Source organism: Methylobacterium guangdongense (assembly GCF_038442355.1).
Lineage (GTDB): Bacteria > Pseudomonadota > Alphaproteobacteria > Rhizobiales > Beijerinckiaceae > Methylobacterium > Methylobacterium guangdongense.
The window spans coordinates 53,048-108,689 of sequence record NZ_JBBXMX010000015.1; the positions used below are offsets into that span (position 1 = coordinate 53,048).

General features: G+C 71.7%; 52 protein-coding genes and 1 pseudogene (2 of these 53 cut by a window edge). 30 read left to right on the plus strand and 23 right to left on the minus strand.

The features are described from left to right. Positions 1-771 carry the 3' portion of a PleD family two-component system response regulator gene (locus AAHG09_RS23340; RefSeq protein WP_342109898.1) on the plus strand. The gene continues 603 nt to the left of window position 1, outside the view, so only the last 771 of its 1,374 coding nucleotides appear in the window; its start codon lies off the left edge, out of view; it ends in the stop codon at positions 769-771. Between the two features lie 45 nt (positions 772-816). Here the strand turns inward: AAHG09_RS23340 and AAHG09_RS23345 are convergent, their stop codons facing one another. Continuing rightward, entirely contained in the window at positions 817-1,506 is a 690-nt protein-coding gene (locus tag AAHG09_RS23345) for an MgtC/SapB family protein (RefSeq protein ID WP_342109899.1), read from the minus strand. 259 nt (positions 1,507-1,765) lie between these two features. On the opposite strand from AAHG09_RS23345, the gene AAHG09_RS23350 reads away from it, so the two are divergent. From AAHG09_RS23350 to AAHG09_RS23360, 3 genes are all read left to right on the plus strand, one after another. Next, positions 1,766-2,974 carry a DUF2252 family protein gene (locus AAHG09_RS23350; RefSeq protein WP_342109900.1) on the plus strand — a complete coding sequence of 403 codons (1,209 nt, stop codon included), beginning with the start codon at positions 1,766-1,768 and terminating at the stop codon, positions 2,972-2,974. 106 nt (positions 2,975-3,080) lie between these two features. Next, on the plus strand, positions 3,081-4,043 hold the full coding sequence (locus AAHG09_RS23355; RefSeq protein ID WP_342109901.1) for an acetyl-CoA carboxylase carboxyltransferase subunit alpha: 963 nt from the start codon (positions 3,081-3,083) through the stop codon (positions 4,041-4,043). After that, a complete protein-coding gene (locus tag AAHG09_RS23360) occupies positions 4,040-4,771 on the plus strand; it encodes a DUF1796 family putative cysteine peptidase (RefSeq protein ID WP_342109902.1) in 732 nt (243 codons plus the stop codon). Before AAHG09_RS23355 ends, AAHG09_RS23360 begins: the two co-directional genes overlap by 4 nt. Before the next feature lie 15 nt (positions 4,772-4,786). Here AAHG09_RS23360 and AAHG09_RS23365 read toward each other — a convergent pair whose 3' ends face one another. Both AAHG09_RS23365 and AAHG09_RS23370 read right to left on the minus strand, forming a co-directional pair. After that, positions 4,787-5,038: a CCDC90 family protein gene (locus tag AAHG09_RS23365; RefSeq protein WP_342109903.1), complete on the minus strand. Its 252-nt coding sequence runs from the start codon at positions 5,036-5,038 to the stop codon at positions 4,787-4,789. A 103-nt stretch (positions 5,039-5,141) separates the two neighbouring features. Further along, positions 5,142-6,059 carry a LysR family transcriptional regulator gene (locus AAHG09_RS23370; protein WP_342109904.1) on the minus strand — a complete coding sequence of 306 codons (918 nt, stop codon included), beginning with the start codon at positions 6,057-6,059 and terminating at the stop codon, positions 5,142-5,144. A 224-nt stretch (positions 6,060-6,283) separates the two neighbouring features. Here AAHG09_RS23370 and AAHG09_RS23375 point away from each other — a divergent pair, with 224 nt between their 5' ends. The 4 genes from AAHG09_RS23375 (at position 6,284) to AAHG09_RS23390 (ending at position 9,907) form a co-directional block, all read left to right on the plus strand. Next, complete coding sequence (locus AAHG09_RS23375) at positions 6,284-6,565, plus strand: BrnT family toxin (RefSeq protein WP_342109905.1); 282 nt, start codon at positions 6,284-6,286, stop codon at positions 6,563-6,565. Next, on the plus strand, positions 6,547-6,885 hold the full coding sequence (locus AAHG09_RS23380) for a helix-turn-helix domain-containing protein (protein WP_342109906.1): 339 nt from the start codon (positions 6,547-6,549) through the stop codon (positions 6,883-6,885). The genes AAHG09_RS23375 and AAHG09_RS23380 overlap by 19 nt, the downstream gene beginning before the upstream one ends. A 144-nt stretch (positions 6,886-7,029) precedes the next feature. Continuing rightward, complete coding sequence (locus tag AAHG09_RS23385; RefSeq protein ID WP_342109907.1) at positions 7,030-8,208, plus strand: MFS transporter; 1,179 nt, start codon at positions 7,030-7,032, stop codon at positions 8,206-8,208. Positions 8,209-8,359: 151 nt separating this feature from the next. Then, complete coding sequence (locus AAHG09_RS23390) at positions 8,360-9,907, plus strand: L,D-transpeptidase family protein (RefSeq protein ID WP_342109908.1); 1,548 nt, start codon at positions 8,360-8,362, stop codon at positions 9,905-9,907. A 149-nt stretch (positions 9,908-10,056) separates the two neighbouring features. Here the strand turns inward: AAHG09_RS23390 and AAHG09_RS23395 are convergent, their stop codons facing one another. From AAHG09_RS23395 to AAHG09_RS23445, 11 genes are all read right to left on the minus strand, one after another. After that, the gene (locus tag AAHG09_RS23395; RefSeq protein WP_342109910.1) at positions 10,057-10,752 is read right to left on the minus strand and encodes a dienelactone hydrolase family protein; all 696 of its coding nucleotides are present in this window, start codon (positions 10,750-10,752) and stop codon (positions 10,057-10,059) included. Positions 10,753-10,913: 161 nt separating this feature from the next. Further along, on the minus strand, positions 10,914-11,087 hold the full coding sequence (locus tag AAHG09_RS23400) for a YqaE/Pmp3 family membrane protein (RefSeq protein ID WP_244040884.1): 174 nt from the start codon (positions 11,085-11,087) through the stop codon (positions 10,914-10,916). A gap of 141 nt (positions 11,088-11,228) precedes the next feature. Further along, positions 11,229-11,546 carry a hypothetical protein gene (locus AAHG09_RS23405; RefSeq protein ID WP_342109911.1) on the minus strand — a complete coding sequence of 106 codons (318 nt, stop codon included), beginning with the start codon at positions 11,544-11,546 and terminating at the stop codon, positions 11,229-11,231. 550 nt (positions 11,547-12,096) lie between these two features. Then, positions 12,097-13,689 (minus strand): cytochrome c, encoded by a 1,593-nt coding sequence (locus tag AAHG09_RS23410; RefSeq protein ID WP_342109912.1) that lies wholly within the window; start codon positions 13,687-13,689, stop codon positions 12,097-12,099. 22 nt (positions 13,690-13,711) lie between these two features. Next, entirely contained in the window at positions 13,712-14,059 is a 348-nt protein-coding gene (locus AAHG09_RS23415) for a hypothetical protein (RefSeq protein ID WP_342109913.1), read from the minus strand. Further along, positions 14,059-14,556 (minus strand): TspO/MBR family protein, encoded by a 498-nt coding sequence (locus tag AAHG09_RS23420; protein ID WP_342109914.1) that lies wholly within the window; start codon positions 14,554-14,556, stop codon positions 14,059-14,061. The genes AAHG09_RS23415 and AAHG09_RS23420 overlap by 1 nt, the downstream gene beginning before the upstream one ends. Continuing rightward, entirely contained in the window at positions 14,553-15,728 is a 1,176-nt protein-coding gene (locus tag AAHG09_RS23425) for a geranylgeranyl diphosphate reductase (protein WP_342109915.1), read from the minus strand. The genes AAHG09_RS23420 and AAHG09_RS23425 overlap by 4 nt, the downstream gene beginning before the upstream one ends. Before the next feature lie 112 nt (positions 15,729-15,840). After that, positions 15,841-17,172 (minus strand): BCD family MFS transporter, encoded by a 1,332-nt coding sequence (locus tag AAHG09_RS23430; RefSeq protein ID WP_342109916.1) that lies wholly within the window; start codon positions 17,170-17,172, stop codon positions 15,841-15,843. Next, positions 17,172-18,056, minus strand: a complete 885-nt coding sequence (gene chlG, locus AAHG09_RS23435) for a chlorophyll synthase ChlG (RefSeq protein WP_342109917.1) — start codon at positions 18,054-18,056, stop codon at positions 17,172-17,174. The genes AAHG09_RS23430 and chlG overlap by 1 nt, the downstream gene beginning before the upstream one ends. A 518-nt stretch (positions 18,057-18,574) precedes the next feature. Then, positions 18,575-20,020, minus strand: a complete 1,446-nt coding sequence (gene ppsR / locus AAHG09_RS23440; RefSeq protein WP_342109918.1) for a transcriptional regulator PpsR — start codon at positions 20,018-20,020, stop codon at positions 18,575-18,577. Between the two features lie 30 nt (positions 20,021-20,050). Beyond that, positions 20,051-20,938, minus strand: a complete 888-nt coding sequence (locus AAHG09_RS23445; RefSeq protein WP_342109919.1) for a cobalamin B12-binding domain-containing protein — start codon at positions 20,936-20,938, stop codon at positions 20,051-20,053. 315 nt (positions 20,939-21,253) lie between these two features. On the opposite strand from AAHG09_RS23445, the pseudogene bchF reads away from it, so the two are divergent. The 16 genes and pseudogenes from bchF to AAHG09_RS23525 all read left to right on the plus strand — a co-directional run. Next, positions 21,254-21,727: pseudogene (gene bchF / locus AAHG09_RS23450) on the plus strand (2-vinyl bacteriochlorophyllide hydratase); the annotation flags it as partial. 128 nt (positions 21,728-21,855) lie between these two features. Then, complete coding sequence (locus AAHG09_RS23455) at positions 21,856-23,133, plus strand: ferredoxin:protochlorophyllide reductase (ATP-dependent) subunit N (protein ID WP_342109920.1); 1,278 nt, start codon at positions 21,856-21,858, stop codon at positions 23,131-23,133. A 4-nt stretch (positions 23,134-23,137) separates the two neighbouring features. Then, positions 23,138-24,742: a ferredoxin:protochlorophyllide reductase (ATP-dependent) subunit B gene (gene bchB / locus AAHG09_RS23460; protein WP_342109921.1), complete on the plus strand. Its 1,605-nt coding sequence runs from the start codon at positions 23,138-23,140 to the stop codon at positions 24,740-24,742. Then, positions 24,717-28,421 (plus strand): magnesium chelatase subunit H, encoded by a 3,705-nt coding sequence (locus AAHG09_RS23465; protein WP_342109922.1) that lies wholly within the window; start codon positions 24,717-24,719, stop codon positions 28,419-28,421. Before bchB ends, AAHG09_RS23465 begins: the two co-directional genes overlap by 26 nt. Continuing rightward, positions 28,418-29,311 (plus strand): ferredoxin:protochlorophyllide reductase (ATP-dependent) iron-sulfur ATP-binding protein, encoded by an 894-nt coding sequence (bchL, locus tag AAHG09_RS23470; RefSeq protein ID WP_020095252.1) that lies wholly within the window; start codon positions 28,418-28,420, stop codon positions 29,309-29,311. Before AAHG09_RS23465 ends, bchL begins: the two co-directional genes overlap by 4 nt. Then, positions 29,311-30,174 (plus strand): magnesium protoporphyrin IX methyltransferase, encoded by an 864-nt coding sequence (bchM, locus tag AAHG09_RS23475; protein ID WP_342109923.1) that lies wholly within the window; start codon positions 29,311-29,313, stop codon positions 30,172-30,174. The genes bchL and bchM overlap by 1 nt, the downstream gene beginning before the upstream one ends. Further along, complete coding sequence (locus AAHG09_RS23480; RefSeq protein WP_342109924.1) at positions 30,171-31,598, plus strand: BCD family MFS transporter; 1,428 nt, start codon at positions 30,171-30,173, stop codon at positions 31,596-31,598. The genes bchM and AAHG09_RS23480 overlap by 4 nt, the downstream gene beginning before the upstream one ends. An 18-nt stretch (positions 31,599-31,616) precedes the next feature. Further along, positions 31,617-32,396 (plus strand): photosynthetic reaction center subunit H, encoded by a 780-nt coding sequence (puhA, locus tag AAHG09_RS23485; protein WP_342109925.1) that lies wholly within the window; start codon positions 31,617-31,619, stop codon positions 32,394-32,396. Beyond that, complete coding sequence (gene puhB / locus AAHG09_RS23490) at positions 32,393-33,043, plus strand: photosynthetic complex putative assembly protein PuhB (protein ID WP_342109926.1); 651 nt, start codon at positions 32,393-32,395, stop codon at positions 33,041-33,043. Before puhA ends, puhB begins: the two co-directional genes overlap by 4 nt. A 9-nt stretch (positions 33,044-33,052) precedes the next feature. Beyond that, on the plus strand, positions 33,053-33,553 hold the full coding sequence (puhC, locus tag AAHG09_RS23495; RefSeq protein WP_342109927.1) for a photosynthetic complex assembly protein PuhC: 501 nt from the start codon (positions 33,053-33,055) through the stop codon (positions 33,551-33,553). Further along, positions 33,553-33,849, plus strand: a complete 297-nt coding sequence (locus AAHG09_RS23500; protein WP_342109928.1) for a hypothetical protein — start codon at positions 33,553-33,555, stop codon at positions 33,847-33,849. Before puhC ends, AAHG09_RS23500 begins: the two co-directional genes overlap by 1 nt. Then, positions 33,846-34,934 carry a magnesium-protoporphyrin IX monomethyl ester (oxidative) cyclase gene (gene acsF / locus AAHG09_RS23505; RefSeq protein ID WP_342109929.1) on the plus strand — a complete coding sequence of 363 codons (1,089 nt, stop codon included), beginning with the start codon at positions 33,846-33,848 and terminating at the stop codon, positions 34,932-34,934. The genes AAHG09_RS23500 and acsF overlap by 4 nt, the downstream gene beginning before the upstream one ends. A gap of 1 nt (position 34,935) precedes the next feature. Then, the gene (gene puhE / locus AAHG09_RS23510) at positions 34,936-35,742 is read left to right on the plus strand and encodes a putative photosynthetic complex assembly protein PuhE (protein WP_342109930.1); all 807 of its coding nucleotides are present in this window, start codon (positions 34,936-34,938) and stop codon (positions 35,740-35,742) included. 112 nt (positions 35,743-35,854) lie between these two features. Then, positions 35,855-37,072, plus strand: coding sequence for a 5-aminolevulinate synthase (gene hemA, locus AAHG09_RS23515; protein WP_342109931.1), 1,218 nt, complete (start codon positions 35,855-35,857; stop codon positions 37,070-37,072). A 139-nt stretch (positions 37,073-37,211) separates the two neighbouring features. Next, entirely contained in the window at positions 37,212-38,222 is a 1,011-nt protein-coding gene (bchI, locus tag AAHG09_RS23520; RefSeq protein WP_342109932.1) for a magnesium chelatase ATPase subunit I, read from the plus strand. Between the two features lie 227 nt (positions 38,223-38,449). Further along, the gene (locus tag AAHG09_RS23525) at positions 38,450-40,099 is read left to right on the plus strand and encodes a magnesium chelatase subunit D (RefSeq protein ID WP_342109933.1); all 1,650 of its coding nucleotides are present in this window, start codon (positions 38,450-38,452) and stop codon (positions 40,097-40,099) included. A gap of 18 nt (positions 40,100-40,117) precedes the next feature. Here the strand turns inward: AAHG09_RS23525 and AAHG09_RS23530 are convergent, their stop codons facing one another. Continuing rightward, positions 40,118-40,264 carry a hypothetical protein gene (locus tag AAHG09_RS23530; RefSeq protein WP_342109934.1) on the minus strand — a complete coding sequence of 49 codons (147 nt, stop codon included), beginning with the start codon at positions 40,262-40,264 and terminating at the stop codon, positions 40,118-40,120. A gap of 209 nt (positions 40,265-40,473) precedes the next feature. Here AAHG09_RS23530 and bchO point away from each other — a divergent pair, with 209 nt between their 5' ends. The 5 genes from bchO to AAHG09_RS23555 all read left to right on the plus strand — a co-directional run bounded on the left by bchO (position 40,474) and on the right by AAHG09_RS23555 (position 46,298). Then, positions 40,474-41,406 carry an alpha/beta fold hydrolase BchO gene (gene bchO / locus AAHG09_RS23535; RefSeq protein ID WP_342109935.1) on the plus strand — a complete coding sequence of 311 codons (933 nt, stop codon included), beginning with the start codon at positions 40,474-40,476 and terminating at the stop codon, positions 41,404-41,406. Positions 41,407-41,655: 249 nt separating this feature from the next. Further along, complete coding sequence (locus tag AAHG09_RS23540; RefSeq protein ID WP_342109936.1) at positions 41,656-42,441, plus strand: gamma-glutamyl-gamma-aminobutyrate hydrolase family protein; 786 nt, start codon at positions 41,656-41,658, stop codon at positions 42,439-42,441. Positions 42,442-42,738: 297 nt separating this feature from the next. Beyond that, the gene (gene gntA, locus AAHG09_RS23545) at positions 42,739-43,521 is read left to right on the plus strand and encodes a guanitoxin biosynthesis heme-dependent pre-guanitoxin N-hydroxylase GntA (RefSeq protein ID WP_342109937.1); all 783 of its coding nucleotides are present in this window, start codon (positions 42,739-42,741) and stop codon (positions 43,519-43,521) included. 52 nt (positions 43,522-43,573) lie between these two features. Then, positions 43,574-44,182 (plus strand): urea carboxylase-associated family protein, encoded by a 609-nt coding sequence (locus AAHG09_RS23550; protein WP_342109969.1) that lies wholly within the window; start codon positions 43,574-43,576, stop codon positions 44,180-44,182. Positions 44,183-44,558: 376 nt separating this feature from the next. Beyond that, positions 44,559-46,298 carry a methyl-accepting chemotaxis protein gene (locus AAHG09_RS23555; RefSeq protein ID WP_342109938.1) on the plus strand — a complete coding sequence of 580 codons (1,740 nt, stop codon included), beginning with the start codon at positions 44,559-44,561 and terminating at the stop codon, positions 46,296-46,298. Positions 46,299-46,469: 171 nt separating this feature from the next. Here the strand turns inward: AAHG09_RS23555 and AAHG09_RS23560 are convergent, their stop codons facing one another. Genes AAHG09_RS23560 through AAHG09_RS23570 form a run of 3 tightly spaced genes read right to left on the minus strand, consistent with a single transcriptional unit; the run spans position 46,470 to position 49,246 of the window. After that, the gene (locus AAHG09_RS23560; protein ID WP_342109939.1) at positions 46,470-47,723 is read right to left on the minus strand and encodes a cytochrome P450; all 1,254 of its coding nucleotides are present in this window, start codon (positions 47,721-47,723) and stop codon (positions 46,470-46,472) included. A gap of 9 nt (positions 47,724-47,732) precedes the next feature. Further along, positions 47,733-49,001, minus strand: a complete 1,269-nt coding sequence (locus tag AAHG09_RS23565) for an NAD(P)/FAD-dependent oxidoreductase (protein WP_342109940.1) — start codon at positions 48,999-49,001, stop codon at positions 47,733-47,735. Next, positions 49,001-49,246, minus strand: a complete 246-nt coding sequence (locus AAHG09_RS23570; protein WP_342109941.1) for a ferredoxin — start codon at positions 49,244-49,246, stop codon at positions 49,001-49,003. The genes AAHG09_RS23565 and AAHG09_RS23570 overlap by 1 nt, the downstream gene beginning before the upstream one ends. A 181-nt stretch (positions 49,247-49,427) precedes the next feature. On the opposite strand from AAHG09_RS23570, the gene AAHG09_RS23575 reads away from it, so the two are divergent. Further along, on the plus strand, positions 49,428-50,054 hold the full coding sequence (locus tag AAHG09_RS23575; RefSeq protein ID WP_342109942.1) for a hypothetical protein: 627 nt from the start codon (positions 49,428-49,430) through the stop codon (positions 50,052-50,054). Here the strand turns inward: AAHG09_RS23575 and AAHG09_RS23580 are convergent. The 5 genes from AAHG09_RS23580 to AAHG09_RS23600 form a co-directional block, all read right to left on the minus strand. Further along, complete coding sequence (locus AAHG09_RS23580; protein ID WP_342109943.1) at positions 50,024-51,793, minus strand: class I adenylate-forming enzyme family protein; 1,770 nt, start codon at positions 51,791-51,793, stop codon at positions 50,024-50,026. The genes AAHG09_RS23575 and AAHG09_RS23580 overlap by 31 nt on opposite strands. Then, positions 51,790-52,560, minus strand: coding sequence for an SDR family NAD(P)-dependent oxidoreductase (locus AAHG09_RS23585; protein WP_342109944.1), 771 nt, complete (start codon positions 52,558-52,560; stop codon positions 51,790-51,792). The genes AAHG09_RS23580 and AAHG09_RS23585 overlap by 4 nt, the downstream gene beginning before the upstream one ends. Positions 52,561-52,780: 220 nt before the next feature. Then, positions 52,781-53,557, minus strand: coding sequence for an SDR family NAD(P)-dependent oxidoreductase (locus AAHG09_RS23590; protein WP_342109945.1), 777 nt, complete (start codon positions 53,555-53,557; stop codon positions 52,781-52,783). A gap of 2 nt (positions 53,558-53,559) precedes the next feature. Next, entirely contained in the window at positions 53,560-54,618 is a 1,059-nt protein-coding gene (locus AAHG09_RS23595) for a phosphotransferase family protein (RefSeq protein WP_342109946.1), read from the minus strand. After that, positions 54,615-55,642: the 3' portion of an acyl-CoA dehydrogenase family protein gene (locus AAHG09_RS23600; protein WP_342109947.1), read on the minus strand. 226 nt of this gene lie beyond the right edge of the window; only the last 1,028 of its 1,254 coding nucleotides appear in the window; its start codon lies off the right edge, out of view; its stop codon occupies positions 54,615-54,617. Before AAHG09_RS23600 ends, AAHG09_RS23595 begins: the two co-directional genes overlap by 4 nt.

Below are 55,642 nucleotides of genomic sequence, written 5' to 3' on the forward strand. Positions count from 1 at the left end.
GCCCTGGTGAGCCTCGACCTCGACGGGTTCGACGGCCTGCGCCTGTGCAGCCAGCTCCGGTCGCTCGACCGGACTCGCGCCATGCCGCTGATCATGCTGGCGGAGGAGCACGACCGCGCCCGGGTGGTGCGCGGGCTCGATTTCGGCGTCCACGACTTCCTGATGCGCCCGGTCGACCGCAACGAGCTGATGGCCCGGGCCCGCACCCAGGTGAAGCGCAGGCGCTTCACCGACGCGCTCCGGGGGGCGATGCAGGCCTCCCTGCAGATGGCCGTGACCGATGCGCTGACCGGCCTGCACAACCGCCGCTACCTCGACAACCACCTCGGCGCGCTGTTCGCGGAGCCGGGCACGCGGCGGGCGGCCCTCGCCGCCCTCATCCTCGACATCGACCACTTCAAGCGGATCAACGACGGCTACGGCCACGAGGCCGGCGACGAGGTGCTGCGCGGCTTCGCCGACCGGGTCCGCCAGCACACGCGCCCCGTCGACATCGTGGCGCGCTACGGCGGCGAGGAGGTGGTGGTGGTCCTGCCGGAGGCCGGCCTCGCCGAGGCGCAGGCGATCGCGGAGCGCATCCGCGAGCGGGTCGAGGCCGTGCCGTTCTCGGTGCAGCGGGCGACCCGGTCGATCGGCGTGACGGTCTCGATCGGCGTCGCCGTGCGGCAGGCGGACGATGCGGGCCCGGGCGACATGCTCCGGCGGGCCGACCTCGCCCTCTACCGGGCCAAGGCGGCGGGACGGAACCGGGTCGAGCATCAGGCGGCCTGACGCCGCATCCCCCGGACGCGTCCGGCCGTCATCCTCGCCCCGGCCTCAGCTGAGATCCTCCCAGCCGACCTTCGTCACGGCCCGCGCCGCCCGCAGCCGGGCCACGGCGGCGAGGGTCCAGGCCCGGTCCTCGCCCCGGTGCGAGCCGAGGCAGCGCAGGCTGCCGCCCTCCGCCCCCTCGACCAGCGTGCTGGCCTTCACCCGCAGGCCGATCGCGTCCAGCTCGGCCATCAGCGCCGCCGGGTCGGCATCCGGGCCGAATTCCAGCGTCAGCGTGCCGTAGCTGCGCCGGCGCAGGACGGCTTCGAGCTGACGCAGGGCCTGCAGCGTGACGAGCCCCGTCAGGGTGGCGGCGAGGCCGATCGGCCAGGCGCCGCTGCCGAAACACAGCCCGATCACGGTGGTGAGCCACAGGGTCGCCGCCGTGGTGACCCCGCGCACGATGTTGCCCTGCTTCAGGATCGTGCCGGCGCCGATGAAGCCGATGCCGCCGAGCACGCCCTGCGCCAGCCGCATCAGGTCGAGCCGGGACAGGCCACCGCTGGACCCGGCGGTCTGCGCCAGCAGCCAGTCGGCGAGCAGCATCGCCGTGCAGGCCGAGAGGCCGATCAGCATGAGGGTCCGCAGGCCGGCCGGATGGCCGAGTTCTTCCCGGTCCCAGCCGAGCACGAAGGCCGCCAGGAAGGTCAGGCCGAGGCGGACCGCGATGGTACCGAGGGTCGGATCGCCGCTCATCGGGTGCGTCCGGCGCGCGGAGCAGAGTCCGCGCAAGTCCCGGACGCACGCCCGACAGTCCGGGAGCAATGGAGGCGCGGCGGGTGCGCGTCGGTTCGAGGACAGGTCTGTCGCATCGGCGCGACCTATAGCTTCACCCCGCCTCAGAAAGCGCGGATCCGGCTGATTGAACGAGAATTTAACATTCGCGCGCGCACACCGCACCGAACGTTGCGTTAACAAGTGCTGTGCGGATCGGGAACAGGGCGCGGACGACCGGATGGATATGCAGGTGCCGGCACGATCCGGCCGCGATGCGAGCGTGCTGGAGCACCGCCGCCTGTGCAAGATCGCCTCCTCGCCGCACGCCTATGTCCGCGGCACCACGGCGCGCTTCTACGAGCTGATCGCCCGGATGCCGGCCGGGAGCCTGCCCGAGGGGCCGCCGATCTGGATCTGCGGCGACGCGCATCTCGGCAATCTCGGCGCGGTGGCCGACGCCGCGGGGCGCATCGCGATCCAGATCCGCGACCTCGACCAGACGGTGGTGGCCAACCCCGCCTACGATCTCGTGCGGCTGGCCCTTTCGCTGGTCACGGCGGCCCTGAACGCGACGCTGCCGGGCATCGTCACCGCCCGGATGATGGACGCCATGGCGATCGGCTACGCCGAGGGAATCGCCGATCCCGGGAACACCGGGCGCGACGGCGCCGAATCCGAGATCGTCGCCACCACGAAGCGTCGGGCGCTCGGCCGGCGCTGGCGCCACCTGTCCAACGAGCGCCTGAAGGGCAAGACCGACCACCTGCCGCGGGGGCACCGGTTCTTCGACCTCGCCCCCGACGAGCAGGATTCCGTCACGGCGCTCATCCGGGATCCGGCGGTGCGCCGGCTCGTCCTGGCGCTCGGGCGCGGCGCGGAGGATGCCGAGATCCGGCTCCTCGATGCGGCCTACTGGATCAAGGGCTGCAGCTCGCTCGGCCGCCTGCGCTATGCCGGCCTCGTGGAGATCCGCGGCGGCACGCACCCGCACCGGGCGCTCCTCGACGTGAAGGAGGCGGTGCCGCACCTCGCGCCGGCCGCCGGCGGCGGCGCCATGCCGACCGACCATGCCGAGCGCGTCGTGGCGGGCGCCCGGGCGCTGGCGCCGCATCTCGGCGACCGGATGGTGGCCGGCCATGTCCTGGGCAAGCCCGTCACGGTCCGCGAGCTGATGCCGCAGGATCTCAAGATCGACGCCGAGCAGTTCTCGCGGCGCGAGGCGGTCCGCGTCGCCGGCCACCTCGCCGCGGTCCTGGGCCGGGCCCACGGCCGGCAGATGGACGAGGCCGCCCGGCGGGCCTGGATCGGGGCCGTGCGCGAGCCCGGCCCGGGGCCCGACGCCCCCGGCTGGCTCTGGTCCGTGGTCACCGACCTGATGGGCGAGCACCAGCGCGGCTATCTGGAACATTGCTACCGGATCGCCCGCGAGGACCTGTCCCGCGGCTGACGCGGGCCGCCCGCCGGCAACACGCCGGTTGACACCATCCCCGCCATCGCCAACACCGCGCGCCAGCCGCTTCGCTGCGGTGGATCCCGGGAAGACCTGTGACACGATGGCGGTGACGCGCACCTATCTCGACTTCGAGAAGCCCGTAGCCGAGCTGGAGGCCAAGCTCGAGGAATTGCGCGCCGTGGGCGAACGCGACGGCGCGGTCTCGATCTCCGAGGAGGTCGGCCGGCTGGAGGCCAAGGCCGGCCAGGCGCTGGCCGAGATCTACGCGAATCTCACCCCCTGGCAGAAGACCCAGGTGGCCCGCCACCCGCAGCGGCCGCACTTCGTGGATTACTGCGGCGGGCTCATCACCGAATTCACCCCGCTTGCGGGCGACCGCAGCTTCGGGGAGGACGAGGCGATCCTCGGCGGCTTCGGCCGGTTCCGCGGCCGGCCGGTGCTGGTGCTCGGCCAGGAGAAGGGCGCCACCACGGAGGCCCGGCTCCGGCACAATTTCGGCATGGCCCGGCCCGAGGGCTACCGCAAGGCGGTCCGCCTGATGGAGACCGCCGACCGGTTCGGCTTAGCCGTCATCGCCTTCGTGGACACGGCCGGCGCCTATCCGGGCATCGAGGCGGAGGAGCGCGGCCAGGCCGAGGCCATCGCCCGCTCGACCGAGGCCTGCCTGGCGCTGGGCGTGCCCAACGTCGCCGTGGTGATCGGGGAGGGCGGCTCGGGCGGCGCGATCGCGCTCGCCACCGCCAACCGGGTGCTGATGCTGGAGCACGCGATCTACGGGGTGATCTCGCCGGAGGGCGCCGCCTCGATCCTGTGGCGCGACCAGGGCCGGGCCGCCGACGCCGCCACCGCCATGAAGATCACCGCCCAGGATCTCCTGCGGCTGGGCGTCATCGACACGATCATTCCGGAGGCCACCGGCGGCGCGCACCGCGACCGCGAGGCGGCGATCCGCGCGGCGGGCGATGCGATCGCCGAATCGCTCGCCCCGTTCGAAGGACTCGGGCCCGACGAGATCCGCGACCGGCGCGCGGAGAAATTCCTCGCCATCGGCCGGACCCTGTGATCGGAGCCGGCGCGACGGGGGGCCTGTTCGGCGCGATCGGGCGACTGCTCGGCCGGCGCGACGGCCGCGAGCCCGGCCGGTTCAACCACATCTCGCTGGGCTGCAATTGCCAGATGGCGCACGTGCTCAAGACGCTGGACCTGCGCCAGTGGTCGGGCCCGCTCGACTGGATCTTCTCGATGCCCGGCATGGCCCGGGACTGCCTCGCGGACGATTTTTCCGCCCTCCTCGACCTGGACCAGCTGGAGAGCATCCCGGAGCCCGAGCGGCGGGGGCCCGACATCTGGCGGGGGCGCCACCGGCTCTACCGGGAGCGGCACGGGCTCGAATGCGTGTTCAACCACCACGACCCGGCGGCGAACGCGGCGGATTACGCCTTCCTCCGCGAGGGCGTGCGGCGGATCCGGACGGCCCTGGACACGCCGGGCACCGACAATCGGGTCTGGATGATGAGCCACCTCCACGCGCCCCGGGACATGATCGAGGCGGTCGATGATCAGCTCCAGGCCCGGGCGAGCCGCAATCACCTGACCTTCCTGCAATTGGAGACCGGCCATCCGCGGATCGCGGTGGTGGAGGCCCTGGATCTGAGGCCGACGCTGCGCTGGCTCACCGTGCAGACCCCCTCCGAGCCGGTGGGCCTGCGGCTGGCCGACCCGGCGGACGACGCGGCGCTCGTGGCGATCATCCGCGCCGAGGCGGAGCGGCGGCCGGCGCTGTTCGGCTGAGCGGGACGGGTGGCGTCAGTGCGTGGCGCGTGACAGGGCGACGATCGCGCCGACGCTGGCAATCGTCTGGAAGCCGATCGCTCCGATCACCCACTTCATGATGTCGAACTTGGCCTCGGCCAGGTCCGTTTTCGTGACGAGATCGGTCAGGTCGGCGTCGCGGCTCTCGCGGATCGCGGTGGTGATCGCCTCGGCCTGATCCTCGGACAGACCCGTGGCCTCGAGCTTGCGCACGAGCGCATGTGTATCAAGCGCCGGAGCCGTCATGTATGATTTCGGCGGTCCCGGGCGTCGGGCTCCGTTCGGCCAATCCCGATCCCGATGGCGGCCGTCGATGCGGTGGCGGCTTCACCCATCGAAGACAACCGGTTCACGGTCCTGCGCCGCCTCCGCGCATCCCTTCGACCAGGAAATCCACCAGCACCCGCACCCGGGCCGGCATGGCGGGACCGCCCACGAAGACCGCGTGGATCGCCTCCCGGTCCTGCGGGTTGAACGGCTCCAGCAGCGGCACCAGCCGGCCGGAGGCCAGTTCGTCCACGATGTGGAAGTTGCCGACCCGCGTGATGCCGACGCCCCGTATCGCGAGCTGCACCAGGGTCTCGCCGTTGTTGGCCGCGATGGAGCCGGCGACCGGCAGGACGACGTCGCGCCCGTCCTCCCGGAACGGCCAGCCGGGCTCGGTTCGGCGGAACGTGAAATCCAGGCAGTTGTGCCGCGCCAGATCGGCCGGAAGGCGGGGCGTGCCGGCCCGGGCGAGGTAGGCCGGGGCCGCCACCACGGTCCGGCCGGTCTCGCCGAGCCGCCGGGCGGTGAGCGGGCTGTCGGCCAGCGGCCCGAAGCGGATCGCCACGTCGGCCCGGCCGCCCAGCACGTCGGCGAGTTCGTCGCTGAGGTCGATCTCGACCGTGATGCCAGGGTAGCGTGCGACGAAATCGGCCAGCAGCGGCACGATCACGAGGCGGCCATGGGCGGTGGCGGCGCTGACCCGGACCCGCCCGCGCGGGCAGCCCCGATCGGCGAGCGCGGCTTCCGTCTCGTCGAGATCCGCCAGGATACGCCGCGCCGCACGCCCGTAGGTCTCGCCCTCGGCGGTCAGCCGCAGGGTCCGGGTGGTCCGCACGAGGAGCTGCACGCCGAGCCGCGCCTCGATCCGGGCGACGATCCGGCTCACCGCCGAAGGCGTCAGCCCGAGCCGGCGCGCGGCTTCCGACAGGCTGCCCGCCTCCGCCACCGCCACGAACACCGCCATCTCGCCGGCGCGGTCGGTCCTGTCGTGCTGCTGCATCGAAGAGGTTCCTCCACCGCCAGCCAGACTGCGACATGACCGCATCGGCCCTGCTCCGCCGCAGACAGGTACGAGTTACATGACGGTCGCGGCTGAACCGATCAGGTGGGCTTCGGCACCGGTATGGCGCCCGCGACGGCCTCGCCGCTCCGGACGCGAAGAACGATGCCCCGGATCTTGTGCCCCGGTCTTGCAGAATGTACGCCCAGGGCGCACATTCCGGCATGGACGTCGACTGGGACGATCGCAAGGAGGCTGAAGTTCGTGCCGAGCGCGGCCACGGTTTCGGCGTTCCCAGTCGAATCTTCGCCGGTCGCACTGTCGAATGGGAAGACGACCGCGCTGATTATGGCGAGGTTCGCATGATCGCGGTCGGTCGCGCCGAGCGGCGCATCTGGACCGTCGTCTACACGATCCGTGACAGCGAGGAGGGTCCCTATCGCTGGATCATCACGGCTTGGCCCTCGGACGCATGGGAGCGGGAACAATGGCACGCAGGCGCATGAGCGACCTCATGGCGTCCGCCCCGGACCTCGATCCGGAAAAGCTGGACGCGACGACGGAGGAGGACATCCGCCGCTACAAGGCGGCCGAGGGATATGATCCCGGCTATCGGCCGGCCGGTCCGGTCCGCACGGTGGAGGCTCCTGCCGAGATTCGCGCGCGCTTGAACATGACGCAGGAGGCGTTCGCCCGGGCGCTGCGGATCCCTGTGGCGACACTGCGGAACTGGGAGCAGGGACGGAAGCTGCCTGATCCGGCGGCTCGGTCACTGCTGACGGCGGTCGCGCGCGATCCAGACGCCGTCCTGCGCGCCCTCGGATAAGCATTGTCCGATCCCGCCTGCCCGGCTCCTGCAAAGGACTCCATTCGTTCCTCCAGCGCACAGATCCTGGTCCGCCCCCCAGGCTACTGATCGCCAAGCGAATCAGCCACCTGCGTCCCCGGAACAACCGGAGACGCAAGACCCATGGCGCTCAACCCACCCCTGCTGGCCCTGGCGGTCGGCGCGTTCGGCATCGGCGTGACCGAGTTCACCCCGATGGGCATGCTGCCCCTCATCGCCAATGACCTGGCCGTATCGATCCCGGCGGCCGGCCTCGTGGTCAGCGCCTACGCGCTCGGCGTGCTGATCGGCGCACCGCTGATGACGCTCGCGACCGCACGCATGGGCCGGCGGCGCCTGCTTGTCGGGCTGATGGCGATCTTCACCCTGGGAAACGTGATGGCGGCGCTGGCCGACAGCTACGCCATGCTGGTCGTCGCCCGGTTGGTGACGTCCCTGAACCACGGAGCGTTCTTCGGCGTCGGCTCGGTGGTGGCCGCCGGGATCGTGCGGCCGGAACGCCGGGCCGCCGCGGTGGCCGCGATGTTCTCCGGGCTCACCCTCGCGCTGATCGGCGGCGTGCCGCTGGCGGCCTGGGTCGGTGCCGAGATCGGCTGGCGGGCGGCGTTCTGGGGGATCGCGGCCGTCGGCGCCGCGGCCATGCTGGCGCTGCGCCACGCGCTGCCGGAGTTGAAGGCCGAGCCCGGCGCCGACCTGTGGGCCGAGGTGCGGGTGCTCGGCCGCGGCCCGGTGCTCGCCGCCCTCGCCCTGACCACGATCGGCTTCAGTGCGATGTTCACGCTCTTCACCTACATCGTGCCGATCCTGCGCACCGAGACCGGAGCGGCGACGCCGGTGGTGACGCTGATGCTGGTCATCAACGGGATCGGCCTCGCTGTCGGCAACTGGCTCGGCGGGCGCCTCGCCAACCGCTCCGTCGATGGGACGATCCTGGCCTCACTGGCGGCGCAGATCGTCATCCTCGTGCTGTTCGCCGGCCTGATGCACGACGCGGTGCCGGTGGCCCTCCTGATGCTGCTGTGGGGCGTGGCGAGCTTCAGTATCGTGCCGCCGCTCCAGATGCGGGTGATGGAGAAGGCCGGCGCGGCGCCGAACCTCGCCTCGGCCATGAATATCGGCGCCTTCAACCTCGGCAACGCGATCGGGGCAGCCGTGGGCGGCGGCGTGATCGATGCCGGGTTCGGCTACGGGGCCGTGCCGCCGGCCGGCGCCATCCTGGCGGCGGCGGCCCTGCTGCTCATGCTCGGGCTCCGCCACGGCACGAGGGGACGCGTCGCGGCGGCGGGCGCGCCCTGCGGATAGCGGTGCAATCCCCGCACGGAGCCGCCCAGTGTTGCACCCCGGTCCTTGCGGTAAGGAAGGCGCAAGCTTAACGAGCCTATTGGGTTGGGGAGTGGCACGCGACGGTTGCCGAAAAGGCCCGCGGGTGCGCGTAGGACGATTGAGGTTCCCCATGACGGCGCGTCTCGCGACTGCGCGGATGCTGGCGGCCGCTTCCCTGCTGGCCCTCTCCCTCGCCGCCTGCCAGGACGGATCCGGGATCAACGGCCCGAGCGCGCGCAGCCTCGCGCCGGTCGCCCCGCAGACGGTCGCGCTGATGCAGTCCAAGGGGATGCAGCAATCCGACCCGATCCTGATCCGCGCCTTCAAGAAGGAAGCGGAGATGGAGGTCTGGAAGAAGGGCAGCGACGGTCGCTACGCCCTCCTGAAGATCTACCCGATCTGCCGCTGGTCGGGCCAGCTCGGCCCCAAGAGCCGCGAGGGCGACCGGCAGGCGCCGGAGGGGTTCTACACGATCACCCCAGGCCTGATGAACCCGAACTCCTCGTATTACCTCTCGTTCGACACCGGGTTCCCGAATGCCGTCGACCGGGCCAACGGGCGCACCGGCAAGTATCTGATGGTGCACGGCACCTGCTCGTCGGCGGGCTGCTTCGCCATGACCGACGCCACCATCGCGGAGATCTACGCCATCGCCCGCGAGGCGTTCATCGGCGGGCAGCGCAGCTTCCAGTTCCAGTCCTATCCGTTCCGGATGACGGCCGAGAACATGGCCAAGTTCCGCAACGATCCGAACATCGCCTTCTGGGAGAACCTCAAGGAGGGATCGGATTATTTCGAGGCCCTGCGCGAGGAGCCTAAGATCGGCCAGTGCGGCACCAAGTACGTGTTCGGCGGCGCCGACGCGGCCGCCGGCTCGTGCAAGCCGCGGGTCGAGCCGCAGGTGGCGGAGAAGCGGGAGCGCGACGCGCGCGCGGTCGCAGACCTCGTCGCCAAGGGCACGCCGGCGGTGCGGGTGGTCTACCAGGACGGCGGCCAGAACCCGGTCTTCCGCCCGCCGGCCAACACGAGCGCCTTCGCGAGCCTCGGCGGCACCGAGACGGTGCTGCCCTACGACGCCAAGGAGTACGGCCGGCACAATCTCGGCGACGTGAGCCGGCCGGAGACCCTGGCGGCCGGGCCGCAGGAGATCGAGGTGGGTCCGAAGGGCCAGCCGGTGATGCTGGCCGGCGCGGAGCCGGCGGCTCCGGTCAAGGCCGCCAGGGCCCGGTCCAACGGCTGGGAGAAGGAGCCGGCGAAGCCCGCCGTGGCGACCCTCATGGCGAACCGGGCCGAGCCCGACGCCAAGGTCGAGACGACCGCGGCGCTTGCCGAGAAGCCTGCGGCGCTTGCCAAGAAGCCTGCGGCGCTTGCCGCGAAGCCCGCCCGCATCGCCGTGGCGGACGCTGACGGGGATCCGAGCAGCTATCAGAAGCTGTTCGGCAAGCTGTTCACCAAGGACGAGCCCGCCGCCACGCCGACCCCGGCGGTCGACGCCGCCATCGTGCCGGAGCCCGTCAAGCTCGCCCATGCCGCCGAGAAGGTCGCGCCGAAGCCGGTCGCCAAGGCGCACGCGGTGAAGACCGCGAAGGTCGAGGGCAAGGGTAACGGCAAGACTGACGGCAAGACTGACGCCAAGCCGTCCCTCAGGAAGGGCGAGGGCGACAAGGCCAAGCCCTGACCGAGGGCCCCAGCGGGCGACCTGAAACGGGGCGAAGCGGGCCCCGCGCACGCCGGTCGGGCGTCCCGGGGATCGACCCGGGGCTCCGGCTCACCCGGCCCTCAGGGGCCGGGGCGCAGGGCCCGGCGGAAGAGGGCGAGCATTGCGCTTCAGCCCCGCTCGGCCGCCGCAGGATCGTAGACCGGGAAGTCCGGCATCATCCAGCCATGCGCAGCGCGATAGGTTTCGGCGGTGAACCGCACCCCGGCCTGCGTGAGGGCCGTCTCCAGCCGCGCGGCCATCGCGGGCGGGTAGCTGCCGTCGTTCTCCGCGGCGCCGATATAGACCTCCGCGGTCAGCATCGGCGCGAACAGGTGCGGGCTCGTCGGCGCATCGGTCGCGAGGTTGCCCCCGTGAAAGCTCGCGACCGCCGCGAACCGATCGGGGCAGGTTCCGGCCGAGGCCAGCGCCATGCCGCCGCCCATGCAGAATCCCACGGCGCCGATCTCGCGTCCCGCGATGTCGTCGCGCGTGTCGAGGTAGGCCAGGAAGGCGACCGTATCGGCAGCGGCCTTGTCGTTCCCCGTCGTGGCCATCAGGGGGCCGAGGATGGCGCGGACGTCGCCCTTGAACACCGCCTCGGGCACGAACGGTCCATAGGGCCCGTAGCGGTAGAACAGATCCGGCAACAGGACGACGAGACCGGCCGCAGCCAGCCGCTCGGCCATGGCGAGCATCGCCGGCCGGATGCCGCCGGCGTCCATGTAGAGGATCACCGCAGGCCATGGGCCCTGGCCGGCCGGCGTGACGACCTGGGCGCGGCAATCCCCGTCGCGCGTCCGGATGGAGACGTGGTCGACCGGCATCGGGCCCTCCTGGGCAAGGCATCCGCGGTGTCGGCCCGGAGTGCTTTAGGACCTCGAACGGATCGACGACAGACCTCAATCGCGGGCCGAGACCCGATGTCGTCTGCAAGACCGGTCAATATCGCGGCCCCCGGGACAGCCGCGCGCGGCTGCGGGTTGCGTCACAGCAAGGGGCGCTCGCGGTTCATCAGCCACAGGGCGTGAACGGTGCCGGGGAGCCAGCCCAGAATCCAGAGCACGATATTCAGCAGAAACTGCAGCCCGAAGCCGGTGGTGACGAGGACCGCGATCGGCGGGATGAAGATGGCGAGCAGGATGCGAATCAGGCTGGACATGGGCGCTTCCGAGCTAGAATCCTCGTAGGAATGACGCTCAAACGAAGCGGGGCCGTGTCCGTTCCGTTGGCCCGACCGGCCGGGCGGCAGTCCGGCCAGCCCGTCCCGCAGCGCGTCGGGCTGCGGCTTCACGACGGGGCGTCAGCCGCTCACGCCCTTCGCCCGGGCTGCCATCGCCTCCATCATCCTGAGCGCCCGGAGCCGGCTTTCCCCGCCCGGCAGGGCAAGATAGGCCCTGAAGAGCCGGGGCAGCAGCGCCGCGTGCCGATACGGCCCCTGCGGTCGAGGATGGACATCGGGCCTGCCCCTCCGATCCGGCATCAGGAACGCATCGATGCTTGTCTCGTTCGCCTCGGCGATCGTTCGAAGAAGAGCTAATGTAGCGCTGTTTTCAGACACGACAAACCCCCGTCTTTTTCGAACGATACGGCATTCTGCCGCGTGTTCCTCAATATTCATATTCAAAAATTACGTTAGATAATGGTTATCAAGCAACGATCCGATGATATCGACACGCCTGATTATTCTGCGAAACCGAACGCAGCCCGTCAAGCATATTTCGGATTGTCAGGAATGCTCGATAGCACCTGAAGCGCATCGGCAACGCACGCAAGACCCGGTCGAGATTGCGAATATTCACACCGCATCTGCCTTGCTCAATGCTGTACGGGCGAGCAAGCGCATAGAACCTGATGTCATTTATGAAATATCTAAGGTTGGCAACGACAGGCGCGGACGGGGACACGCCGGTCCGCAGGATCCGATCTCGGCCTGCGATTCATCAAAGATCGGCCCAGCGCCGGGCGGTGCGCAGCGACGTATAGCGGTCACCTGTGATTCTCAGGAGCGCGCGGATACCGGTGCCGCGATGGGCTGCGCGGCCTGACCCGGAGCCAGGGCGCCGAACCTGTTCCCTCCGCGGCAGCGATCGGGAGATCGCAGCACCGGCGTCAGACGATCCGCATCTGCTCGGATCACGAAAATGCGCGATCCGAGCCCGGCCCCGGGCCTACTGCTTCGGGGCCGGCGGCGTGAGGGCGGCGGGCACGTTCGCGGCCTGCTTCTCCGGGTTCTTCACTTGGCTGTAGGCGACGTTGGCGAAGGTGCCGATCACGGCGGGCCAGCTCGGCTTGCCGTATTGCGGGTCGTCGCGGCCGACCTTGCAGAAGGCCGTCGTGAGCGCATTGACGATGTCGTCGTCGTTGGCCCCCGTCGAGGCACCCTTGATCTGCGGCACGAGCCGGACCAGCGTCGGCACGAAGTCCTGCTGCTTCACGCCCTTGAGCGTATCCTGCACGCCGAGCTTGTCGAAGGCGGCCTTCAGCTTGTCCTGCTCGATCTCGGCGCAGGGCGCCGTGCCGGCCAGCATGGTCCGGGTGGCGGCGCGCGCCTCCGAGGCCTTGTCGCCGGTCACGACCGGCGCCTTGTTGCCCCAGGAATTGCGGATGTAGTCGGTGACGTTCTTCACCTCGACATCGGTCATCTGCTGGCCGATCGCCACCATCGGGGCGAGGCCGCTCTGGGCCGCGAGGCCGCCATAGATCACGCGCAGCACCGTCTCGGGCCCGTCCGACATGACCGAGGTGTTCCCCGCCAGGTTCGGCACCGCCCCCTCGATGCCCTTGCCGTCGGGCTGGTGGCAGGAGGAGCAGTAGGTCAGGTAGGTGGAGGCGCCGGGGGCGTTGGCGGTGTCGAAGACCGCGAGGTCCTTCGGCTTGTAGGTCTGCTTGGCCGGCACGGTGCGGAGATACGCGACCATGGCCTTCAGATCCTCCTCCTTCACCTTGGAGAGGGATTCCATGATGGTCTGGCGCATCGGGCCGGCGGCGACGCCCGGCCGGTCGCCCGGCGCGGTGCCGGTCTTGAGGTAGGTCACCACCTGCTCGTCGGTCCAGGCGCCGATGCCCTGGTGGCCGTCCGGCGTGATGTTGGGGGCATACCAGCCATCGATCACGCCGCCGCCGAAGCGGCCCGCGAAGCTCGAATTGCCGACGAGCTTGTTCTCGTTGTGGCACATGGCGCAGTGGCCGAGCCCCTCGACCAGATAGGCGCCGCGGTTCACCTCCGCGCTGGCGTTCGGATCGGGCTTGAAGCGCTCCTCGGTGAAGAACGCCGTCCGCCACGTCACCAGGGCCGTGCGGACGCTGAACGGGAACGGGATCTGGCTCTCCTGGCGCTTCTCGTTCACCGCCGGGACCGATTGCAGGTAGGCCCAGATCGCCTTGGTGTCGTCGTCGGTGACCTTGGTGAACCAGCCGAACGGGAAGGCCGGGTAGAGGTAGCCGACATTCTTGCTGTAGCCGTGCCGGAACGCCTTCTCGAAGTCGTCGTAGTTCCAGTTGCCGAGCCCGGTCTCCTTGTCGGGGGTTAGGTTGGGCGTCATGATCACGCCGAAAGGCATGGCCAGCGCGTAGTTGCCGGCGAGATACTTGCCGCCGGGCGCCGTGTGACAGGCCGCGCAATCCCCCATGGTGACGAGGTACTTGCCGCGCTCGATCGGGTCGGACGACCCGTCCTGCGCCAGGGCCGGCGTCGCCAGGATCAGGCCCGCCAGCATCGGGGCGGAGGCCCATCCGGAGAGGAGGGCATTCGTGCGCTTCATGGCATCCTCTCCCAGGTGGACTTTAGAGTTCTTTCAATCGGGTGACGCGCGTGAACGCGGCCGTTTGCGGCGTTGTTCCGGCCCGGGCAGGGCTGCGGCGTTGTGCCGTGGCCGCCCGGAACCGGAGGCTCAGATCGGCCAGATGGGCGACGAGCCCGGCCAGCATCCATCCGGCGACCGCGATCCAGCCGGCTCCGACCAGGGCCGCCCGCAGGGCCAGCATCAGCGCCGCCCCGGAGGCGAGATTGGCCAGCAGGGACGCCAGCGGCAGCCCCCTCCGGCGGCCGATCCAGGCCAGGATCGACGCCTCGACCACGACGAGCAGCAGGACCGCGTCGATGATCCGGCCGGAGGCGAACAGCGCGTCCATCACGCCGGCGCCCCGAAGGGCGCGTTGAGGCGCACGATCCGCAGGTTCAGGCAGGCGGCCACGCTGACCCAGGCGAGGTAGGGCAGGTTCAGGAGCCCCGCCGTGGTGGAGACGCGGCCGGTGACCAGCACCAGCACGGCGATCGACAGCCACAGGGCGGCGACCTCGGCGAGGGCCCAGTCGGGCCGCCGGAACCGGAAGAACAGCACGCTCCAGGCGATGTTGAGCAACCCGTTGACCGCGTAGGCGGCGAGCAGCACGCCCCGAGCGGCGGGATCGGGATCGGCGTTCCAGACCATCACGGCGGCGATGGTGGTGAGCAGGAAGATGATGGTCCAGACCGGCCCGAAGGCCCAGTCCGGCGGCTTCCAGGCCGGGACGCGCAGGCGCCGGTACCACGCATCCGTCCGGGTCGCGAGGCCGCCCGCCAGCGCCACCAGCACGGCCGCGATGGCCGCGACCGCGGGCGGCCCCCAGCCGTCGCCGAGGAGCGTCATGGCGAAACCCAGCGGAACAGGTGGGCGAGGTCCTTGAAGAAGATCCGCGCGTGGGCGGCGGGCTTCGCCCGGACCAGCTCCTTGTTCATGTAGCTGTCCCAGGTGAGCTGCTGCACGTCCTTGTCGCGGCAGATCGAGACGAAACGCTCGCGCAACCCGTCGCTGCGGTACCAGACCCACTGCATCATCCCGAGGATCCAGAACACGCGCCCGTGGAGCTTCATGAAGCTCTTCCGCGCACGCGCGAGGGCCTTGGCGTCGCCGGTCTCCAGGAAGACGGCGGCGGCCTCGGCGGAGAGGCGCCCGCCCAGCATCGCGTAGTAGATCCCCTCGCCGGAGGCGGGGGCGACGACGCCCGCGGCATCGCCGGCCAGCAGCACGTCGCGGCCGTTGTCCCAGCGCTTGAGGGGCTTGAGGGGCAGGGGGGCCCCCTCGCGCCGCACGGTCTCGGCCTGGTCCAGGCCGGTGGCCGCGCGCAGGGCGCGGATCGAGGAGCGCAGGGAAAAGCCCTTCTTCGCGCTGCCGGTGCCGATGCTCAGCGTGTCGCCGTGCGGGAAGATCCAGCTGTAGAAATCCGGCGAGTGCCGGCCCTGGTAGTAGACGTCGCAGCGCGTCGCCTCGACCGACTCGGCCCCGGAGGCGCCGGCCTGCGGCACCCGCAGGATCTCGTGATAGGCGAAGACCTGCCGCATCTTGGCGTGGCCCGGCACCTCGGCCCGGCCGACCGGCGAGCAGGCGCCGTCGGCCCCGATGACGAGGCGCGCCCGGACGGCGTGGCGGGCGAGGGCCTCGCCCGCGCCGGTGCTGAAATGGACGCGGGCCGGGCCGTCATCGGGCCGGCTGATTTTGTCGAAGGTGGCTTCGCGCAGCGCGGCGCCGGCCTCCTCGGCCCGGGCGCGCAGCCAGGGGTCGAAATGCTCGCGGTCGACCATGCCGACGAAGCCCTCGCCCACCGGCATGTCGACGGCCTTGCCGCTCGGCGCCACCATCCGGGCGGACCGGATCTTCGCGACCAGGAGGGAATCGGGGATGGCAAAGTCGCGGATCAGCCGGGGCGGGATCGCGCCGCCGCAGGGCTTGATCCGGCCGGGCTTGTCGAGGAGCAGCACCGCGTGGCCGGCCCGGGCGAGGTCGGTCGCCGCCGTGGCGCCGGCGGGACCGCCACCGACCACGACGACGTCGTAGAGTGGCTCGCCGCCGCCGCTTCTCCCTCCCCCCGCAGAGGGGGGAGGGGAAAGGCGGCCGTCACCATCCAACCGAGCCGTTTCAAACCCAGCCATGGCCTCACCTCGCGCTGAAGGCAGGATCGAGCGATACCGGGCCCGGTGCCGGAGACGATTCGAGCCGCGCCGCCAGGGCGACCGCGACCAGGAACAGCACGCCTTCCGCGGCGAACACCGCCGCGTAGGCCTGGACCGGCTCGGCCGTCACGAGCCGTACCGCATCCACCGCGACCGCCCCGAGGAAGCCGCCGGCCCCGAAGGCGATGCCCTGCGCGGCGCCCCAGACGCCCATGCGGGTCCCGCGCTCGCGGGCGTCGCCGCGTCCTGCCAGCGCCATCATCGAGCCGATCGCCGCGACCGCGTAGGCGCCGTTGGCGACCCCGAGGGCGAAGACCGTCGCGCGCAGGGGAAAATCCGCGCCGGCACCCGCGCCGCTCGCCAAAGTGAACAGGGCGGCGGCCGAGCCGGCGCAGCCGATCCCGATCCAGAGCCGCAGGGAGGCGAGGGGGGTGCCGCGGGCCGCGAGCGTCACCGCCGCCACCAGCAGCATCCCGGCCAGCACCCCGCCGTGCTGGAGCCCGGCGAGCTTCGTGGTGGCGCCGGGGCTCATCGCGAAGACGAGGCCGGCATAGGGCTCCAGGATCAGCTCCTGGGCGCTGTAGGCCAGCATCGAGACGAAGACGAAGATCGTGAAGGTCCGGGCCACCGGATCGGCCAGGACATGGCGCAGCACGGTGAAGAACGGCCGCCGCGCCTCGGCGGGCTCGGGCGCAGAGGCCGGCAGCCGGCGCTCCACCCCGCTGCCCGCCAGGGCGGCGACGCAGAAGGCGACGAGCGAGACCGTGCCGGACACCGCGACGAGCCGCGTCCCCGAGAACGGATCGAGGAAATGGCCGGCGAGCGGCGCCGTGACGGCGAAGCCGACGATCATCATCACCCAGACCACGGTGGCGGCCGCCCCCCGCCGGGCCGGGGCGACGCCGCCGGCCAGCAGCACGAGGAGCGAGGTGCCGGCGGCGCCGACGCCCATCCCGACGCACAGGAACGAGAGGGCGGCGAGCCCCAGCCCGAGGGCAAGGTTACTCGCGGCGAGCGCGGTGCCGCAGGCCGCCCCGAAGCCGCCGAGGCAGAGCGCCGCCATGCCGCCGAGGATCCAGGCGGTGCGCCGGCCGCTCCGGTCGGAGCCGTAGCCCCAGCGCGGGCGCAGCACCTGCACGGCGTAGTGCAGGGCGACCAGCAGGCCGGGCACGAAGGCGGGCAGGGCCAGCTCCACCACCATCACGCGGTTGAGGGTGGCGGTCATCAGCACGACCACGCTGCCGAGCGCCGTCTGGACAAGGCCGAGGCGGACGATCTGGGGCCAGGACAGGCCGTTTTGCGGATCGGACGCCATCACGCCCCTCCCACCAGCGGGCGCAGCGCGAAGGCGGCGACCAGCATGCCGAGGACGTAGAGGGTGGTGCCGGTGCCGTTGTACCACGCCGCCCGCTCCCGGGGATTCTCCAGGAACCGGACCATCAGGGCGATCTGCCCGGCAAGGAGCGCCGCCACGAGGCCGGCGTGCCAGTACCGCTCCCAGCCGACGAGCAGGCCGATCACCGCGACCTGCGGCAGGGCCATGACCAGGCAGGCGAAGCGCGCGGCCCGCTCCGAGCCCATCTGCACCGGCAGGGACAGCAGGCCCATGCGCCGGTCGCCCTCCACCGACTTGAAGTCGTTGAGCGTCATGATCCCGTGGGCGCCCGCCGCGTACAGCAGGGCGACGGCGAGCACGCGCCGGTCGGGCAGGGCGGCGGCCATCACGGCGGCACCGGTGAACCAGGGCAGCCCCTCGTAGCAGAGCGCCACCGCGGCGTTGCCCCACCAGCCGTTCCGCTTCAGCCGGACGGGCGGGGCCGAGTAGATCCAGGCCAGCACCAGCCCGAACAGGGCCGCCCCGAGGATCCAGGGCCCGAGCGCCGCGGCCACGGCCAGCGACAGCGCCGTCCAGGCGAAGGCGAGATAGAGGCCCCAGCGGCCGGGGATGCGCCCGGAGGGAATCGGCCGGTTCGGCTCGTTGATCGCGTCGACGTGCCGGTCGAACCAGTCGTTGGCGGCCTGGCTGGTGGCGCAGACCAGCGGGCCTGCGAGCAGCACCCCGGCGGCGATCACCGGCCACTGGCCGTGCGCGGGCTGACCCGACGAGATCACGCCGCAGGCGAACGCCCACATTGGCGCGAACCACGTGATCGGCTTCAGCAGCTCGATGACTGCGCTCGGGGCGGGCGTGGCGGCCATGCGGGCGAGGCTACCGGGCGCCGCCGGAGTGTCAAGCCAGATTTACATCAGGCGGCGGAATGTCCGATCGGTTTGTCGAGCGAATACATCCGCGGGTTGAGAATACAAAATGCGGATGAGGACCAGACCTTGTGTGCCGAACCGCGTGCCGGGGGTTTGGAGGGCGCCGGAAGTTGGGCTTTCGGCGGGAGGTGCGGGTCGGACCCGCGCGCATCCCCCCGCAGAGCTACGCTATTCAAACCACGCGGGCCGTGGCGCTCTCTCCTCCCCTGGCGACCCCGGGCTTGCCCGGGATCGCTCGAGCTTGTGGGGAGGAGTTGGAGGTGGTGCAGGATCAGGCGCAGCGGTGCCTTCTGCACCACCCCCACCCCCTGACCCCTCCCCGCAAGGGGGAGGGGAAACGCGCTTGTTCCTCAAATCCTTGGCGTTCGGCAGAGACGTGTGAATCTGGCAGCAGAGGGGGAAGGGAGGGCGCGTGGGATATCTCGACCGCTAGATCCGTCGCCCCGCGAAAGAAATCACTCCGCCTCGATCGGCCCGTCCAGGTCGCCGACGCCGTAGCGGCGCATCTTGGCGTAGAGGCCCTGCCGGCTCAGCCCCAGCATCTCGGCGGCCGAGGCCCGGTTGTCCCGCGTGATGCGCAGGGCCGCCTCGATGCACAATTTCTCGATCAGGTCGGTGGTCTCACGCACGAGCGTCTTCATCGATACCCGGCCGACCAGTTCGGCCATCTGCTCCACCGAGCGCGGCACCTCCCGCCCGCCGACGAATCGGCCCTCGGAGATCCGGCGCGGGGCCGGGCGGATCGCGAAGCCCAGGCAGGGGCGGGCGCCCGGCACCGAGACGGCCGCGACCTCCACGTCCTCCACGCCGCCATAGGCACCGCGGATGACCGTCGCGAAGCGCCGCACCGCGCCGTGATCGGCGAGCGTCGCGAACAGGGCCTGCGCCTCGCTCTCGTCGCGGCCGAGCCAATGGTCCACGGTGCGCCCGCGGACCTGCCCCTCGGTGGCGAGCTGGGCCAGTTCCAGGAAGGCGGCGTTGGCGGTCAGGATCCGCCGGCTCGGATCGGTGACCACGAACCCCTCGGGCATCGCCTCGATCACCGTCTGGGTCGGGACCTCCTGGCCGGCCCCGGCCTCGGCGGTCGCCGTGTCGGCCACGAGCCGCATCAGCGCGCTGGCGCCGCCCTCGCCCCGGAACAGCGAGACCGAAATGGAGACCTCGCCCCGCCCGTGCGGCAGGGCGGCCCGGATCTCCCCGGCCTGCCCGGTCGCCCGCAGGGCCGCGAACTGCGCCTCCAGGGCCCGCGTGCTGCCGGCGTCGAACAGGTCGACCACGTCCTGGCCGGCGACCCGCTTGGCGGGGCGGCCGAGCAGCCGCGCGGCGGCCGGGTTCGCCTCGGCCACCCGCCGCGTCCCGGCATCGACCACCAGCACCGGCTCGCCGGAGATCTGGAACAGGAGCCGGTAGCGGGTCTCGACCGCGCGCAGGCGCTCGTAATCCCGCTCCAGCGCCTGCTGGGTCTCCATCAGCCGGCGCTGGAGGCCGGCCACCGCCCGCATGTCGCGCCCGAGGACGAGGATCGGCCCGCCCTTGGCCGGGCGGATCGAGGCGTAGCGGATCGGCAGGTCGATGCCGCTGGGGGAGGGGTGGTTGACCTGGCGCCAGCGGGTGATGCTCTCCGGTCGGGCGTCGCGCAGCAGGGCGTCGACCTTCGGACGGCTCTCGACCGTCACGGTGTCGACCCAGCGACGGCCCAGCCAGCCGGGGATGTTCTCCGCCTCGAGGTCGGTGCCGATCGAGGCGTCGCGAATCACGCCGTCAGCATCGATCACCAGCGAGAGATCGGTGGACGCCGCGACGATGCGCCCGACCGCCTCGCCGTCGAGGTGGCCGGCGACCTGGTCCAGCACCGCGGGCGGGCCCGGGGGGATGGGGTGCGGCTGAAGCGACACGATCACCGTGATGTGATGGGGTGGATGACGACCCTTTCAACAGGCCAATGCCTGTCTGTCCAGCAAAGCTTCGGCGGCGGCGGGGGCTAGACACGCATCGAGGGCGCAGGCGTCGGCCCCCACGATGCCCGCCTCACCGCCGTGGCGCGCGAAATAAGGCCCACCGACCAGCACGCGGATCCCCGGATTGCGGGAGGCGCGCCGCACCTCCACCACCGTCGCCGCCAGGACCGGCAGGAGAACGTCGGCGGACAGCGACAGTCCGACTACCTCGAACCAGTCGGTCGCCAACAGGGCGAGGGGATCGAGGCCGGGCGCCGGCACCGCCGTCGTCACGTCCCAGCCGGCCTCCCGGAAGAAGCTCGCGACGATCGAGAGGCCGAATCGGTGCGTCTCGCCGGGGCAGGGCAGCAGAAGCACGCTGCGCCCGCCGATCGGTGCTGATTCGCTCTCCAGCTCCAGGCAGAGGTGCCGGCAGATCGCCTGCAGCCGCCCGAGGCCCTCGGTCACGGCCAGGAAATCGCAGGCATCCTCCTCCCAAAGGGCGCCGAGATGCCGGGCCGCCGGGGCGAGCAGGTCGAGGAGCAGCCGCGCCAGGGGCAGCCCGCCGTCCCGCAACGCCGCGATCTCGACCGCGAGATCCATCGGACCGGGCGCCAGGAGGAGGGCGCTGAAGGCGGCGATCTCCTGCGGCGTCACCGCCCGATCGGCCGGGGCCCGGCGTCCGGCGCCCGGGCGGTGGGCCAGCATCAGCCGGGGCAGGATCTCGCCTTCGATCACATGGGCGAGGGCGTCAGGCAGCGGGCGCAGCGTGCCGGACCAGGCCAGGGGCGCGTCGTGGAAGGTCGGGGGGACCTCGCTCACCGCACCGCACCCGGCCGTGGCCAATTCCAGGCGCTCGCCGAAATGCCTCCAGTGTCCCATCGGCACCCTCCTGTAACGGCCCCGGTTCGAGAAACCGACGGCTCCGCTCACGCCTTCGGGTGCGGGATTACTCGCCCGTCTATTCTTCGGCTTTGTCTGACTCGGGACTTGGAATGCCAAGTCACCGGCCTGTCTGCGTCGCGCCTGACGATACGCTTCTTGACGATCTTGGCAATGATCTAAGACCAAGAAAAACATCACAGGTCAGTGTCAGTCTCCAAAAGCGTCAAGCGCACTTGACACTTCCGGGACCGGCGACCTAGCCTCTGCCAACGGCGTGGCCCCCGGCACCGCCGAGATCAGGGGAGCGGAAGGATGGGTCCCAAGGACCGGCCGGCACGACCGCTCTACACGCAGGCCGAACGGCACCGGCGCGACACGTCGCCCTGGACCCTGGTGCAGGGCGTGCTGGCGCCGCTGCAATTCGCGATCTTCCTGGTGAGCCTCGTCCTGGTGCTGCGCGCCCTGGCGACCCGCGAGGGTCTCCTCGCCGCCGAAATCTCGGTCGTGGTGAAGACGCTGGCGCTCTACGCCATCATGATCACGGGCTCGATCTGGGAGAAGGCGGTGTTCGGCCGCTTCCTGTTCGCCCCGGCCTTCTTCTGGGAGGACGTGGTCAGCATGCTGGTGCTGGCGCTCCACACCGCCTACCTCGCCGCGCTGGCCACCGGCGCCCTCGGGGGCGAAGCGCTCCTCGTCCTCGCGCTGGCCGCCTACGCGACCTACGTGGTCAATGCCGGCCAGTTCGTGCTGAAGCTGCGGGCGGCGCGCCTGCAGGGTGCCGGTCCGGGCCAAGCGCTCTGCGCCGAAACGGATGCCGGTTCGGCGCAGAGCGCGTCACAACAACGGTTTGGATCCGTTTCCGATCGCAACGCGGTCGGAAACGGATCCGCCCCGCGGCTCGCGGAGGCGCTGTCATGAACGCGCCGCTGCCGCGCTCGGCCGCCCCCTGCGGCGGGATCGACCTGCATCAGGAGCACGGCCAGCGGGCCGTGTTCTGCGGGCTCACCGGCATCGTCTGGCTGCACCGGAAGATCCAGGACGCGTTCTTCCTCGTGGTCGGCTCGCGCACCTGCGCGCACCTGATCCAGTCGGCCGCCGGGGTGATGATCTTCGCGGAGCCGCGCTTCGCCACCGCGATCATCGACGAGCGCGACCTCGCCGGCCTCGCCGACGCCAACGAGGAGCTCGACCGGGTGGTGACCCGGCTGATCGAGCGCCGGCCCGACATCAAGCTGCTGTTCCTCGTGGGCTCCTGCCCGTCCGAGGTGATCAAGCTCGACCTGTCCCGGGCGGCGCAGCGCCTGTCGAGCCGCCTGAACCCGGTCCGGGTGCTGAACTATTCGGGCTCCGGCATCGAGACCACCTTCACCCAGGGCGAGGATGCCTGCCTCGCCGCCCTGGTGCCGGACCTGCCCCGCGAGGCGGAGGCGGCCGCGCCGTCGCTCCTGGTCGTCGGGGCGCTGGCCGACGTGGTCGAAGACCAGTTTGTTCGGATTTTTGCCGCGATGGGCATCAGCGACGTCCGGTTTCTGCCCGCCCGCCGGGCCGGCGCGATGCCGGCCATCGGCCGCAACACGCGGTACCTCCTGGCCCAGCCGTTCCTGACCGGCACCGCCCGCGCCCTCGAGGAGCGTGGTGCCCGCCGGCTCGCGGCCCCGTTCCCCCTCGGCGCCGAGGGCACGACCGGCTGGCTGCGGGCGGCCGCCGAGGCGTTCGGCGTCTCGGACGAAGCCTTCGAGACCGCAACCGCCCCGGGCCGCGCCCGCGCCGAGACCGCGCTGGCGCCCCACCGGGAAAAGCTCGGCGGCAAGCGCGTGTTCTTCTTCCCCGATTCGCAGCTTGAGGTGCCGCTCGCCCGCTTCCTCGCCCGGGAGCTCGGCGCGGAGCTGGTCGAGGTCGGGACGCCCTACCTGCACCGGGGACACCTCGCCGCCGAGATCGAGCTCCTGCCCGCAGGCACGCGGGTCACGGAGGGCCAGAGCCTCGACGACCAGATGGACCGCTGCCGGGCCGCCCGGCCGGACCTGACGGTCTGCGGCCTCGGCCTCGCCAACCCGCTGGAGGCTGAGGGCCTGTCGACCAAGTGGTCGATCGAGCTGCTGTTCACGCCCGTGCAGGGCTACGAGCAGGCCGGCGACCTCGCCGAGCTGTTCGTGCGCCCGCTCCGGCGCCGCGCCCTGCTGGAGGTGTAGCGCCATGCAGCTCACCCTCTGGACCTACGAGGGCCCCCCGCATATCGGCGCGATGCGCGTCGCCACGGCGATGTCCGGGCTGCACTACGTGCTGCACGCGCCCCAGGGCGACACCTACGCCGACCTGCTGTTCACGATGATCGAGCGGCGGGACGCCCGCCCGCCCGTGACCTACACGACCTTCCGCGCCCAGGATCTCGGCCGCGACACCGCCGAGCTGTTCAAGCAGGCGGTCTCTGCCGCCCACGCGCGGTTCCAGCCCCAGGCGATGATCGTCGGCGCCTCCTGCACGGCCGAGCTGATCCAGGACGATCCGGGCGGGCTGGCCAAGGCCCTCGACCTGCCGATCCCGGTGATCCCCCTGGAGCTCCCCGCCTACCAGAAGAAGGAGAACTGGGGCGCGTCGGAGACGTTTTATCGCCTTGTCCGGGCGCTCGCGGGTGCTCCAGCCCCGCGCCCGGCGCGCGAGCCCGGACAGCGCCCGCTCTGCAACATCCTCGGGCCGACCGCGCTCGGCTTCCGTCACCGGGACGACCTGATCGAGATCCGCCGGCTGCTCGACACCCTCGGCATCGCGGTGAATGTCGTGGCGCCGCTCGGCGCCACACCCGCCGATCTCGGCCGGCTCCGGGAGGCCGATTTCAACGTCGTGCTCTATCCCGAGACCGCCCGCTCCGCCGCGGAGTATCTCAAAAAGACCTTCGGGCAGCCGTTCACGCAAACCATCCCGATCGGCGTCGGCGGTACCCGCCGGTTCGTCGAGGAGGTGGCGGGCCTCGCCGGGATCGATCCGGCACCTTTGCTCGACGGCCCCGGCTCGCGGCTGCCCTGGTACTCCCGCTCGGTCGATTCGACCTATCTCACGGCCAAGCGCGTCTTCGTGTTCGGCGACGCGACCCATGCCATCGGCATCGCCCGGGTGGCGGCGAAGGAACTCGGCTTCACAATCGTGGGGCTCGGCACCTACGGCCGCGAATTCGCCCGCGAGGTCCGCGCCGAGGCGGCCCTGCACGGCATCGAGGCGCTGATCACCGACGATTACCTCGACGTCGAGGCGGCGATCCGCGCGGCCGCGCCGGAGCTGGTGCTCGGCACCCAGATGGAGCGCCACGTCGCCAAGCGGCTCGGCATCCCCTGCGCGGTGATCTCCGCCCCGGTCCACGTCCAGGATTTTCCGGCCCGCTACGCCCCGCAGATGGGCTTCGAGGGCGCCAACGTCCTGTTCGACACCCTGGTCCATCCGCTGATGATGGGCCTCGAAGAACACCTCCTCGGCATGTTCCGGGAGGATCCCGAATTCCACGACGGCGTCGGCCCCTCGCATCTCGGCGGCAAGTCCCACGGGACTCCGGCGGACGGGGCGCTCGAGGCCGCGGAACGGGCGCCGGCCGACCCCCCTCCGACACCGGCGCCCGTTCCGATTCTGCTGGACCGTGCGGCCGCCGAGGGGACGCGTTGGTCACCCGAGGCCGAGAAGGAACTCAAGAAGATCCCGTTCTTCGTGCGGGGCAAGGCGCGCACCAACACCGAGACCTTCGCCCGGGAGCGGCACCTGCCGCTCATCACCCTCGAGACCCTCTACGATGCCAAAGCGCATTACGGCCGTTAGGCCAACGATCCGCGTCGTCATCGTCACGCTCGACAATCATTTGGCGAGCGCGGTGGAGCGGGCGCGGCTGCGCCTCCGGTCGGAGATGCCCGGGCTGGTGCTGGGCTTCCACGCGGCGGCCGAGTGGGACAACGATCCCGCGACGCTGGAGGCCTGCCGGACCGACATCGCGCAGGCCGATATCGTGCTCTCGGCCATGCTGTTCATGGACGAGCATGTCCGGGCGATCCTGCCGGCGCTGGCGGCGCGCCGCGAGGCCTGCGACGCGATGGTCGGCTGCCTCTCGGCCGGCGAGGTGGTGAAGACCACGAAGCTCGGCCGCTTCGACATGAGCGGCACCAAGCGCAGCGCCCTCGACTTCCTCAAGAAACTGCGCGGCAAGCCCGGCCAGCAGGGCAATGCCGGAAGGCAGATGGCGCTCGTGCGCAAGCTGCCGAAGATCCTGCGGTTCATCCCGGGCTCGGCCCAGGACGTGCGCGCCTATTTCCTGACCCTGCAATACTGGCTCGCGGGATCCGACGAGAACGTCGCCGCCCTGGTCCGCTTCCTCGTGCACCGCTACGCGGCGGGCGAGCGCGCCGCCTGGCGCGACGGCCCGGCGGCGCCCGCGCCCCTCGATTATCCCGAGACCGGCCTCTACCACCCGCGCCTGTCCGGCCGGATCGGCGCCGACCCGTCGCGGCTGCCCCGCCTCGCGAACGCGAGGGGCCGCGTCGGCCTGCTGGTGATGCGCAGCTACGTGCTCGCCGGCAACACCGCCCATTACGACGGCGTCATCGCGGCCCTGGAGGCGCAGGGCCTCGACGTGGTGCCGGCCTTCGCCAGCGGCCTCGACAACCGCCCGGCGGTGGAATCCTTCTTCATGAAGGACGGGCGCGCGGCGATCGACGCGCTGGTGTCGCTCACCGGCTTCTCCCTGGTCGGCGGCCCCGCCTACAACGACGCCGCCGCCGCCGAACAGATGCTGGCCCGGCTCGACGTGCCGTACCTCGCCGCGCAGGCGCTGGAATTCCAGACCCTGGAACAGTGGGAGGCGGGCGACCGCGGCCTGTCGCCGGTCGAGGCGACCATGATGGTCGCGATCCCCGAACTCGACGGTGCCACCGCCCCGATGGTGTTCGGCGGCCGCTCCTCGGCCTCGGGCAGCGACAACGCCCGGGACATGCGGGTTCATCCCGAGCGGGCCGCACGCCTCGCCGAGCGGGTCGCCCGGCTGGTGTCGCTCCGCCGGACCGCGAGGGCCGAGCGGAAGCTCGCCGTGGTGCTCTTCAACTTCCCGCCCAATGCCGGCGCCACCGGCACGGCGGCGTTCCTCTCGGTCTACGCCTCGCTGCTCAACACCCTGAAGGGGCTGGCGGCGGACGGCTACACGGTGGAGGTGCCGGAGAGCGTCGACGCCCTGCGCGAAAGAATCCTCGACGGCAATGCCAAGCGCTACGGCACCCAGGCCAACGTCCACGCCCGCATCCCGGCCGAGGACCACCTGCGCCGCGAGCCTTACCTCGCCGAGATCGAGGCGCAATGGGGCCCGGCGCCGGGCCGCCACCAGACCAACGGCGCCGAACTCTTCGTGCTGGGCGCGCAGTTCGGGAACGTCTTCGTCGGGGTCCAGCCGGCCTTCGGCTACGAGGGCGACCCGATGCGGCTGCTGTTCGAGCGCGGCTTCGCGCCGACCCACGCGTTCTCGGCCTTCTACCGCTACCTGCGCGCGGACTTTGGCGCCGACGCCGTGCTGCATTTCGGCACCCACGGGGCACTCGAATTCATGCCCGGCAAGCAGACCGGCCTGTCGGAAGCCTGCTGGCCGGAGCGGCTGATCGGGGCGCTGCCGAACGTCTACCTCTACGCCGCCAACAACCCGTCCGAGGGGACGCTCGCCAAGCGTCGCTCGGCCGCGACGCTGGTGAGCTACCTGACCCCGAGCCTCGCGGCGGCCGGACTCTACCGCGGGCTGCTCGACCTCAAGAGCTCGCTCGAGCGCTGGCGCGGCCTCGGCCCCGACGCGGGGGGCGAGCGCGAGACGCTGGCCCGCCTGATCCAGGACCAGGGCGCGGCGGTCGACCTCGTAGCGGCCGAGCCGGCCTGGGGCGGTGACCTCGGCACCCATGTCTCCGGCCTCTGGACCGCCCTGCAGGAGCTGGAGCAGACCCTGATCCCGCACGGCCTGCACGTGGTCGGGCAGGGGACGCCGGAGGAGGAACGGATCGACCTGCTCCTGGCGCTCGCCGAGTCGGCGCACGGCGTGCGGCCCGAGCGGGCCGGGATCGAGGCCCTGGTCGCCGGGCTGGGCATCGAGACGGCGCTGAAGGCGTCCGGCCTGCCCGCCGACGAGACTGCGCGCGCGGCCTTCACGAGCCTGGCCGAGACCGATCGGCTGCTGTCCGACGACCACGAGGTTCCGGCACTGCTGCGGGCGCTCGACGGCCGTTTCGTGCCGCCGGTGGCGGGCGGCGACCTGCTGCGCAACCCGGCCGTGCTGCCGACCGGCCGCAACCTCCACGGCTTCGACCCCTACCGCCTGCCCTCGGCCTTCGCGGTGGCGGACGGCGCCCGTCAGGTGGCCCGGATCCTCGAACGCTTCGCCGCGGACGGGAAACCCTGCCCGGAGAGCGTCGCCCTGGTCCTGTGGGGCACCGACAACCTCAAGAGCGAGGGCGGCCCGATCGCCCAGGCGCTCGCGCTGATCGGCGCCGCACCCCGCTTCGACGGCTACGGACGGCTCAGCGGCGCCGAGCTGATCCCGCTGGAGACGCTCGGCCGCCCGCGCATCGACGCGGTGGTGACCCTCTCGGGCATCTTTCGGGATCTCTTGCCGCTCCAGACCAAGCTCCTGGCGGAAGCCTCCTTCCTGGCCGCGAGCGCCGATGAGCCGGTCGAGAAAAACTACGTCCGGAAGCACGCCCTGGCGATCCAGGCCGAGCAGGGCTGCGATCTGGAGACGGCCGCACTCCGGGTCTTCTCCAACGCCGAGGGCGCCTACGGGGCCAACGTCAACCACCTCGTCGATTCGGGCAACTGGGACGACGACGCGGAACTCTGCGAGACCTTCTCGCGCCGCAAGAGCTTCGCCTACGGCCGCACCGGCCGCCCGGCGCCGCAGCGCGCCCTGATGCAGGCGGTGCTCGCCTCCGTCGACATGGCCTACCAGAACCTCGACTCGGTCGAGGTCGGCGTCACCTCCGTCGACCACTACTTCGACGGGCTCGGCGGCATGGGCCGGGCGGTGGCCCGGGCCAAGGGCGAGTCGGTGCCGATCTACATCAGCGACCAGACCCGCGGGGAAGGGCGCGTCCGCTCCCTGGAGGAGCAGGTGGCACTGGAGACGCGCACCCGGATGCTCAACCCGAAATGGTACGAGGGCCTGCTCGGACACGGCTACGAGGGCGTCCGGCAGATCGAGACCCACCTGACCAACACGGTCGGCTGGTCGGCCACCGCGAACGCGGTCCAGCCCTGGATCTACGAGCGGATCACCGAGACCTACGTCCTCGACCCCGCCATGCGCGAGCGCATGGCGTCCCTGAACCCCACCGCCTCCGCCAAGGTCGCCCAACGGCTGATCGAGGCGCACCGCCGCGGCTTCTGGACTCCCGACGCAGCGATGCGCGACGCCCTCGACCGGGCCGAGGAGGAACTGGAAGACCGTCTCGAAGGCGTCACCGCAGGAGTCGCCGCATGAACATCGCCATCCGCAATCCCGTCGTCGCGCGGAAGGAGGAGGGGAGCCTTCAGGTCGCCCTCGATCCCGATCTGAAGATCGAGACCGCCAAGGTCTTCGCGGTCTACGGCAAGGGCGGGATCGGCAAGTCGACCACCTCGTCGAACCTGTCGGTGGCCTTCTCGAAGCTCGGCAAACGGGTGCTGCAGATCGGCTGCGACCCGAAGCACGACTCGACCTTCACGCTGACCAAGCGCCTCGCCCCCACGGTGATCGACGCCCTTGAGGCGGTGAACTTCCACTCGGAGGAGCTGCGCGTCGAGGACTTTGTCGTCGAGGGCTACAACGGCGTGATGTGCGTCGAGGCCGGCGGCCCGCCCGCCGGCACCGGCTGCGGCGGCTACGTGGTCGGCCAGACGGTGAAGCTCCTCAAGGAGCACCACCTCTTGGAGGATACCGACGTCGTCGTGTTCGACGTGCTCGGTGACGTGGTCTGCGGCGGCTTCGCCTCGCCGCTCCAGCACGCCGACCGGGCGCTGATCGTCACCGCCAACGACTTCGACTCGATCTTCGCGATGAACCGGATCGTCGCGGCGATCCACGCCAAGTCGAAGAATTACGGCGTGCGGCTCGGCGGCGTCATCGCCAACCGCTCGGCCAAGACCGACGAGATCGACCGGTTCAACGACGCGGTCGGGCTGAAGCGCCTCGCCCACTTCCCCGACCTCGACGTGGTCCGCCGCTCGCGGCTCAAGAAATCGACCCTGTTCGAGATGGATTCCTCGCCCGAGCTCGACGCCGTGACCGCCGAGTACATGCGGCTCGCCGAGACGCTCTGGGCCGGGGGCGAGCCCTGCGAGGCGATCCCCATGAAGGACCGCGACCTGTTCGAGTTTCTGGGATTCGATTGATGGCCAGCGCCAGCTACGACGCCCGCCGGGGCGAGCTCACCACCTATTTCGACCGCACCGCGGTCGAGGCGTGGTCGCGCCTGACCTCGGACGCCCCGGTCAGCCGGATCCGCGCCACCGTGCGGGCCGGGCGCGACGCCATGCGGGCGACGCTGCTCTCCTGGCTGCCGGCCGACATGACGGGCCTGCGCCTGCTCGATGCCGGCTGCGGCACCGGGGCGCTCAGCGTCGAAGCGGCGCGGCGGGGTGCGGAGGTGGTGGCGATCGACGTCTCGCCGACGCTGATCGGGCTGGCGCAGGAGCGGCTGCCGGCGATCCCCGGCGCGGGGCGCATCGATTTTCGCGTCGGCGACATGCTCGATCCCGGGCTCGGGCGGTTCGACCACGTGGTGGCGATGGATTCGCTGATCCATTACCGCGCCGCCGACATCGCCCGGGCGCTGGCGGTTCTGGCTGCGCGGACGGACGGCTCGGTGCTGTTCACCGTGGCGCCGCGCACGGCCTTGCTCACCGTGATGCATGCGGCCGGCAAGTTCTTTCCGCGGGGCGACCGCTCCCCGGCGATCGTGCCGGTGACGGAGCGGGGCTTGCGGCGGCGGATCTCTTCCGAGGAGGCGCTCGACGGCTTCGCCTGGGCGCAGAGCCATCGGATCAACAGCGGGTTCTACCTGTCGAACGCGGTGGCGCTGACGCGCACCCAACGTGCCTCCCAACCCCACCCTCATCCTGAGGTGCCGGAGCGCAGCGGAGGTCTCGAAGGAGGGCTCCAGCCAGCCGCGCGATCCCTGGAGGGCTCCTTCGAGGTTGCTGCGCAGCACCTCAGGATGAGGGGGATGGATGGGATGGAGGGATCCGTCCGATGAAATCCGGTCGCACCCTCACCGCCGCCCTGATGCGCCTCGGCCCGGCGATCCTGCCCTTCGCGGATGCCGCCACCGTCGAGCTGCCGCTGGGGCGTCTGCTCCGCCTCGCCCTGTTTCAGGTCACCGTCGGCATGGCGGCGGTGCTGCTGATCGGCACCCTCAACCGCGTGATGATCGTCGAACTCGGCGTCCCGGCCTGGATCGTCGCGATGATGCTGGCGCTGCCGCTGGTCTTCGCCCCCCTGCGGGCGCTGGTCGGCTTCCGCTCGGATACCCACCGCTCGGTCCTGGGCTGGCGGCGGGTGCCCTACATCTGGTTCGGCACGCTGCTGCAGTTCGGCGGGCTGGCGATCATGCCGTTCGCCCTTCTGATCCTGTCGGGCGACACGACCGGGCCGCTCTGGGTCGGCGACCTCGCGGCGGCGCTCGCCTTCCTGCTGGTCGGCGCGGGGCTCCACACCACCCAGACCGTGGGGCTGGCGCTGGCCACCGACCTCGCCCCCGCCCATGCCCGCCCGAAGGTTGTGGCGCTGCTCTGCGCGGCCCTGCTGTTCGGCATGATGGCGAGCGCCGTGCTGTTCGGCCTGTTCCTCGCCCATTTCTCGCCCGTGCGCCTGATCCAGGTGATCCAGGGCGCGGCGCTCGTGACCATCATCCTCAACGGCTTCGCCCTGTGGAAGCAGGAGCCGCGCGATCCGAACCGCACCCGGGAGGCCCCGGCCCGCGATTTCCGCGCCTCCTGGCGGGCCTATGCCGGGGAGGGCACCGCCCGGCGGCGCCTCGTGGCGATCGGGCTCGGCACGGCGGGCTTCTCCATGCAGGACATCCTGCTCGAACCCTATGGCGGCCAGATCCTGCACCTCTCCGTGGGGGCGACCACGGCGCTGACCGCTTTGCTCGCCGCCGGCGGCGGGCTCGGCCTGCTGATCGCCGCGCGCTGGCTCAACCGCGGCGGCGACCCGTTTCGGGTGTCGGCGGTCGGCGTCGGGATCGGCATCCTCGCCTTCTCGGCGGTGGTGTTCGCCGCGCCGCTCGCCTCGTCCGACCTGTTCGCCGCGGGCGTCAGCCTGATCGGACTCGGCGGCGGGTTGTTCGCCCACGGCACGCTCACCGCCTCGATGAACCGCGCCGGCCCCGAGGATACCGGCCTCGCCCTCGGCGCCTGGGGCGCCGTGCAGGCCACCGCCGCCGGCCTGTCGATCGCGGCGAGCGGCCTCGTGCGCGACGTCGGCGGCGCCATCGCCCAGTCGGGCGTGCTCGGCGAGGGCATGAACGAGCCCGCCATCGGCTACCTGATCGTCTACCACATCGAGATCGCCCTCCTGTTCGCGGCCCTCCTCGCCCTGGGGCCGCTGGTGCGGGAGGACGCACGGGCAGAGACGCAACTCCGGCTCGGCGGCGATCTTGCCGGCCGGACGGCCTGAGACACGGGGAGGTCAACCATGCCAACCGGCGCACTGACAGGTTACGTCGACGTCGCCCAGGTCGTGCTCTACGCCTTCTTCCTCTTCTTCGCGGGGCTGGTCTTCTGGCTCCGCCGCGAGGACCGGCGCGAGGGCTACCCCCTGGAGAACGAGGCGGTCGGGCGGCGCAAGTCGGTCGATCCGTTCCTGATTCCCCGCTCCAAGGCGTTCCACCTGCCGGGCGGCGAGACCACCTACGCGCCGCAGGCCGTCCATGGCCGCGACGACGTCGAGACCGGCATCCCGGCCCGCAAGGTCGAGCCCTGGCCGGGCGCCCCCTACGAGCGCACCGACTCCTCGCTCCAGGCCGGCGTCGGCCCCGGTTCCTGGGTGCTCCGGCACGACGTGTACGACCGGACCTGGGACAACGAGATCCGGATCGTGCCCCTGCGGGTGGCCACCAACTTCGTCGTCCACGAGGATGGCCCGAACCCGATCGGCATGACGGTGTTCGGCACCGACAACGCCGTGGCGGGCGTCGTCTGCGACGTCTGGGTCGACCGTGGCGAGTCGCTGCTGCGCTATTACGAGGTCGAGCTGCCCACGGGCGGCCGGCGGCTGATGCCGGTGACGTTCTGCCGGGCCGGCGGCTTCACCAAGACGGTCAAGTCCGAGGCGCTGCTCGCCAGCCAGTTCGCCGACATCCCCACCACCCGCGACCCCGACAGCGTCACCTTTCTGGAGGAGGAGCGGATCATGTCGTATTTCGGCGCCGGCACGCTCTACGCCACGCCCGCCCGGACGGAGCCCCTGATATGAGCGGCGACTTCCTCCCCGAGGACACCCCGCGGGGGCTGCCCGGCCCCCTCCCGGCGGGCGAGCGCATCCTGTGGCAGGGGGCGCCCACCACCGCGGGCCTGCTGGTGCGGGTGTTCCACGCCCGCCTCGTGATCGCGTGGTTCGGGATCTGCGGCCTCGCCTTCGCCCTCGCGGCGGGCTCAACGCCCGCGGCGCTGAAGGTCGTGCTGCCGACCCTGGTGATCGGCGCGGGCGGCGTGGCCCTGCTGTGGCTGCTCGCGTGGCTGACCCACCGCACCACGCTCTACACGATCACCAACCGCCGGGTCGTGCTGCAGGCGGGCATCGCCCTGCCGGTGACCCACAACCTGCCCTTCGCGCAGATCGACACTGCGGCGTTGCGCGCCTTCACGGATGGCACCGGCGACCTGCCGCTGCGGTTGCAGCCGGGCCTGCGTATCGCCTACCTTCAGCTCTGGCCGCACGCCCGGCCCTGGCATCTGTCGCGGACCGAGCCCATGCTGCGGTCCGTGCCGGACGCCGACGCCGCGGCGGCTGTGCTGGGACAGGCGCTCGCCGCCCATGCCGACGGCGCCGCGCCGCCGGTCCGGGTGGCCCGTCTGGGCCCGGCGAACGAGAATCCCGGCCGCCTCGTCGCGGCCGAGTAGGAGGGAACGATGGGCGAGCGGGCGGATCACGCCGGCCGAACACCGGGTCGGGCTGCCGCGGGACCGGCGCCGGCGCTGCTGATGATCGGCGCAGGCGCGCTGATGGGCTTCACCATGCTGGCGGTCCTGATCGGCCGCAGCGAGGGGGTCGGCCTCGTCGCCCTGCCGCCCGCCAAGCCCGTGGCGCAGCTCGAATTCCGCGCCGAGGATCAGGTCGACGGCTCGATCGCCCTGCGCAACGTCGCCGACCAGAAGATCGTCGCCTGGATCCGCCCCGGCGAGGACGGCTTTGTGCGCGGGACGTTGCGGGGCTTGGCCCAGGCCCGGCAGCGCGACGGCCTCGGCCCGGAAAAGCCCTTCAGCCTGACCCGCTACGACGACGGCCGCTTGGCGCTCGCCGACGAGGCCACCGGGCGCCGGGTGCCGCTCGAAGCCTTCGGGCCGACCAATGCCGGCGCCTTCGCCCGGCTGATGCCCGCCCCGGGCGCGCCCGCCACGGAGACCCGGTGATGGCCCTGTTCGGCAGCCGCACCGTCACCGTGCCCTGCACGGTCGAGATCGAGCAGACGCCCGAGAGCCTGCACGCGCACGTGACCCTGGAGGCCGGCTTCGACATCGAGCCCGGCGACGCGGTCCAGGTCCACGACGCGCCAACCTCCGTGCCCTACGGCGAGCGCCTCATCGTGCAGCGCACCGCCACCGTCACCCGGGCCGGGCCGCTGGAGCGGCTCTGGACCAAGCTCATCGCCCATCTCGAGCTGACCGAACTCTACGAGGTCAGCTTTTCCGAGAGGAGGAAGCTGTGAACGCTCCCGTTGCGCCCCCCACCGGCCAGCCGATCCCGAAGAACCCGGTCAACGAATCGACCAAGGCCGCCCAGGAGACGACCTTCCTCAGCCCGCGCTTCTACACGACCGATTTCGACGAGCTCGACCGCACCGACGTCGAACCGGTGCGGCGCGACTGGGACATCCTGATCGCCGAATTGCGCGCCGACCCGAACAAGCGCCACTTCACCCGCAACGAAGAGTTCGACTGCGACCTGTCGCGGATGGAGCCCGAGCTGCGGAAGGAGTTTTTGGACTTTTTGGTTTCTTCCATCACGGCGGAGTTCTCGGGCTGCGTGCTCTACGCCGAGATGCGCAAGCGCGCGAAGAACAAGGACATCAAGGAGCTGTTCGGCTTCATGAGCCGCGACGAGGCGCGCCACGCCGGCTTCATCAACGACACGCTCAAGGATTTCGGCATCGGCGTGGACTTGGGATTTCTCACCAAGTCCAAAAAATACACGTTCTTCCGGCCGAAATTCATCTTCTACGCCACCTACCTGTCCGAGAAGATCGGCTACGCCCGCTACATCACGATCTTCCGCGAGCTGGAGCGGCACCCGGAGCGGCGGATCCACCCGATCTTCAAGTGGTTCGAGCTGTGGTGCAACGACGAGTTCCGCCACGGCGAGGCCTTCGCGCTGCTGATGCGCGCCAACCCGAAGCTCACGAGCGGCATAAATCGGTACTGGATCCGGTTCTTCCTGCTCGCGGTCTTCGCCACGATGTACGTGCGCGACCATCACCGCCCGGCCTTCCACGCGGCGCTCGGAGTCGATCCGAGCGACTACGACTTCAAGGTGTTCCGGATCACCTCGGAGATCTCCCGCCAGACCTTCCCGCTGGAGCTCGACCTCGACAACCCGAAGTTCAAGGCGGGGCTCGACCGGCTGCTCGCCTGCTCCCGGGCGATCGCCGACGCCAAGGCGCGGGGCGGCGTCATGGGCAAGCTTTCGCAGGGTTTCCATGCCGCCCGGGCGGCCGTGACCTTCGCGCGGCTCTACCTGCTGCCCGTCAAGGCCAACGCCCTGCCGGCCGATATCCGCCTCCAGCCGGTCTGGTAGCATGGCGACCTACGCCGCCCCGGTGCTCTACGCGGTGCTGCTCTGGTGGTTCTCCACCGGGCTGATCCTGCTGCTCGACCACGCCCCGCGGCGGACGCATCCGTGGAGCATGGCCGGGGCGACGCTGCTCCTCGCCGCCGCCCTGGTGGCGATCCGCACCAGCGCCGGGGATACCAGCGCCACCGGGGCCTACACGGCCTTCACGGCGGCCCTCGTCGTCTGGGGCTGGCAGGAGATGAGCTACTACATGGGCTTCCTGTCGGGGCCCCGGCCGGTCGCCTGCGCGCCGGGTTTGCGGGGCGTCGACCGGTTCTTCGCCGCGCTCGCCACCAGCCTGTGGCACGAATTCGCCATCGTGATCGGGGGGCTGGCGATCCTGGCGCTGGTCTGGGGCAGCCCGAACCGCTTCGCCCTGTGGACCTACGGCGCCCTGGTGGTGATGAACCTCTCGGCGCGGCTCAACCTGTTCCTCGGGGTGCGCAACCTGCACGCCGAGTTCCTGCCGGACCATCTCGGCTACCTCGCCTGCTACCTGTCGCGGAAGCCGATGAACCTGCTGTTCCCGGTCTCGGTGAGCCTCGGGACCATCGCGGCGGCTTTGCTCGGGCGCGCGGCTCTGGGCACCGACCTGCTGGAGCACGAGCTGATCGGCTTCACGGTCCTGGCGACGCTCACCGCGCTCGCCACTCTGGAGCACTGGTTCCTGATGCTGCCGCTGCCCTCCGCGGAGCTGTGGCGCTGGAGTCTGCCGGCCCGGACGCCGGCGGAGGCGGTCAGACCGCGGGATCGCGTCCGGGATCACGTCTAAGTCGAGGGATCACAACCGGGCGACGCACGTCCACCAATCTGGAACTGGTCTTGTGCGAAATCCGGTGTCACAGGCGGGATCAACCCGCATCGGGGATTCGGGGAGAGGCGACATGGACTACGAGACCTTCTTCGGGGCTGAGATCGCCGGACTCCACCGGGAGGGCCGTTACCGGGTCTTCACCGACCTCGAGCGCCACGCCGGCAACTTCCCGCACGCCACCCACCACCACACGGGCGGCACCCGGCCCGTGACGGTCTGGTGCTCCAACGACTATCTCGGCATGGGCCAGCACCCGACCGTCACCGGGGCGATGCACGAGGCGATCGACCGCTGCGGCGCCGGCGCCGGCGGCACCCGCAACATCTCGGGCACCAACCACTACCACGTGCTGCTGGAGCAGGAACTCGCCGACCTCCACGGCAAGGAGGCGGCCCTGCTGTTCACCTCCGGCTACGTGTCGAACTGGGCGGCCCTCGGGACCCTGGCGTCGCGCCTGCCGAACTGCGCCGTCTTCTCGGATTCCGAGAACCACGCCTCGATGATCGAGGGCATCCGGTTCTCCCGCGCCGAGCGCCACATCTTCCGGCACAACGATCCCGAGGACCTGAACCGCAAGCTCGCCCTGGTCGATCCGGCTCGGCCAAAGCTGGTGGCCTTCGAGTCGGTCTACTCGATGGACGGCGACATCGCCCCCATCGCCGAGATCTGCGACGTGGCCGAGGCCCACGGGGCGCTCACCTATCTCGACGAGGTCCACGCGGTCGGCCTCTACGGGGCGCGGGGCGGCGGCATCTCGGAGCGGGACGGGGTCGCCCACCGGCTCGACGTGATCGAGGGCACGCTCGGCAAGGCCTTTGCGGTCCATGGCGGCTACATCACGGCCTCCGAGAAGCTGTGCGACTTCGTGCGCAGCTTCGCCTCGGGCTTCATCTTCACCACCTCGCTGCCCCCCGCGGTGGCGGCGGGCGCGGCGGCCTCGATCCGCCACCTGAAGGCGAGCGGCGTCGAGCGCGCCCGGCATCAGGAGCGGGTGGCGAAGGTCCGGCAGGCGCTGGAGGCGGCCGACATCCCGACCATGCCGAACGACAGCCACATCGTGCCGGTGATGGTCTGCGACCCCGTGCTGTGCAAGGGGATCTCCGACACCCTGCTCGACGAGTTCGGCATCTACGTGCAGCCGATCAACTACCCGACGGTCGCCCGCGGCACCGAGCGCCTGCGGATCACCCCGTCGCCGCTGCACAGCGATGCCGACATCGCGCATCTGGTCGAGGCGCTCACCACGATCTGGGGGCGGATCGGGCTCCGGCAGAAGGCGGCGGAGTAGGGCGCTCTTCCCTCCCCCTTGCGGGGAGGGGTAGGGGTGGGGGTGGTGCAGGAGGCACCGCTTCGACCTATCCTGCACCACCCCCACCTCCGGCTCCTCCCCGCAAGGGGGAGGAGAGGGGGCACAGTGCGAGTTCTGAGTGCCCACCTTCCCCTTCTCGGCCATCGTCGGCCAGGACGAGATGCGCCAAGCGCTGCTGATCGCGGCGGTGGATCCGGCGGTCGGCGGCGTGCTGGTCTTCGGCGACCGCGGCACCGGCAAGTCCACGGCGATCCGGGCGCTCGCCGCCCTGCTGCCGCCGATGCGGGCGGTGGTCGGCTGCCCGTACAATTGCGACCCCGACAGCCCGGCGGACTCCTGCCCGCACTGCGCGGACGGAGGCCCGCGCAAGAGTCACAAAAAACCGGTGCCGGTGGTGGATCTTCCGCTCGGCGCCACCGAGGACCGGGTGGTCGGCACCCTCGATCTGGAGCGGGCGCTCGGGGCTGGCGTGAAGGCCTTCGAGCCGGGGCTGCTCGCCCGGGCCAACCGCGGCTTCCTCTACATCGACGAGGTGAACCTGCTGGAGGACCACCTCGTGGACCTGCTGCTCGACGTGGCGGCCTCCGGGATCAACACCGTCGAGCGGGAGGGGCTGTCGCTGCGCCACCCGGCGCGGTTCGTGCTGGTCGGCTCCGGCAACCCGGAGGAGGGGGAGTTGCGCCCGCAGCTCCTCGACCGGTTCGGGCTGGCCTGCGAGGTCGCGACCCCGAAGGACATCCCGACCCGCATCGCGGTGGTGCGCGCCCGCGACGCCTATGAGCGCGATCCGGAGGGGTTCTGCGCGGCGCGCGCGGGGGACGAGCGGAAGATCCAGAAAAAGATCCTGCTGGCGCGGGAGCGTCTGCCGTCCGTGGCCGTGCCGGATGCCGCCCTGGAGCGGGCGGCGCGGCTCTGCCTCGCGCTGGGGACGGATGGCCTGCGCGGCGAGCTGACCCTGATGCGCACCGCCCGGGCGCTCGCCGCCCTCGACGGCGCCGGGACGGTCACCGACGATCACCTCCGCCGCATCGCCCCGGCCGCCCTGCGCCACCGGCTGCGCCGCAATCCGCTCGACGAATCCGGCTCCACCGCCCGGGTGGAGCGGGCGCTGGCGGAGGTTTTTGCGTGATAGGCGCGCCACCTCTCCCTCCTTCCTCTGCGGGGGAGGGTGGCCCGCGAAGCGGGTCGGGTCGGGACGAAGTCCCGCAAGGGGGGAGCGACGGTGCAGGAACGGGTACTCCCCTTCATGCCAGTCGCGTCCCTTCCGGAAGCCGGGGTCCCCCCTTGCGGGACTTCGTCCCGACCCGACCCGGCCTGACGGCCGGCCCACCTTCCCCCGCAGAGGGGGGAGGGAGCGTGCCCAGCCTTTGGGCCGATGCCCGGCATGCCGCCCTTCTGCTCGCCGCCGACCCGCTCGCCTTCGGCGCCGTGGTCCGCGCCCCGCCCGGCCCGGTCCGCGAGCGCTGGCTCGACATCTTACGCGCCGCGCTTCCCCCCGAAACACCCTGGCGCCGCCTGCCGCCCAACATCGGCGACGACGCCCTGCTCGGCGGGCTCGACCTCGCCGCCACCCTGGCGGCGGGCCGCGCGATCGCCCGGGCCGGCCTGCTGGCGCAGGCCCATGGGGGGATCGTCGTCGTGCCCATGGCCGAGCGCCTGCCCCCCGGCACCGCCTCGCGCCTCGCGGCCGCCCTCGACACCGGCACCGCCTCGGACCGGCCCGCCCGGTTCGGCCTGATCCTCCTCGACGAGGGTGAGGGCGACGAGACCGTCGCCGAGACCCTGGCCGACCGCCTCGCCTTCCGGATCGACCTGAGCGGGATCGGCCTCGCGGAGATGCGGGCCGAGCCCCCGGATCCCGAGCCCGGCGCCGACGTGCCCGATCCGGTCGGCGACCTCTGCGCCCTGGCGGAGGCCTTCGGCGTCGCGTCGCTGCGCGGGCCGATCCTGGCGGCGCGGGTGGCGCGCAGGCTCGCGGGGGACAGGCCGATCGGCCGACAGGATATCGTCACGGCCGCGCGTCTCGTCCTGGCGCCCCGCGCCACGCGCCTGCCCGCCCCGGAGGAGCCGGCTTCCGAACATCAGGCGCCGCCGGAGGAGCCGCGCGCGGAGCCCCCACCGGACGCGACGTCGGAACCCACCGCCGCGGACACGCCCGAGGAGGTCGTGCTGGAGGCGGTGCGGGCGGCGATCCCGGCGAACCTGCTCGATCAGTTGCTGGCGGGCGGGCCACGGCTCACGGCCGCGAAGGCGGGGCGGGTCGGTCAGGCGGCGGCGTCCCGGACCGGGCGGCCGATCGGCAGCCGGCGCGGCGACCCGCGGCGGGGGCGCCTCGATCTGCTCGGCACCCTGCGGGCGGCGGCACCCTGGCAGGCGATCCGCCAAAGAGAGGGAGAGACGCGCCGCATCGTGGTCCGGCGCGACGACCTGCGGATCCGGATCCTGCGGCAGCGGACCGAGACCACCACGGTGTTCTGCGTCGATGCCTCGGGCTCGGCCGCCCTGGAACGGCTGGCCGAAGCCAAGGGCGCGGTCGAGCTGCTGCTGGCGGAGGCCTATGTCCGGCGCGACCGGGTGGCGCTGGTGGCGTTCCGCGGCACGGGCGCCGAGCTGGTCCTGCCGCCGACGCGCTCGCTCACCCGGGCCAAGCGCGGACTCTCCGGGTTGCCGGGTGGGGGCGGGACGCCGCTGGCGGCGGGGATCGACGCCGCGGTCGCGGTGGCGCTGGGGGTGCGCCGGGGCGGCAGCCGGCCGGCGATCGTGCTGCTGACCGACGGGCGCGCCAATGTCGCGCGCTCGGGGGAGGGCGGCCGGGCCCGGGCCGGCGCGGAGGCCCTGCAGGCGGCCCGGGCCTTGCGGGAAGCCGGTCTGCCGGCCCTCGTGGTCGATACCGGGAGCCGGGGCGAGGAGGCCCGGGCGGTCGCGGACGCGATGGGCGCCCGCTATCTCAAACTGCCGCGCACTGAGGCCGGACAGCTCAGCGCGGCGGTGCGGGCGGCGCTCTGAGCGCCGCAGCCCTGTGGCTCAGAGGTGGCCGGCGCCGCCGATATCGGCCACGCGCTGGTGGTGGGCGAGCCACGCGTTCAGCATGTCGCGGACGATGGCGCGGAGGCTCCAGCCGCCGGCAGCCGGGGCCGCGATGTTCTGGGTCGAGGAGGTGAAGAGGATCATGGCCTGCTCCGCAGTTGGGGGTGTCTGTTGTTCTTGCGCAATCGGAATATGCTGATTCTACCGCAGCGCAACAAACGCGTTCCGATCAGCCGTGGCATGCGGCGACCGCATGGAAAATCAATGGTTTACGAAATACTTCCGCGGCTGCACGATAGCGCACGCAGCCGGCCAGGGACGATGTGCTTTGATGCAGTGCGGGAGATGCGGGCGTGCTGAATCCCTTTGACGCCGACCGGCCGGACTGGGACCGCGACGGTCGGGACTGGCCGCACCGGGCGGAGAGCCGCTTCGTCGAGGCGGCGGGCCTGCGCTGGCACGTGCAGGAGTTCGGCCGGCCCGACGCGCCGGAGCTGCTGCTGCTGCACGGGACCGGGGCGGCGACCCATTCGTGGCGCGGGCTGGCGCCGCTGCTGGCCACGAAGTTCCACGTCACCGCGCCGGACCTGCCGGGCCACGGCTTCACGGATCCGCTGCCGGATTCCGAGCTGTCGCTGCCCGGCATGGCGCGGGCGGTGGCGGGGCTGGTGGCGGCGCTGGGCCGGCCGCCGGTGCTCGCCGCCGGCCATTCCGCGGGCGCGGCCGTGCTGGCGCGGATGTGCCTCGACGGCACCATCGCGCCCCGGCTGCTCGCGGCCTTCAACGGCGCCCTGGCGCCCCTGCCGGGGGCGGCGAGCCTGCTGTTCCCCAGCATGGCGCGGATGCTGTTCCTGAACCCGTTCACCCCGAAGATCTTCGCCTGGACGGCCGACCGCGCGGCGGCCAAGCGGCTGATCGAGGGGACGGGCTCGCGCCTCGATCCGCAGGGGGTCGAGCTCTACCGGCGGCTCTTCGCCCGGTCCGGCCATGTCCGCGGGGCGCTCGGCATGATGGCGAACTGGGACCTCGAGAGCCTGCACCGGGCCCTGCCGGGTCTGACGACCCGCACCCTCCTGATCGTCGGCGGCGACGACCGGGCGATCCGGCCCGACACCGCCTTCGCGGTGCGCGACCGCCTGCCCGATGCCCGGGTGGCGCTGATCCGCGGCCTCGGCCACCTCGCCCACGAGGAGGCCCCCGAGAAGGTGGCGGAGGCATTGTGCGCGGAGGCGCAAGCTATGGGCCTCGTGCCTGAGAGCCCATCAGACATGCAGATCACATCGTGAGGGTATGTCTGATCGAGAATTTGGGGTTCCCCAAGGGCGAGCCCTTGGGCGGGTGTTCAGGGCAGAGCCCTGAAGATCGTTCGTCCAGGGCTCTGCCCTGGACCCGCGAAAGGTCTTGACCTTTCGAAACCAGGATCGGGGCTCCCTTGGTGCGGTAAGCCACGTAGGACTGGCGCCGCCCTTGCCTGGGCCATAGACCCTGCTGCGGGCCACAGCCCGCCGGATCTCAACTGAGGAGCCCCCGAGACGATGGCGAGACCCGTGATCGGCGTCATCGGCAATGCGCGCCTGCTCGACAACCGGTTCCCGGCCCAGATCGTCGGCGAGAACAACATGCGCGCCCTGGCCCATGTGGCGGGCGCCCTGCCGCTGATGTTCGCCGCCGCCCCGGCGATCACCGATCTCGGCGATCTCCTCGACACGGTGGACGGGATCCTGCTCACGGGCGGCCGCGCCAATGTCCACCCGACCCGGTTCGGGGCCGAGCCCGGCCCGGCGCACGAGCCCTACGACGAGGCCCGCGATGCCGTGGCGCTGCCCCTGATCGAGGCCTGCGTGGCCCGGGGCGTGCCGCTGTTCGGCATCTGCCGCGGCTTCCAGGAGATGAACGTCGCCTTCGGCGGCAGCCTGCACCCGGAGATCCGCAACCTCCCCGGCCGCCTTAACCACCGGATGCCGCGCCTGGAGAACGGCGAGATCCATCCGGATCTGGAGGTGATCTTCGCCGACCGCCACGACGTGCGCCTGACCCAAGGCGGCGCCTTCGCGCGGCTTCTGGAGCGCGAGACGATCCGGGTGAATTCGCTCCACGGCCAGGGCATCCTGGAGCCCGGCGGGCGGGTGGTGATCGAGGGCGTGGCCGAGGACGAGACGATCGAGGCGATCCGGATCCGCGACGCGGCGGGCTTCGCCCTCGGGGTGCAGTGGCATGCCGAGCACGATCCGGCGACCAATCCGATCAACCGGGCGCTGTTCGAAGCCTTCGGGAACGCGGCGTCGGCGCACCGCCAGGCGCGGGCATCGGGGCGCAGCTGACACGGTTTTTTGAGCTGTCGGCCCAAATCATGCCGGCAGTCCACGCAATCCAACGTCCCGCCGATCGGATTAACATATGTTTTGACCGCGCATAACATAGGTTTGTTCGGCGGAAATATCTGACCGAAAATCCGACCGGCTCAGCTCAATGCTTATGTGAACATCCAGCGACGCGCGTCATTCTGTGGACGACCTGTCGCAGCGCGGAACAGAGCCCGGATGATCGGGTTGCCGGAGTCCCGCACCGAAGCTGCCCCCGCGTGTGGCAGCCGTGCGCAGAATACGGGCACGGACCGCATGCAGTTTCCCCGCGACGACCGAGAGCACCCCCGTGCCGAGGCCTTCCGCGATTTCATCCGCAACCCGCCGTTCCCCTGCGTCGGCGCCAAGTCGGCGCTGTCGCGCGGGAAGATGACCATCGTGGTCGCCCGGGACATCACCTCGGGCTGGGACGACATGCGGATCTACCCGGCCCTGCTCGCCTTCGTGGCGCGCTACCGGGTGCAGCCGGATCTGTTCCAGAGCTTCGCGGTGGTGTTCGAGGGCCCCGGCGGCCTCTCGGAGGAGGGGTTCGAGCAGAACCTCTGGGCGCGGGCGCAATCGCTCACCGACAAGGACGCGTGGCTCGGCCAGCCGCACGACACCCGGGTGGCCGACGATCCCGACAACCCGCATTTCTCCCTGAGCTTCGGCGGCGAGGCGTTCTTCGTGGTCGGCCTCCATCCGAATGCGAGCCGCCCGGCGCGGCGCTTCTCCTCCCCGGTGCTGGTCTTCAACCTGCACGCGCAGTTCGAGCGGCTGCGCGCCGAGGGCCGCTACGAGAAGCTGCGCGCCTCGATCCTTGAGCGCGACGAGGCCCTCGCCGGCAGCGCGAACCCGATGCTGGCGCGCCACGGCGATACCTCGGAGGCGCGCCAGTACAGCGGCCGCGTGGTCGGGCCGGACTGGCGCTGCCCCCTCCAGGCCCGCCCGGAGCAGAAGCCGGACGCCGGAACACCCGACCCGGCCTGGCATCCGCCGGCCCTGCCGCTCGACCGGTCCCTGCCGCTCGACCGGTCCCTGCCGGGAACCGGAGCCTGAGGCGGGCACTTGGCGCGGGTGCGAGGGAGATGACGGCGTGAGCGGAGCCAGCATGGAACAGGCCGCGGTGCAGCGGATCGCGCCGCGCTCGGGCGTCGCCTTCACCCTGGACCGGGGCCAGCGCCTCACGGTGATCGACCCGACCGGCGAGCAGGTGGCCGATCTCGTGGCCTACAACCGCCACGACACGGGCGAGGTGATCTCGTCCGGCCGGACCCTCGACTATGCCAGCCGGATCTATCTCACCACCGGCGATCCGCTCTACTCGAACCGCTCGAACGTGCTGCTGCGCATCGTCGAGGACACGGTGGGGCGGCACGACTTCCTGCTGACCCCGTGCTCGGCCGACACGTTCCGGATCATCTACGGCGACACCGACCCGCATCGCGGCTGCTTCGGCAATCTCGCGGCCGCGCTGGCCCCCTACGGCATCGCGCCGGACGCGATCCCGGTGGCGTTCAACTGCTTCATGAACGTGCCGATCGACGGCACCACCGGGGCGCTCACCGTCGAGCCGCCGCTCAGCCGGGCCGGCGACCGGATCGTGTTCGTGGCCGAAACCGACCTGATCATCGGCCTGACCGCCTGCTCGGCGCTGCAATCGAACAACGGCAGCTTCAAGCCGATCGACTACCGGATCGAGGGTGGCGGATCCGTGTGAGCGATCCCCGCCGCAGGATGCCGTTCAGCGGCGCGAAGGCTCGGAGCCGCTCCCGGTGGCCGTGCGACCAGTCGAGGCATGAAACGCAGCCTCATTTCTGGTCATCGAGTGCCTGCCCCGACGGCCAGCTTACGACGACTAGAACTTGATATTTAATCTAGATTAGGGCCTTGGGATCCTCAGTTTACATTGAGCCAAACCGGATCGACGGATCGAAGCACCCTCATACGACCTTCATCCGCCGGAGGCCCGCACCAATGTTTGCCATTTACTAACCTGAATAGCCGAGCTTCACTCCGCCCAGCGAATCGGCGGTCCGTCCCGTCCCGATGCGGGCATCTCGACGGCCGTCGCCGTCCTCGTTTCGGTGCTCGGAATGACCTCCACGCAGACTGACCAGACGTCCGCCGGCCGCAGCGCGCCGCGGCGGAGCCTCGCGAACCTCAAGCTGCGCCACAAGCTCGCGGCGGTGATGGCCCTGGTGGTCGTCGCCGTGGGCGCCCTCAGCACCCTCAGCTTCCTCGACATCCGGTCCTCGGCCCTCGAGGATCGCGAGCTCATGACGCGTCGGCTCTCCGAGGCGGCCCAGAGCCTGGTCGTCCACTACGAGGCGCTGGCCAAGTCTGGCCAGATGTCCACCGAGGCGGCCCAGCAGGCGGCGCTCACGGCGATCAGCGCCCTGCGCTTCGGCAAGGAGGATTACTTCTTCGTCCTCTCCGCCGACGGCAAGCTGATCGCCAACGCCTTCAACGCCAAGAACGTCGGCAAGCAGGTCCTCGACCAGACCGACGTGCCCGGCGGCAAGCGCTACTTCGCCGAGATGGTCGAGACCGCCCTGCGCGACGGCTCGGGCATCGTGAACTACATGAAGCCGCGCCCGGGCGGGACCGAGCCGGTCGAGAAGATCGCCAGCGTGCAGCTGTTCAAGCCCTGGGGCTGGATCATCGCCACGGGCCTCTACCGCGACGACGTCTACGCGGCCGTGCGCGCCCGCGGGACCACGATCGCGCTCTGGTCCGCCGGCCTCGCGCTGCCGGTCGTGGCGCTGCTCCTGCTCATCGGCCACAGCCTGTCGCGCCCGATCACCCGGCTCACCGCCGCGATGCGCGGCCTCGCGGAGGGCGACCTCGCGGTCCCGGTCGCGGACCAGGACCGCGGCGACGAGGTCGGCGCGATGGCCCGCGCCGTGCAGGTGTTCAAGGACGCGCTGATCGCCAAGCGCGCGGCCGACGCGGCGGCCGTCGCGGAGAGCGACGCCAAGATGCGCCGGGCGGAGGTGCTGGACGCGGTGACCGCCCGGTTCGACGCGCAGGTGAGCGCCCTGACGCAGGGCCTGTCCTCGGCCGCGGTGGAGATGGAGGCCACCGCCCGGGAGATGACGCGCACCGCCGCCCGCACCACCGAGCAGTCGGTGCGCGTGAGCGCGACCTCGGAGCAGACGTCGAGCAACGTTCAGACCGTGGCGGCCGCCAGCGAGGAGATGTCGGCCTCGATCCAGGAGATCGCGGCCCGCGTCGCCCAGTCGTCTCTGATGGCCGACCGGGCCAGCACCGACGTCGCCCGGACCAACGAGCTGATGCAGGTCCTGTCCCGGGGGACGGAACAGATCAGCGAGGTGATGGGGCTGATCGCGGGCATCGCCGGGCAGACCAACCTCCTCGCCCTCAACGCCACCATCGAGGCGGCCCGGGCCGGCGAGGCCGGCAAGGGGTTCGCCGTGGTGGCGGGCGAGGTGAAGGCGCTGGCCAGCCAGACCGCCAAGGCCACCGAGACGATCGCCGGCCAGATCGCGGCGATCCAGGGCGAGACGCGGCACGCGGTCGATTCCATGCGGGCGATCGGCGGCACGATCGACGAGATGCGCACGGTCGCGCTGAGCGTGGCCGCCGCCATGGAGGAGCAGGGGGCGGCGACCAGCGAGATCGTCCGCAACGTCTCGCAGGCCGCCCAGGGCACGCAAGCCGTGAGCGCCGACATCGCCGACGTGCACAAGGCCGCCGGCGATACCGGGGCGGCGTCGGGGCAGGTGCTGAGCGCCGCGCAGGAGCTGGCCCGCTACTCGGAGAGCCTCGGGCAGGAGGTCTCGACCTTCCTGGCCGCCGTCAAGGCCGCCTGAGGGCCTCTCAACCCGAGGGTGGTGGACAGCGCGGACCGGACCGGAGACGCTTCGAATCAGCCGATCCCGCGCCGGGGCCGGCTTCTAGGGGCGGTCGTCGCGATGCCGGACGGGATTCCGGTGGAGATCACGGTTTGAGCCGCGCCGAAGCCTGAAGCGACCCGGCGCCCCTCACGCGATCCCGTCGATCGCCACCCGCAGATGCTCCGGCCCGCGCAACGCCGCGCCGTCCCGATAGGGCGGCGGATCTTCGATCAGGCGCGGCGCCTTGAGCCGGCGGGCGAGGGCGGTGAGCGCCGCCTCGGCCTCGAACCGGGCGAGCGGCGCGCCGACGCAATAGTGCAGGCTGCCGCCGAAGCCGAGATGGCGGGTGCCGGTCCGGTCCGGGTCGAACCGGTCGGGGTCGGGGAACACGGCTTCGTCGCGGTTGCCGGCGGCGAGCAGCAGCACGAGATCGGCGCCCTCCGGGATCGTCACACCCGCGATGTCGATAGGCGACAGCGTCCGGCGCGTCCGGAACTGCACCGGCGGCTCGTAGCGCAGCAATTCCTCGATCAGCCGCGGCGCGCGCATCGGGTCCTGGCGCAGGCGCTCCAGCTCGTCGGGATGGCGCAGCAGGGTGAGCAGGCCGTTGGTGATCAGGTTCACGGTGGTCTCGTGGCCGGCCACCAGCATCAGGATCGAGGTGGCGATCAGGTCGAAATCGCCCATCTTCACCCCCGCCGGGGTGGCGTGGTTGGCCAGCCCCGAGAGCATGTCGTCCTGCGGGTGCTTGCGCTTCTCCTTGATCAGGTCGCCCATGTAGCCGCCGATCGCGTCGAAGGTCCGGCTGTTCTTGGCGCGGATCTCGGGATCGGACAGGCTGTCGGGTTCGAGCGCGGTGGCGAGCTGCGTCGCCCAGCCGTGGAACTTCGGCTCGTCCTCCCGGGGCACGCCGAACAACTCGCAGATCACCGTCACGGGCAGCGGGTAGGCGAGGTCGTCGACGGCGTCGATCTCCCGGGCGCCGCACTTCTCGTCGAGCAGGTCGGCCACCAGCTTGTCCGACCGGGCGCGCATCGCCTGGACGCGCTCGCGGGAGAACTGGTGCATCACGGCCGAGCGCAGGGCGTCGTGGGCGGGCGGGTCGCGGAAGATGAAGACCCGGTGGCGGTCCATCATCCAGTCCTTGAGCGGCTTCACGATCAGGTCGGTGAGCGGGTTGCCGGTGCGCGGGCGGTCGGCCGGGGGCAGGGTGTCGGAACTCACCCGGGGGTCCTGCAGCAGGCGCGTGATGGTGCCGTGGGTCGCCGCTACCCAGGTGCCCGCCTCGGTGCCGTCGTCCTGGCGCGAGACCGGGTTCTGCCGCAGCTTGGCGTAGACCGGGTAGGGGTTCGGCCGGTTGGCGAAATCCTTGACCTGATCGAGGAGGCTGGAATCGGGCATGGGGTGACCTCAGGAAAAGCCCGGCTCGAAGATCTCGACGCCCTTCGGCCGGTCGGTGGCGGTCCCCTCCGGCGGGAAGGGGGCGCCGGTGGCGACCAGCTCGGCATGGGCGGGCAGCCAGCGGGCGGAATCCACCGAGACGGCCGCGATGCAGCGCCCGGCGCGGCCGTAGAGGGCGATGAAGCGGCCCGAGGCCGGATCGCCCTGGGTGATCGCCACCGCGTCGGCCCCCTCGGTCAGGCCGGCCGATTTCACCACGAGATTCCCTTGCGTCGACCAGAAGGTCGGCAGGGCGCCGTAGGCCGCGTCGGGCGGCGCTCCGGCCAGCAGGCGCCCCGCATGGGCGGCCTGCGCCACGGCGTGGCTCCAGTGCTCCAGGGCGACGCGCCGCCCGTCGTAGAGCGGGTGGGGGAAGCGCGCGACGTCGCCCGCCGCCGCGATCCGCGGATCGGGGTGGCCCTCCGCGTCGAGCACGAAGCCGGCGCCGTCGCAATCGACGCCGCCCGGATCCGCCGACAGGCCGGCCCCGTCGAGCCACTCGGTGTTGCGCACGGCCCCCAGCGCGATCACCGCGATGTCGGCCTCGATGCGGCTGCCGTCGACGCAATGGGCGCGGACCAGCCGGCCGCCTTCGCCCTCCAGCCACTCGACCTCGCTGCCGCAGCGCAACTCGACCCCGTGGCCCTCATGGATCGCCCCGATGAACGCGCCGATCGTGCGGCCGAGGATCCGGGCCAGCGGGGTCGGCCCGGGCTCCACCAGGGTCACGAGCAGGCCGAGTTGCCGGCACAGGCTCGCGACCTCGCAGCCGATGAAGCCGCCGCCGATCACGAGGACGCGCCGCGGGCCGGCGGCGAGCGCCTGCCGCAGCGCGGCGGCGTCGTCCCGCCCGCGCAGGGTGAAGACGCCGGCGAGCCGCCCCTCGTGCGGGTTCGGCCAGGGCCGGGACCGGGTGCCGGTGGCGATCAGCAGGCGGTCGTAGGGCAGGGTGCGCCCATCCGCGAGCCGCACCGTGCCGGCCTGCCGGTCGAGCCCGGCGGCCGGGGTGCCGAGCTGCCAGTCCACATCCGCATCGAGGCCGTGCGGCAGGGTGGTGGCGTGCGGGTGGATCGCGCCGGTGAGGACGTGCTTGGACAGGGGCGGGCGGTCGTAGGGGAGGTGGGGCTCGGCCCCGACGATCGTCAGCGATCCGGAGAAGCCCGCTTCCCGCAGGGCTTCGGCGCCGCGCAGGCCCGCGAGGCCGGCCCCGACCACGACCGCGCATTCGGTCCCCGCCATCAGGCGCCCCGCCCCGGATCCTGCACCCGGATCGCCTGAACCGGGCAGGCGACGCGCGCCCGCTCGATGGCGTCCCGATCCTCGGCGGCGGGGGCCGGGTCGTAGAACAGGGCCTCGTGCCCCTCGATTCGGAAATGCCGCGGCGCCGCGTAGCAGCACTGGGCGTAGGCCTGGCACAGGTTGAGATCGACGCTCACCCGGAGGCCGGGCGGGGATCCGGGTGACGCATCGGCGGGGGTCGACATGGCGGGGCAACCGCGCGGGACGCCCCGGGTTCCGCAGGGCGGAATCGGTGCGTCGAACGTGCAAAACTGTACGCGACACCCCCAGGGATCGGGACCGATGGAATTCCCCTGGCGTGCGGTTCGCTTTAATGTTGCGCCGCCTCGCGGGCCGACCCCTGCGCCGCGACCCCAGGAGAGCACCATGCCGCACGGTGCACGAACGACCCTCGCCGCCCTCGTCCTGCTGCTCGGCGTCGGCGGCGCCGGGGCCGAGCCCACCGCGGGCACGACCTGGACGGACCCGCCGATCCACAAGCCCGCCGCCGAGGCGCCGGACCGGAAGGCGGCAGCCCCCGCGCCGGCCGCGTCACAGCCCGCGTCACAGGCCGCTTCCCCGGCCGCCTCGTCGATGCCCGCCGCCGCCGCGGAGGCCCGGCCCACCCGCGCCGCCCGCAGCGACACCCGGAGGGCGACCCGCAAGACCGCCGCGCGCCCTGCCCCGGCCCGGACCGCGGAACATCGCGCGCCGTCGAAGCGGCTCGCCGACTCGGCCCGTCGGTCGCGCAGTGCCGCGGCGGCGGCGCGGATCGCCGGCCCGCGCATCGCCCTGGCGCCGCCTCCGCCGCCGGAGGGCTCCATGCGCTTCCGGCCCTACGGCCGACCCTACGGGTACGGCCCGGGCTACGGCCCCGGCTACGCCGACGAGCGCTTCGACCGCCTGAGCAGCGCCGAGGCCGCGGGCTACCTCGTGGTGCGCCGCCGGACGGTGCTGTTCCCCGATGGCCGGGCGCTGCGCGTCTACCGGCCGGACGACGGCGAGCCGTTCTGATCCGGAGCCGGCGCGAACACCGACCGCAGCGGCGCGCGCAGGACCTTCCCCGCGGGGTTGCGGGGCAGGAGCCCGTCCCAGATCACGATCCGCACCGGCACCTTGAAGGCCGCCAGCCGCTCCGCCGCGAAGGCCCGGATCGCCTCCGGGCTGGTCTCGGCCCCCTCTTCCAGCGCCACGATGGCGCCGGGCTCCTCGCCCAGCGTCGGGTGCGGCACCGGCAGCACGACGGCGTCGATCACGTCGGGATGCGCGTAGAGGACGTTCTCGACCTCGCAGCAATAGATGTTCTCGCCGCCGCGGATCAGCATGTCCTTGATCCGGTCGACGATGGTCAGGAAGCCCTCCTCGTCCACCCGGGCGAGGTCGCCGGTGCGCAGCCAGCCCTCCGACAGGATTTCGGCGGTCGCCTCGGGATCGTCCCAGTAGCCGCGGACGATGTTCGGCCCCTTCACGCAGAGCTCGCCGACGCTCCCCGGGGCCAGATCCTGCCCGAAAGGATCGCGGATCCGCACCTCGCAGACCGGGAGCGGCGGCCCGCAGGAATCGGGATGCGCCCAGTAATCCTCACCCTGATGGTGGGTGAAGGTCGCGGAGGTCTCGGTCATGCCCCAGCCGGTGCCGGGCACGACCCCGGGCAGGGCCTCGCCCAGCGTCCGCACGAGGTCGCCGGCCGCGGGGGCGCCGCCATAGGTGACGGCATCGAGGCTCGGCAGCGTCCGCCCGGCCTCCCGGGCCGCCGTGGCGAGCTGCCACGCGATGGTCGGCACGCCGCCCGCGCTGGTGCAGCCCTCCCGCTCGATCAGGTCGAGGGCCGCGTGCGCGTCCCAGCGGTGCATCATCACCAGCCGGTGCCCGCCGTAGAGGGCCGCCCCCAGGCTAGCGTGGCAGCCGGTGACGTGGAACAGCGGGATGACCAGCAGCGCCACCCGCTGCGGCGCGGCCGGGTCGGGCTTCGGCGGCGCCTCGCCCCGGCGCAGGGCGCTGCGCGAGGCCGAATAGGGATAGGCCATCACCGTGGTGGCGGCCGCCCGATGGGTGCCGACGGCTCCCTTCGGCTTGCCCGTGGTGCCCGAGGTGTAGAACAGGGTCGCGTCGTCCTCCGGGTCGAGGGCGATGTCGGGCAGGGGGCGATCGGGGAGGGCGCCCCAGTCCTGGACCCCCCCGACGATGTCGGCGAGCGGCGTCGCCCGGGGATCGGGCTCCATCCGGGTGGTGAAGACCCGCTCCAGGGCCGGACATTCGGACAGGTGCGGGGCGAGCCGGGCGAAGCGCTCGCCGTCGGCGATCAGCACCCGCGCGCCGGAATGCTGCAGCCCGTAGGCGAGTTCGGGCCCGGTCCACCACGCGTTGAGCGGCGTCGCGATGGCGCCTGCGAGCAGGGCGCCGAAATAGCCGACCGGCCATTCGGGCAGGTTGCGCATCGCGATGGCGACGCGGTCGCCCTTGCGCACGCCGGACGCCACCAGCGCCTGCGCCAGGGCGGTCGCCGCCCGGGCGAAGCCCGTGAAGGTCACGCGCTCGTCCTGATAGACCACGAAGGGCTTGTCCCCGTGGCCGCGGGCGATCCGGAACAGGTCGCGCAGGGTCGGCGGCGCCGTCTCCCAGATCCGGGTCGGCACGCCCCGGATGTCGATCGTCGTGATCGCGAAGGGCCCGCCCGGGGCGGTGAGCCGCGCCTCGGCCTCGCGGAAGGGCAGGGCCGGCCAGCCGGCGGGGATGCGGGGATCGGGACTCATCGGGCGATCGTCACCCCGCCGTCGATGACGAGCGCCTGGCCGGTGACGAACCGGCCGGCCGCGGAGGCGAGGAACACGGCGGCGCCCGCGATCTCGTCGGGCTCGCCGATCCGGCGTAAGGGCGCGGCCCCCGTGGTGGCGGCGAGCATCTCGGGATCCTCCCACAGGGCCCGGGCGAAATCGGTGCGGATCAGGCCCGGGCAGAGGCAGTTCACCCGCACGTTGGCCGGGCCGTACTCCACCGCGTAGTTGCGGGCGAGCTGGAGGTCGGCGGCCTTCGAGACGTTGTAGGCGCCGATCACCGGCGAGCCCTTGAGCGCCCCGATCGACGAGACGATGACGATCGCCCCGTCCCGCCGCTCGACCATCCCGGGGGCGACCCTCTGGATCAGCCAGTGGTTCGACAGGACGTTGTTGTCGAGGATCTTTCGGAACTGCGCGTCGGTGATGTCGGCGAGCGGCCCGTAATAGGGGTTGCTGGCGGCGTTGCAGACCAGCACGTCCACCGGGCCGAGCCGACTCTCGGTCTCGGCGACGAGGTGTTGCAGCTCCGCCTTCACCGAGATGCTGGCCGGGATCGCCACGGCGCGGCCGGCGCCGTGGGCGGCCTCGATCTCGGCCACGACCGCCGCGCAGGCCTCGCGCTTGCGCGAGGAGATCACCACCCGCGCGCCGTGCTCGGCCATCCGCAGGGCGATCGCCCGCCCGATGCCCCGGGACGAGCCGGTGATAAGGGCGATCTTGCCGGTCAGGTCGAACAGGGACATGGCACAGCTCTGTGCTGGATGAAGCGGCGAACGGCTTCGATCCTCGTTCCACGGGATATGAAAGTCGCGACGCGCCCCCTCTCCCGTGCGGGAGAGGGTTGGGGTGAGGGGTGCGCGCTGTCCGGAAAGACCTGATCCCTCACCCTGTCCCTCTCCCGCACGGGAGAGGGGACCAGCGCCCCATCCGGCCGTCGACGATCTCGCCGGACGCCGCCCATCCTCACCCCCCCACCCGCATCGACCGGCGCAGGCGCGCCATGCCGGCGAGCCAGCGCTCGGGGTCCTCGGCCCGGCGGCGGGCGTATTCGGCCACCTGCGGGTGCGGCAGGATCAGGAAGCGCCCCGACGCCAGCCCGTCGAACGCGGCCTCGGCCACGGCCTCCGGCGCCAGCACGCCGTCGCGCGACGCGGCGCTGGCTTCCCCCAGCATGGCGGTGTCGACGCCCTGCGGGCACAGGGCCGCGACCCGGATCCCGTCCTCGGCATGGGCGATGGCGAGATGCTCCAGGAAGGCGAGCGCCGCGTGCTTGGTCGCGCCGTAGGTGGCGCTGCCGATCTGGCTGAGCAGCCCCGCCGCCGAGACCGTGCCGAGGAACGCGCCCCCGCCCCGGGCCCGCCAGAGCGGAACCAGCACCCGCGCCGCGTGGACATGGCCCATCACGTTCACCGCGAAGGCCCGCGCCCAGCTCTCCGGGTCGGCCGAGGTGGCGAGATCCGGATCGGGGTCGCGCTCGAGGATGCCGGCATTGGAACAGTAGAGCGCGATCGGGCCGATCCCGGCCTCGATGCGGGCCAGAACCGCCGCGGCCGCCGCCGCATCGCCCACGTCGAGGGCGAAGGCCCGGCCGCCGAGTTCCGCCGCCACGGCCTCCGCCCCCGCCCCATCCCGGTCGAGGGCCACGACCGTCGCGCCCCGGGCCTTGGCGGCGACCGCGAGCGCCCGGCCGATGCCCCGGGCGGCCCCCGTGACGGCGACGACGCGGCCGGAGAATTCCATGCTCAGGCCCCCGCCCGCTCGGCGAAGCCCCAGGCCGCGGCGGCGAGCTTCGGCACCCGCGCCGCCATGGCGGCGGCGTGCTCGCTCGCGGCGTTGCCCGCCTTGGCGCGGGCCGCCACCCCCTGGAGGATGCCGACCAGCCGGAACAGGTTGTAGGCGAAGTACCAGTCGAGGTCGGGCAGTTCCTTGCGGTCCGCCGCCCGGCAGTAGAGCGCCACCGCCTCGTCGCGGGTGGGAATGCCGAGCGTCTGGAGGTCGAGCCCGCCGAGGCCGCTGCGCCCGTCGGCCGGCAATTCCCACTGCATCAGCAGGTAGCTGAAATCGGCGAGCGGATCGCCCAGCGTCGACAATTCCCAGTCGAGCACGGCGCTGACGCCGCCATCTGTCGAAAAAATCAGGTTGTCGAGGCGGTAATCGCCGTGGACCACGCAGGCGCCCTGCTGCTCGGGCAGGGTACGGGGCAGCCACGCGATCAGCCGCTCGACAGCCTCCAGGCGCCCGTCCTCGGCGGCGCGGTACTGGCGGGTCCAGCGGTCGACCTGCCGGGCGAAGTAGTTGCCGGGCCGGCCGTAATCGGAGAGCCCCGCCGCCTCCGGGTCGATCGCGTGCAGGCGCGCCAGCGTGGCGATCATGCCGGCATAGTGCCGGTGGCGGGCATGGGGATCGAGGCCCGGCAGCGCCCCGTCCCAGTGCACCGCGCCGTCCACCGCCTCCATCACGTAGAAGGCCGCGCCGATGACGTCCGGGTCCTCGCACAGCGCGAAGGGGCGGGGCACCGGGAACCCCTCGCCGTAGAGGACGCCGATCACCCGGAACTCGCGGTCCACCGCATGCGCGGAGGGCAGGAGCGGGCCGAAGGGTTTTCGCCGGAGCACGTAGGCCTGGGCGGGCGTGTCGAGCCGGTAGGTCGGGTTCGACTGGCCGCCGCGGAACTGCTGCACGGTGAGCGGACCGGCGTAGCCCCGCACATGCTCCGCCATCCAGGCGGCGAGCTTCGCCTCGTCGATCCGGTGGCGCGGCTCGACCGGCTTCACGCCGGAGAAGACATCGGGCTCGCTCATGCGCGCTCGGCCTCCGGGGCTCCTGGCCGGGCATTGGTGTAGCGCCCGAATTCGAGCCGGGCGATCGAGCGGTTGTGGACCTCGTCGGGCCCGTCGGCGAGCCGCAGGGTGCGGATATGGGCGTACATCTTGGCGAGCCCGAAATCCTCCGAGACCCCGGCCCCGCCATGGGCCTGGATGGCGTCGTCGATCACCTTCAGGGCGATCCGGGGCGCCGCGACCTTGATCATGGCGATCTCGAGCTTGGCGCCCTTGTTGCCGACCTTGTCCATCATGTCGGCGGCCTTCAGGCAGAGGAGGCGGGTCATCTCGATGTCGATCCGCGCCTCGGCGACCCGCTGCTCCCAGACCGACTGCTCGGAGATCCGCTTGCCGAAGGCGACGCGGGAGACGAGGCGCCGCGCCATGGCCTCCAGCGCCACCTCGGCGACCCCGATGGTGCGCATGCAATGGTGGATGCGTCCGGGCCCCAGGCGCCCCTGCGCGATCTCGAAGCCGCGCCCCTCGCCGAGGATCAGGTTCTCGGCCGGCACGCGGACATTCTCCAGCACCACCTCGCCGTGGCCCTTGGGGGCGTCCTCGTAGCCGAAGACCGGGAGCAGGCGCTCGACGCGGACTCCGGCCGTGTCCATCGGCACCAGGATCTGCGATTGCTGCCGGTGGCGGGGCGCCTCCGGGTCGGTCTTGCCCATCAGGATCGCGATCCGGCAGCGCGGGTCGCCGACGCCGGTCGACCACCACTTGCGGCCGTCGATGACGTAGTGGTCGCCGTCCCGGCGGATCGCCGTCGCGATGTTGGTGGCGTCCGAGGAGGCGACCTCCGGCTCGGTCATCAGGAAGGCCGAGCGGATCTCGCCGGCCATCAGGGGCTTGAGCCACCGCTCCTTCTGGGCCGCGGTGCCGTAGCGGTGCAGCACCTCCATGTTGCCGGTGTCGGGCGCCGCGCAGTTGAACACCTCCGAGGCGATCCCGACCCGGCCCATCTCTTCGGCGCAGAGCGCGTAGTCGAGGTTGGTCAGGCCGG

Bases quoted from the DNA above. Each gene is read 5' to 3' on its own strand.
- puhE (WP_342109930.1), top strand. From the start codon at position 34,936: ATGGCGACCTACGCCGCCCCGGTGCTCTACGCGGTGCTGCTCTGGTGG.
- bchM (WP_342109923.1), top strand. From the start codon at position 29,311: ATGGCCAGCGCCAGCTACGACGCCCGCCGGGGCGAGCTCACCACCTAT.
- hemA (WP_342109931.1), top strand. From the start codon at position 35,855: ATGGACTACGAGACCTTCTTCGGGGCTGAGATCGCCGGACTCCACCGG.
- AAHG09_RS23480 (WP_342109924.1), top strand. From the start codon at position 30,171: ATGAAATCCGGTCGCACCCTCACCGCCGCCCTGATGCGCCTCGGCCCG.
- AAHG09_RS23365 (WP_342109903.1), bottom strand. From the start codon at position 5,038: ATGACGGCTCCGGCGCTTGATACACATGCGCTCGTGCGCAAGCTCGAG.
- AAHG09_RS23585 (WP_342109944.1), bottom strand. From the start codon at position 52,560: ATGTCCCTGTTCGACCTGACCGGCAAGATCGCCCTTATCACCGGCTCG.
- AAHG09_RS23415 (WP_342109913.1), bottom strand. From the start codon at position 14,059: ATGGACGCGCTGTTCGCCTCCGGCCGGATCATCGACGCGGTCCTGCTG.
- AAHG09_RS23455 (WP_342109920.1), top strand. From the start codon at position 21,856: ATGAACGCGCCGCTGCCGCGCTCGGCCGCCCCCTGCGGCGGGATCGAC.
- AAHG09_RS23420 (WP_342109914.1), bottom strand. From the start codon at position 14,556: ATGACGCTCCTCGGCGACGGCTGGGGGCCGCCCGCGGTCGCGGCCATC.
- chlG (WP_342109917.1), bottom strand. From the start codon at position 18,056: ATGGCCGCCACGCCCGCCCCGAGCGCAGTCATCGAGCTGCTGAAGCCG.
- AAHG09_RS23390 (WP_342109908.1), top strand. From the start codon at position 8,360: ATGACGGCGCGTCTCGCGACTGCGCGGATGCTGGCGGCCGCTTCCCTG.
- bchB (WP_342109921.1), top strand. From the start codon at position 23,138: ATGCAGCTCACCCTCTGGACCTACGAGGGCCCCCCGCATATCGGCGCG.
- bchL (WP_020095252.1), top strand. From the start codon at position 28,418: ATGAACATCGCCATCCGCAATCCCGTCGTCGCGCGGAAGGAGGAGGGG.
- puhB (WP_342109926.1), top strand. From the start codon at position 32,393: ATGAGCGGCGACTTCCTCCCCGAGGACACCCCGCGGGGGCTGCCCGGC.
- AAHG09_RS23595 (WP_342109946.1), bottom strand. From the start codon at position 54,618: ATGAGCGAGCCCGATGTCTTCTCCGGCGTGAAGCCGGTCGAGCCGCGC.
- puhA (WP_342109925.1), top strand. From the start codon at position 31,617: ATGCCAACCGGCGCACTGACAGGTTACGTCGACGTCGCCCAGGTCGTG.
- AAHG09_RS23590 (WP_342109945.1), bottom strand. From the start codon at position 53,557: ATGGAATTCTCCGGCCGCGTCGTCGCCGTCACGGGGGCCGCCCGGGGC.
- AAHG09_RS23355 (WP_342109901.1), top strand. From the start codon at position 3,081: ATGGCGGTGACGCGCACCTATCTCGACTTCGAGAAGCCCGTAGCCGAG.
- AAHG09_RS23400 (WP_244040884.1), bottom strand. From the start codon at position 11,087: ATGTCCAGCCTGATTCGCATCCTGCTCGCCATCTTCATCCCGCCGATC.
- AAHG09_RS23410 (WP_342109912.1), bottom strand. From the start codon at position 13,689: ATGAAGCGCACGAATGCCCTCCTCTCCGGATGGGCCTCCGCCCCGATG.
- AAHG09_RS23350 (WP_342109900.1), top strand. From the start codon at position 1,766: ATGGATATGCAGGTGCCGGCACGATCCGGCCGCGATGCGAGCGTGCTG.
- AAHG09_RS23570 (WP_342109941.1), bottom strand. From the start codon at position 49,246: ATGTCGACCCCCGCCGATGCGTCACCCGGATCCCCGCCCGGCCTCCGG.
- AAHG09_RS23395 (WP_342109910.1), bottom strand. From the start codon at position 10,752: ATGCCGGTCGACCACGTCTCCATCCGGACGCGCGACGGGGATTGCCGC.
- AAHG09_RS23540 (WP_342109936.1), top strand. From the start codon at position 41,656: ATGGCGAGACCCGTGATCGGCGTCATCGGCAATGCGCGCCTGCTCGAC.
- AAHG09_RS23445 (WP_342109919.1), bottom strand. From the start codon at position 20,938: ATGGGACACTGGAGGCATTTCGGCGAGCGCCTGGAATTGGCCACGGCC.
- puhC (WP_342109927.1), top strand. From the start codon at position 33,053: ATGGGCGAGCGGGCGGATCACGCCGGCCGAACACCGGGTCGGGCTGCC.
- AAHG09_RS23580 (WP_342109943.1), bottom strand. From the start codon at position 51,793: ATGAGTCCCGATCCCCGCATCCCCGCCGGCTGGCCGGCCCTGCCCTTC.
- AAHG09_RS23375 (WP_342109905.1), top strand. From the start codon at position 6,284: ATGGACGTCGACTGGGACGATCGCAAGGAGGCTGAAGTTCGTGCCGAG.
- AAHG09_RS23500 (WP_342109928.1), top strand. From the start codon at position 33,553: ATGGCCCTGTTCGGCAGCCGCACCGTCACCGTGCCCTGCACGGTCGAG.
- AAHG09_RS23380 (WP_342109906.1), top strand. From the start codon at position 6,547: ATGGCACGCAGGCGCATGAGCGACCTCATGGCGTCCGCCCCGGACCTC.
- AAHG09_RS23550 (WP_342109969.1), top strand. From the start codon at position 43,574: ATGGAACAGGCCGCGGTGCAGCGGATCGCGCCGCGCTCGGGCGTCGCC.
- AAHG09_RS23345 (WP_342109899.1), bottom strand. From the start codon at position 1,506: ATGAGCGGCGATCCGACCCTCGGTACCATCGCGGTCCGCCTCGGCCTG.
- AAHG09_RS23430 (WP_342109916.1), bottom strand. From the start codon at position 17,172: ATGGCGTCCGATCCGCAAAACGGCCTGTCCTGGCCCCAGATCGTCCGC.
- AAHG09_RS23370 (WP_342109904.1), bottom strand. From the start codon at position 6,059: ATGCAGCAGCACGACAGGACCGACCGCGCCGGCGAGATGGCGGTGTTC.
- AAHG09_RS23530 (WP_342109934.1), bottom strand. From the start codon at position 40,264: ATGATCCTCTTCACCTCCTCGACCCAGAACATCGCGGCCCCGGCTGCC.
- AAHG09_RS23565 (WP_342109940.1), bottom strand. From the start codon at position 49,001: ATGGCGGGGACCGAATGCGCGGTCGTGGTCGGGGCCGGCCTCGCGGGC.
- AAHG09_RS23575 (WP_342109942.1), top strand. From the start codon at position 49,428: ATGCCGCACGGTGCACGAACGACCCTCGCCGCCCTCGTCCTGCTGCTC.
- gntA (WP_342109937.1), top strand. From the start codon at position 42,739: ATGCAGTTTCCCCGCGACGACCGAGAGCACCCCCGTGCCGAGGCCTTC.
- AAHG09_RS23405 (WP_342109911.1), bottom strand. From the start codon at position 11,546: ATGAATATTGAGGAACACGCGGCAGAATGCCGTATCGTTCGAAAAAGA.
- AAHG09_RS23465 (WP_342109922.1), top strand. From the start codon at position 24,717: ATGCCAAAGCGCATTACGGCCGTTAGGCCAACGATCCGCGTCGTCATC.
- AAHG09_RS23385 (WP_342109907.1), top strand. From the start codon at position 7,030: ATGGCGCTCAACCCACCCCTGCTGGCCCTGGCGGTCGGCGCGTTCGGC.
- AAHG09_RS23555 (WP_342109938.1), top strand. From the start codon at position 44,559: ATGACCTCCACGCAGACTGACCAGACGTCCGCCGGCCGCAGCGCGCCG.
- AAHG09_RS23560 (WP_342109939.1), bottom strand. From the start codon at position 47,723: ATGCCCGATTCCAGCCTCCTCGATCAGGTCAAGGATTTCGCCAACCGG.